This is a genomic window from Chryseobacterium sp. YIM B08800, from assembly GCF_026163565.1.
Classification (GTDB): domain Bacteria; phylum Bacteroidota; class Bacteroidia; order Flavobacteriales; family Weeksellaceae; genus Chryseobacterium.
The window spans coordinates 1-52,016 of record NZ_JAPDKN010000048.1 but is presented as its reverse complement, the minus strand read 5'-3'; the positions used below and the strand labels follow the sequence as shown (position 1 = coordinate 52,016).

Below are 52,016 nucleotides of genomic sequence, written 5' to 3'. Positions count from 1 at the left end.
GCCCTTACTCTTTTTTATTATTCTTTTTTAAACAGGCTCTAAATATTTTAGAACTCAAGTCCGTTTGGAAAAGCTTTTTTTCTGAAAATTAAAAGTAATGCAGCTCCGATAGTGATTGCAGAATCGGCAACGTTAAAGATATATTTAAAAAATTCAAGATGTTTTCCGCCGATTAACGGCCAACTTTCAGGAACGTACCAATCAACCAAAGGGAAATGCAGCATATCGACAACGCAGCCTTTCATAAAAGTAGAATATCCTTCTCCGAAAGGAACTATTTTGGAAACTCCGCCATAGCCAATCCATTGATTTACGTTTTCATCGTAAACCATTCCGCTGTCGAAAATTAAACCGTAGAACATTCCGTCGATAAGATTTCCGATAGCTCCGGCAAAAATAATCGACATTGGGATAATCAGATAATTAGATTCGCCTCTTTTAAGCCATTTATTGAAAAGGTAGATCATTCCGCCAATCAGAAAAATACGAACAATCACTAAAAAATATTTACCAAGCATTCCTCCAAAATGAAAACCATAAGCCATGCCCGGATTTTCTACAAATGTCAGTTTAAAACCCGGAAAAACAGGAATGCTGTCATTCAGATTAAAATTTGTTTTGATATAAATTTTTGAAGCCTGATCTATTAATAAAATAAGAAAAGTGATTAATGCTATTTTCTTCATTACTTGTCTTTCTTTGGATTGTCTTTAAAATTTCTTACAGGTTTATCTTTTTTTACAGGAGCTTTAGGCTCAAATTTTTGAGTTTTAGCGCCTCTTGTATGAAATTTTTCATATCGAATTCCCATTTCCTTCATTACACCTTTCAGTGCATTCAGCTCCATTTGGTTTTTTGGGTGTACAATTAATGCTTCCATTTTAAATTATTTTTTTGTCAGTCTTAGAACTATCAAAGACTTAATGTTTAGAAAGTTCGTCGAGTCTTTTTCTGTCTTTTGCAGACAGATCGTTGATGCCGTTTTTACCCATTTTACTGAGAAGTCTGTCGATTTCTTTTTCTCTTTCTCTCTTGTCTGAGTTGAATTGCTGATCGATTGTCAGATTTTTAGGCTTATCCGGATAGAATCTGTTTTTGATTCGATCTTTATTAAAAAACCATAAAACGGCAATGAGGATAATTCCTAAAATCAAAAACTCACTCATAGATATATTACAAATTAGGTTTATAAAATGTCGTAAAACAAATTATAAACCTAATTAATTATTTACAAAAATAAGATAAAAATAATTATCTCTGCATGTTTTTAGCTTCGATGCTCAAAGTAGCGTGTGGAACTGCCAAAAGTCTTTCCTTCGGAATCAATTTTCCGGTTACTCTGCAAACACCGTACGTTTTGTTTTCTATTCTTATTAAAGCATTTTTAAGATCTCTTACAAACTTTTCCTGTCTTCCTGCCAAAATAGAGTTTTGCTCTTTACTTAGCGTTTCTGCACCTTCTTCAAAAGCTTTGAAAGTAGGCGATGTATCGTCGGTTCCGTTATTTTGATCGTTGATAAAGCTTTCTCTGATTAGTTGCAAATCTTTCTCTGCTTTCTCAATCTTTTCTTTAATTATCTTTTTAAACTCTTGTAAATCAGCGTCGTTGTATCTTACTCTTTCGTCTTGCATTGTCTTTTTCTTTTTTAATAAATTTATGATTTGGAAATTGAAAAAACAATAGTTAAATATTAATTTTTTTCAACATTCACTTTAAATTTAATCTCATCGATGTCAATTTCGTTAAAATTTGAAAGTGAAGATACAATTTCTATTTTATTTGACAAGACCTCAGATGAAATATATTCTTCATTTTGTTTGATCTGCTCCAAAAACGGAGTGTTTTCTTCCAAAACGATGCTTATTTTGTCTGTTAATTCAAAATCTTTCTCTTTTCTAAGATTTTGGATCCTGTTGATAAACTCTCTTGCGATACCTTCAGATTTCAATTCATCAGTCATCTTCAAATCTAGTGCCACAGTTGTTTTTCCGTCTGAAGTTACCGTCCATCCAGGAATATCTTTTGTTGAAATTTCTACATCATTTAATGTAATTTCATATCCTTGAATTTCGATGCTTCCTTCTTTTTCTAAAGATGAGATTTGTTCGGCAGAAAGATTATTGATTTCGTTACCAACCACTTTCATGTCTTTTCCAAGTCTTGAACCTAAAGTTTTGAAGTTGGGCTTAATTTGTTTTACGATTAAATGAGATGCTTCTTCCGCATTAATTAATTGCAATTCTTTAACGTTAACTTCTTGTTTTATTAATTCTGCAACCGCTAAAATCTGCTCTTCAGTTTTCTTATCCAACACAGGAATTAAAACTTTTTGTAACGGTTGACGCACTTTTACATTTTCCTTTTTTCTCAATGAGAAAACCATACTTGTAATGTTTTGTGCTAAATGTGTTTTCTCCACCAAATCCTGATCGATTAAACTTTCATCCGCAACCGGGAAGTTCGTTAAATGCACAGATTCTGCGCTGTCTTTTCCTGTTACTTTGTTTAAATCCTGATACAACTGATCCATAAAGAACGGAGCAATCGGCGCAGATAATTTGGCAACAGTTTCAAGACAAGTATATAAAGTTTGATAAGCAGAAATTTTGTCATCAGAATAATCTCCTTTCCAAAAACGTCTTCTGCACAATCTTACGTACCAGTTACTCAAATTGTCATTTACAAAATTACTGATCGCTCTTGCAACTCTTGTTGGCTCGTAATCTTCGTAAAATGCTTTTACTTCCTTAATTAAAAGATTTAATTCAGATAAAATCCAACGGTCGATTTCTGGTCTGTTCTCAACTTCTTTTTCAGAATAATTGAATCCGTCAACATTTGCATACAATGCAAAGAATGAATAAGTGTTGTAAAGCGTTCCGAAGAATTTTCTTCTTACTTCATCAATTCCTTCGATGTCAAATTTCAGGTTTTCCCAAGGGTTTGCATTTGAAATCATATACCAACGCGTTGCATCTGGTCCGTAAACTGAAAGAGTTTCAAACGGATCAACTGCATTTCCTAAACGTTTTGACATTTTCTGACCGTTTTTATCCAAAACAAGTCCGTTGCTCATTACATTTTTATAAGCAACCGAATCAAAAACCGCTGTTCCGATAGCGTGAAGAGTGTAAAACCATCCACGAGTCTGGTCAACACCTTCTGCGATGAAATCTGCCGGGAAAGCTTTATTGTTATCAATTAATTCTTTGTTTTCGAAAGGATAATGCAACTGTGCATAAGGCATAGAACCTGAATCGAACCAAACGTCGATAAGGTCGCTTTCACGGTTCATTGCTTTTCCTGAATCTGAAACCAAGATCACTTTATCAACAATGTTTTTGTGCAAGTCGATCAAATCATAGTTTTCTTCAGACATATTTCCGATTTCAAAACCTTTGAAAGGGTTTTCAGTCATCAATCCTACTGAAATAGACTTTTCGATTTCGTTGTATAATTCTTCAACCGAACCGATGATTTTTTCTTCTTTTAAATCTTCAGTTCTCCAGATCGGTAATGGGATTCCCCAATATCTTGAGCGGGAAAGATTCCAGTCGTTTACATTTTCCAACCAGTTGGCAAAACGACCTTCTCCGGTAGCTTTTGGCTTCCAGTTGATGGTTTCGTTTAATTCTACCAAACGTTTTTTTACAGCCGTCATTTTTACAAACCAAGAATCCAAAGGGTAATATAAAACAGGTTTATCGGTTCTCCAACAATGAGGGTAGCTGTGAACATATTTTTCTACTTTGAAGGCTTTGTTTTCTGTTTTCAACAAAATCGCCAATTCTACATCCCAAGATTTTTCAGGTGCAGTTCCTTCATCATAATATTCGTTTTTAATATATTTTCCTGAGAAAGTTTCCGGAACATTGTTTCCTTTGATGAATTTACCTTGTAAGTCAACCAACGGAACCAAATTGTCATTTTCGTCATTCACCAACATCGGCGGAATTCCTGCGTCTTTCGCAACTCTCGCATCATCTGCACCAAAAGTAGGAGCGATGTGCACGATACCTGTACCGTCTTCTGTGGTTACAAAATCTCCGATAATTACTCTGAAGGCTTTTTCAGGAGTTTCATTCGGCGTAAACCAAGGAATTAATTGCTCATATTGAGTTCCTGCAAGTTGTTCGCCCGTAAATTCTTTTAAAACTTTATAGGGAATTGTTTTGCTGTCTGAACTGTAGTTTACCAAATCTTCATCAGTTCCTTCCACGAATTTTTTACCGAAATTCTTCTCCAATAAAACTCTTGCCAAAACAACTGTTACAGGCTCAAAAGTATATTGGTTGAAAGTTTTTACGACAACATATTCAATATCTCTTCCTACCGCCAAAGCCGTGTTTGAAGGCAAGGTCCAAGGAGTTGTCGTCCAAGCTAAAACGTTTATATCTCCATCAACATCGTTGAATAATTCTGAAGAATCTTTTTTAACTTTAAACTGAGCAACAATTGTTGTGTCGGTAACATCACGGTAAGTTCCCGGCTGATTCAATTCGTGAGACGAAAGTCCGGTTCCTGCTTTCGGAGAATAAGGCTGAATCGTGTAACCTTTATACAACAAGCTTTTGTCATACAATTGTTTAAGCAGCCACCAAACCGTCTCCATATACTTAGATTTGTACGTGATGTATGGATCTTCAAGATCTACCCAATATCCAATTTTTTCGGTAAGGTGATTCCAAACATCAGTATAACGCATTACCGCTTCACGACAAGCTTTGTTGTAATCTTCAATCGAAATTTTTTTGCCAATATCTTCTTTAGTGATTCCGAGTTCTTTTTCAACTCCAAGTTCTACGGGAAGTCCGTGCGTATCCCAACCCGCTTTACGGAAAACCTGTTTCCCGTTCTGCGTCTGGTAACGACAGAAAATATCTTTCAACGCTCTGGCCATAACGTGGTGAATTCCGGGCATTCCGTTGGCTGAAGGCGGACCTTCGTAAAACACAAACTCAGGATTTCCCTGACGTGTTTCCACACTTTTTGCAAAAGTGTCGTTTGCTTTCCAGAATTCCGAAACATTCTCGGCTACATCTATAAGGTTGAGGTTTTTATATTCTTTAAATTGGCTCATTGTAATTTCTCAATTTCGTTGATTAATCAAGTTGGCAAATTTAGTGATTTTTGTCGGTTTATAATATATGTTTTATTTTGATTCCATCTATTGAAAAGTTGGAAGAAATTAAGAGTGTTTTAAATTGTGATTCTCAATGATGAAATGTGAATTTTTAAAATTTGTGAAATTTAATAGGTGTAGCTTTTATTAATAGAGTAGGCTTTAGTCCGCTTTCAAATTTGATGGACGAAATCGGCTTTAACCAAAACTTATTTTTCTCTCGCAGATTTTAAAGATTTTAATTTAATTTTCAACACAATCATCTGTGAAAATCTGTGTAATCAGCAGGAGATATAAAACCCACAGATTTTTAATTGTTAAATCCTTTAATCTTTTCATTTTAATTAAATTTGTCTTCTAAATTTTAAACTATTGGAACTTTTCCCATCTATCGAAAAAGCAGACATTCAGGATATAAAAATATTTCAGGAAGAAAAACTTCAGAGGCTTTTACAATATCTTGAAGCCAATTCGCCTTTTTACCAGAAATTATTTAAGGAAAACAATATTCAAATTTCTGATATTCAAACCTTGGAAGATTTGCAGAAAATTCCAACAACTTCTAAGAACGATATTCAGCAAAATAATGATGATTTTTTCTGTATTCCACAGAATCAAATTGTTGATTATAGCACGACTTCCGGAACTTTAGGGGATCCTGTAACTTTTGGTTTATCTGATCAAGATCTTGAAAGATTAGCTTACAATGAAGCAATTTCTTTCGCTTGCGCAGGAATCCAAAAAGGTGATGTTGTACAAATGATTACGACAATTGATAAAAGATTCATGGCTGGTTTGGCTTATTTTTTAGGATTGAGAAAAATGAGCGCCAGTGTTGTGAGAATGGGGCCTGGAATTCCCGAACTTCAATGGGATTCTATTTTTAGATACAAACCAAAATATTTGATAACTGTTCCGTCATTTCTGTTGAAAATGATTGATTATGCCGAAAAACACGGAATTGATTATAAAAATTCCAGCGTTTTTGGTGCGGTTTGCATTGGTGAAAGCATCAAAAATCAGGATTTCACAGATAATATTCTTTCGCAAAAGATTAAGGAGAAATGGAATATTCAATTGTATTCCACTTATGCTTCCACTGAAATGAGCACTGCGTTTACCGAATGTGAACATCAAGTTGGAGGGCATCAACATCCGGAATTAATTATTACCGAAATTCTTGATAATGAAGGAAATCCAGTAAAAGATGGTGAAAGCGGAGAATTGACCATTACAACATTAGGTGTTGAAGCACTTCCTTTGTTGAGATTTAAAACGGGAGATTTAGTTAGAGCTCATTATGAACCATGTAAATGTGGTAGAAATACACTGAGATTAGGGCCAGTTGTCGGAAGAAAACAGCAAATGATCAAATATAAAGGAACAACTTTGTATCCGCCTGCAATGAATGATATTCTGAATGATTTCGAAGGAATTTTATGCTATCAAATCGTTATTCAATCCAATGAAATTGGTTTAGATGAAATTATCATTAAGCTAAGTACAGAAAGAGAAGAGGAAAGTTTTGAAGGAGAAGTTAGAGATCATTTCCGTGCAAAATTAAGAGTCAGCCCGAAAATTGAAATGGTAGATTTTGATGTTTTATCTAAAACCGTTTTCAACCCAAACAGCAGAAAGCCAATTACATTTATTGATTTAAGATAAATTTTAAGTTTTATTCAAATAAGTTGGAAATATTATTAAGTTAATGATAATGTTTTCAGAAGTATTATATTTGTAAACTTATAAATATTCTTAATGATGAAAAAAATATTTTTGCTTTTATTAATGGTAGTTGCAACAACAGTTTTTGCCCAAAACAAAATAGATGTTATTTCAGGAAATTTTGATTTTCTTAAAGATCAGACTGAGGTAAATGTTCAATTGAAATTTGATAATGCTGTTTACCAAGAGAAAAATTTTACTGAAGAACAGTATATTGAAAACAGAAAAGCAGATATCACTGCTAAAAAGAATGAAAAGGTTTGGGAAAACTGGATATATCAATGGGAAAGATTTAAATCTACAGAATTTCAGGAATACTTCTTTAAAGGGGCTAATAATAGATCTAAAAAACTTTTTTTCAGAAATGATGTTAAAGCAAAATATACTCTAATCATTGATGCAAAATGGGTTTATGCAGGTTGGTATGGCGGAATGATTGGTTCTCAGGAAGGAAAACTTGATGCCGATCTAACTTTTGTAGAAACAGATAATCCTTCAAATGTTGTTATGAAATTAAAAGCAAATAAAATTTTGGGAAGACAGATGAATAAAGATTTTTCTTGGGAATACGGAAGAATTGCAGCTGTCTACGAAATTTTAGGAAAAAAATTAGGAAAAGATATTAAAACTGCTTTAAAATAAAACAAAAACGGACTGAAAATTTTCAGTCCGCTTTTTTTATGCTTGTTGCTTTTCTGCTTTAATGAAATTTGCAAGATTCACAATTGCAGTATCATGTATTCTCACAAACGTATTTTTTTTGTCCCAAACATAACCTGCTAAAACGGCGCAAATTTTTCTTTTAACATCAGGATTTTCAGGTTGGTAGAAAAATAATTCCTGAAGATTTCCGGTGTACCATTCTTTTACATACGTTGTAAAAACATCAACGCCGTATAAAATGTAATCTGCAAATTCTTTTTGCCAATCTACTGTTTCGCCGTTCAATTGTCTTATTGCCAGTTTTGCGGCTGTCATTCCGCCTTCGGTTGCAAACGCCATTCCTGAAGAAAATACAGGGTCAAGAAATTCAGAAGCATTTCCTGTTAAAGCAAATCCGTCTCCGAATAAGCTTTTTACAGAGCAAGAATAATCTTTCAAGTGTCTTGGTTCAAAAAGAAAATCTACATCACCAAAACGTTTTACATAATAATCCGAAAGTGAAATTGCTTTTCTCAGAGCTTCCGTAGGGTCTCCATTTTCAGATAATTTTTCAATATAATCAGTCGGACCAACAATTCCTATGCTTGTATTTCCATTCGAAAAAGGGATTACCCAAAGCCAGACTTCAGTTTCTATAATGTCAAAAGAAATCAAAGTTCCTTCTACGCCTTCTTCTCTGTTGATATCATCTACATGAGCAAAAATTGCAGAGTGTGGAGATAATTTTGAAGGTTTTTCTAAATCTAAAAGTCTTGGTAAAACTCTTCCATAACCGCTGGAATCAATTACGAATTTTGCATGGATTTCTTTGGTTTTTCCGTCTTTAGTTTTAACGGTTGTGATAGAATCTGTTCCGTTAAATTCAATTCCGATAACTTCTGTTTCAAATTCAAGGTCAATACCTTTGTTGATGACTTCTTGGGCTAAAGTGTTGTCGAAATCAGCTCTTGGAACTTGCCACGTCCAATCCCATCCTTCCCCGAATTTGTTGCTAAAATCAAAAATACAAACCTCATTTCCTCGCATAAAACGAGCTCCCAATTTTTTTTCAAAGCCCATTTTATCTAACGCAGGAAACAATCCGGCTTCATCAAAATGGTCCATCACTCTGGGAATAAGGCTTTCACCAACAACAAGTCTTGGGAATTTTGTTTTTTCAACCACTTTCACATTGATGTTATTCTTCTTTAAATAAGCAGAAGATACGCATCCAGAAGGTCCGGCTCCAATTACTAAAACATCAACAATTTCTTTGTCCATTTGTTTAATAAAACTTTTTATCTTTGCGCAAAATTAGTGACAATTAATTACATTTTACAAAAATTATATATTATTACTTTTAATTGATGAAAATAAATAACTTTTTAGAACTGAGAGATTTTCAGAGAATTATTATTGAAAATGAAAGCATTGAATTAGATCAATCACTTCTCCAGAGGGTGAATGAGAGCTTTTCTTTTCTGAAAGAATTTTCAAAAAATAAAGTAATTTATGGAGTAAATACGGGTTTTGGGCCAATGGCGCAATTTAAGATCAGTGATGAAGATACACACCAACTTCAATATAATCTGATCAGAAGCCATTCTTCGGGTATTGGAAATCCACTTCCTGCTGATGAAGTGAAAGCTTGTATGTTGGCAAGATTGAATACTTTATCATTAGGGAATTCCGGAGTTCATGAATCTGTAGTAAATTTACTTAAAGAATTAATTAACAGAGATATTACGCCGCTTATTTTTGAACACGGCGGAGTTGGAGCAAGTGGTGATTTGGTGCAATTGGCGCACTTGGCTTTAGTTTTAATTGGTGAAGGCGAAGTTTTTTATAAAGGTGAAAGAAAATCTACAAAAGAAGTTTTTGAAATTGAAGGTTTAGAACCAATTCAGGTTGAAATTCGTGAAGGTTTAGCTCTAATGAACGGTACTTCGGTAATGTCAGGAATTGGAATTGTAAACGCATACAAAGCCAATCAATTAACTGAAATTTCCTTAAAGTTATCTTGTGCTATCAACGAAATTGTTCAGGCGTATGATGATCATTTTTCAGAAGTCCTGAACGGAACAAAACTTCACGCAGGTCAGCAGAAAATCGCAGAAAAAATGCGTCATCATTTAGCTGACAGTAAATTAATCAGAAAAAGAGCGGACCATTTATATACCCACTTTGAAGAACAGGAAAAGGTTTTCAAAGAAAAAGTTCAGGAATATTATTCTTTGAGATGTGTTCCGCAGATTTTGGGCCCCGTTTTAGATACTTTGAAATTTACTGAAAAAGTTCTTGAAAACGAAATCAATTCTGCAAACGATAACCCGATTATCAATGTGAAAGACCAGCACGTTTACCACGGTGGAAACTTCCACGGAGATTATATTTCTTTGGAAATGGATAAGTTGAAGATCGTTGTAACGAAGTTGACCATGTTGGCTGAAAGACAATTGAATTATCTTTTAAATTCAAAAATTAATGAAATTTTACCTCCATTTGTTAATTTAGGTAAATTAGGATTTAATTTCGGGATGCAGGGTGTTCAGTTTACAGCGACCTCTACAACGGCAGAAAGCCAGATGTTGTCGAATCCTATGTATGTTCACAGTATTCCGAACAATAATGATAATCAGGATATTGTAAGCATGGGCACAAATGCTGCTGTGATTTGCAGAAAGGTAATTGAAAATGCTTTTGAAGTTTTGGCTATTGAAGCGATTACTGTTGTTCAGGCTATAGAATATCTGGGTTACCAAGATCAAATTTCATCAAAAACAAAAGAATTGTACGATGAGATTAGAAAAATTATTCCTGCATTTTCAAATGATATGGTGATGTATCCTTATTTGGAGGAAGTGAAAAAATATTTAAAGACAATGTAATTATTGGCTACTTTTAGTTGTCAATATATAAATAAACTGAAACACATATGAAATGTGCAATTGTAACAGGTGGTTCCCGAGGAATTGGAAGAGCTATCTGCATAAAACTGGCGGAAGAAAAGAATTATCATATTTTAATTAATTATACTTCAAACGAAGCTGCAGCAAAAGAAACTTTAGCTAAAGTGGAAGAATTGGGTTCTACAGGAGAAATTCTTAAATTTGATGTAGGAAATGCTGAAGAAACTCAAAAAGTTTTAAATGAATGGCAGGAAAATAATCCAAAATCTGTAGTTGAAATTATCGTAAATAACGCCGGAATTACAAGAGACGGATTATTTATGTGGATGCCAAGTGAAGATTGGAATTCTGTGATTAATACGAGTTTAAATGGTTTCTATAATGTGACGAATTTCTTTATTCAGAAATTATTGAGAAACAAATACGGTAGAATTATCAATATGGTTTCAGTTTCTGGAGTAAAAGGAACGGCCGGACAAACCAATTATTCTGCTGCGAAAGGTGCTTTGGTTGGTGCGACAAAAGCTCTAGCTCAAGAGGTAGCAAAAAGAAATATTACTGTAAATGCAGTTGCTCCGGGTTTTATCAAAACAGATATGACGCAGGATTTTAACGAAGATGAATTGAAAGCGATGATCCCAGCCAATCGATTTGGTGAAGCAGAAGAAGTAGCAGATCTGGTTGCATTTTTAGCATCAAAAAAATCTTCATACATCACAGGCGAAATTATTAATATTAACGGAGGAATTTACTCATAAATTAGGTAACAGATAATAGGTGACAGTAATTAGCTGCAACCTAAAACCTGAAGCCTATAACCTAAAATTTAGATGGAAAATAGGGTAGTCATTACCGGAATGGGAATTTATTCTTGCATCGGAACTTCTTTGGAAGAAGTGAAAGAATCCCTGTATCAAGGAAAATCGGGAATTGTTTTAGTCGATGAAAGAAAAGAATTTGGCTTCAGATCAGGTCTTACGGGAGTTGTTCCAAAACCTGATTTAAAGAATCTTCTCAGCAGACGTCAACGTGTAAGTATGGGCGAAGAAAGCGAATACGCTTATATTGCAACATTGGATGCTTTGAAGCAGGCAAATATCGATCAGGATTTTTTAGACCAAAACGAAGTCGGAATTTTATACGGAAACGACAGCGTTTCAAAAGCGGTTGTAGAATCTATTGATATTGCAAGAGAAAAAAAAGATACCACTTTGATGGGCTCTGGAGCGATTTTCAAATCAATGAACTCCACGGTAACGATGAATCTTTCTACGATTTTTAAATTAAGAGGAATCAATCTCACAATCAGTGCAGCTTGCGCAAGCGGATCTCATTCTTTGGGATTGGCTTATATGATGATTAAAAATGGTTTTCAGGAAATGATTGTTTGCGGTGGAGCACAGGAAACCAACAAATATTCTATGGCGAGTTTTGATGGTTTGGGTGTTTTTTCGGTAAGAGAAAGCGAGCCAACAAAAGCATCAAGACCTTTCGATTCCGAAAGAGACGGCTTGATTCCGAGCGGTGGCGCGGCAACTTTAATTGTCGAAAGCCTTGAATCTGCACAGAAAAGAGGAGCAACTATTTTAGGGGAAATCGTCGGTTACGGTTTTTCTTCAAACGGCGGACACATTTCTACACCAAATGTAGATGGTCCGGCTTTAGCAATGAACCGTGCTTTAAAACAGTCAGGTTTAGACGTGAAAGATATCGATTATATTAATGCTCATGCAACTTCTACGCCAATTGGTGATGCGAATGAAGCCAAAGCAATTCACGAAATTTTCGGAAGCGAAGTTCCTGTAAGCTCTACAAAATCAATGACGGGTCACGAATGTTGGATGGCAGGTGCAAGTGAAGTGATCTATTCCATTTTGATGATGCAGAACGATTTTATCGCTCCGAATATCAATTTAGAAAATCCGGATGAAGACGCTCAAAAGATAAATTTAATCTCCGAAACTAAAAATCAAAAAATTGACGTATTTTTGTCGAATTCTTTCGGATTTGGGGGAACCAACTCCGCATTAATCGTTAAAAAATTTGAATAAAAAAACATGGAAAGAGAAAAAATTGTTGCCATTGCTAATGATTTTTTAATCAATGAGTTTGAGGTAGATGGTGACGAAATCAGTAATGACGCCCATTTCAAGAAAACTTTGGGCTTAGACAGTTTAGATTATATAGACTTGGTGGTGGTAATTGAGTCTAATTTTGGAATAAAATTAGGCGAAACAGACTTTAAAGATATTATCACATTTGATGATTTCTATTCGACAATAGAAAACAAGATCGCTCAAAAAAACGCATAACTATCGATTAAAAATTTATATTTTCTAATCAATTTAACGAAAGTTTAAACTCAAAAACCTTTGCTGAGTGAAACGCCTTTGCGCACTTAAAAATATTTTCAATTATTAAAAAATCTTTGCGGACTTTACGTTAAAAATAAAAATTTATGAACAAGTGGAAAGGCAAATCTAAAGGTACCATCTTAGGTTACAGAATCTTCGTTTGGTGTATTAGAAATATCGGGATACGAAGCTCTTATTTTGTTCTTTATTTTGTTGCCTTTTACTACTTTTTGTTCGAAAAAAACAGCAATAAATACTACAGATATTACTTCCAGAAAAGACTCAATTACGGTTTTTGGAAAACAAAAATCTCCTTGTTTAAAAGTTATTTTACTTTCGGAACGATTTTGATTGATAAGACTGCTATTTCAGCTGGTTTAAGAAATAAATACACCTACGAATTCGACGGAATAGAAAATCTCAGAAATCTTTTAGCTGAAAAAAAAGGTGGCGTTCTCATCAGTGCTCATATCGGAAACTTCGAAATTGCAGAACATTTTTTTGCTGAAATTGATTTCGACTGTCAAATTAATTTAGTGACAACAGATCAGGAAGTTACAGTCATTAAAGAATACCTCGAAAGCGTTTCTGTAAAACAAAGCAACATCAAATTCATTTACGTGAAAGACGATATGTCGCATATTTTTGACATCAACGAAGCGTTGTCTAAAAACGAATTGATATGTTTTACCGGCGACCGTTATTTTGAAGGTTCAAAATTCCTTGAAGCAGATTTGCTTGGGAAAAGCGCTAAATTTCCGGCTGGTCCGTTTCTTATTGCTTCAAGATTGGGCGTTCCTGTGGTTTATGTATATGTAATGAAAGAAAAAAATCTTCATTATCATTTGTATGCAAGAGTCGCTGAAAACATCAAAAAACGCGATTCACAAGGACTTTTACACTCATATACCAAAAATCTTGAATCGATGATTCAGAAATATCCGCTTCAATGGTTCAACTATTTCGATTTTTGGGACGATGATAATTAGTTGATAGTTTTTGGTTATTAGTTTTTAGATTGATAAAGTAAGATTTAAGGTTTTTAGATTTAAAGTTAAATCCTTTATTAACTAAATTTTAATATTTTTATGGCAGCTATTTCCGCCTTCCGCTCCCAATCTTTTTTTGCCAAAGCTTTACCAAAGCAAAAAAAGGATTTCCACTCAAGTCGGGCTGCAAACAATACAGCAATAGAAAAGCCTTGTCAAGGTTTTAAACCTTGACAAGGCTGATGAAAATTAATTTCCTTGAAAAAAACATACGACATATTGATTATCGGCAGCGGAATAGGAGGTCTTGTTTCGGCTCTTATTTTGGCGAAAGAAGGCTTGAAGGTCTGTGTTTTGGAGAAAAATAATCAATATGGCGGAAACTTACAGACATTTTCCCGTGATAAATTAATTTTCGATACCGGAGTTCACTATTTGGGCGGACTTTCAAAAGGGCAAAACCTACATCAATTTTTCTCATATCTGGAAATTATGGATGATTTAGAGCTCCAGAAAATGGATGAAAATGGTTACGATAAAATCACTTTCGGAGATGATGAAATTGAATATCCGCACGCTCAGGGTTATGAAAATTTTGTTGAACAATTATCGAAATATTTTCCAGAAGAAAAAGAAAATTTGGAGAATTATTGCGAAGAAATTCAGCGGGTTTGCAATCAATTTCCAAGATATAATGTGATTGGAAAAGATAATTACAACGAAGAAATTCTCCATTTAAATACCAAAAGATTCATCGAATCAATTACTCAGAATACAAAATTGCAATCTGTTTTATTGGGTTCCAATTTTTTATACGCAGGCGATTCTGAAAATATTCCGTTTTACGTTCATGCCTTAACGGTAAATTCTTACATTCAAAGTGCTTACAAATGCGTGAAAGGCGGAAGTCAGATTTCAAAACTTTTAATCAGAAAATTAAGAGAACATGGAGCTGATGTTCACAAACATTCAGAAGTTTCAGAATTTGTTTTTAATGAAAACAATATTTTAAATTCGGTAAAAACAAAATCAGGAAAAGAATATTTCGCAAAACAGTTTATTTCAAATATTGAAATTCGGTCTTTAACTAAATTAATCGGTGAAGAAAGATTGAAGAAATCTTTTTTAAACAGAATCCTGAGTTGGGAGCCGGTTTCTTCGTGTTTCAGCGTTTATTTGGTTTTAAAACCTCAGACAATTTCCAATTTCAATTATAATATTTACCATTATTCGTCGGAAAAATTAGTTTGGAATGCCTATCGTTACGATAAAAAATCGTGGCCCGAAACTTATATGCTTTCTTCTACACCTTCAAAACATCATCCTGAATTTGCAGAAAGCTTAACCGCCATTTCTTATATGAATTTTGATGAGGTTAAAGCTTGGGAAACTACCGTAAATACAGTTGCTGAAGAACACGGAAGGGGAAAACAATATGAAAAATTTAAGCTAGAAAAAGCAGAAAAAATAATTGATGCTCTGGAAAAGAAAATCCCGAATTTAAGAGATTCGATTAAAAATATTTATACCTCTTCGCCTTTGTCTTACCGCGATTACATCGGAAGTTTTGAGGGAAATATGTACGGTTATATGAAAAGTTCGGAGAATCCTTTAAAAACAATGGTTTCTCCGAGAACAAAAATTGACAATCTTTTTCTGACAGGGCAATCCGTCAATATGCACGGAATTTTGGGTTGCACGATCGGATCTTTCAATACTTGCGCCGAAATTTTAGGAAAAGAATTGATTGATAAAAGGTTAACACAAATGATTAATAAAAATGAAGGTGAAAAATAATAGTAAAGCTAATATGCGGTCTGTCATTCTGAATGGAGCAAGGCGTAATGAAGAATCTAGAATATGGAGAATAGATTTCTCCTTTCGTCGAAATGACAAGCGTTTGTTTTTTCTCTTTTTAAGCCTTTTCTTCATTCTCAACCTCACTTCTTGCGGAATCAGAAAGTCGATAAAACACATTCCCGATATAAGTCAATATTCTTTAGAAATCCCGAAAGTTAATAAAATCAACGATTCTACTTTTAGCTTTAATCAAAATTATTTAACGAAAAATAAACAGCAGCTTTGGGAATTGTATATTAAAGGAAATCCTTTGCAGCTGGGCTACAACAACGGAGCTTTAATACAAAATTTAATGCAAAAACAGGAAGAAATTTTCTTTTCGAAAGTGGAAGGTTTTGTTCCGTCGAAATTCAAGCAAAAACTTTTACGAGGTTTTTTGAAATGGTATAACCGAAAAATGTATCTGAATGTAAGAGAAGATTATCAAGCCGAATTATACGGTTTGTCGAGATACTCTTCGGATAAATATGATTTTATTGCACCAAAATATCTGCGAAGTTTGTATTTGCACGGAGCACACGATATTGGCCACGCAATGCAGGATTTGATGATGGTTGGCTGTACTTCTCTCGCCGTTTGGAACGAAAATACCGAAGACGGAGATTTGTTGATCGGAAGAAATTTTGATTTTTATGTTGGTGATGATTTTGCGAAAAATAAATTAATAGAGTTTGTAGAACCAGAAAACGGAATTCCATATCTATCTGTAAGTTGGCCGGGAATGATCGGCGTAGTTTCGGGGATGAATAAAGAAGGAATTACGGTAACGATTAATGCGGGAAAATCGAAAATTCCGTGGTCGGCGAAAACTCCGATTTCGTTTGTGACAAGGGAAATTCTGCAATTTGCAAAAAATATTGACCAAGCAATTGCGATTGCCAAAAAGCGAAAAGTTTTTGTTTCGGAATCTATTCTGGTGGGAAGCGCAAATGATAAAAATGCGGTAATTATTGAAGTTTCGCCGGATAATTTCGGAGTTTATAAAGTAGAAAACACAAGCCGTGTTTTTTGTACAAATCATTTTCAGTCAGATGCTTATAAAAATGATAAAAGAAACCAAAAACAAATTGCAGAAAGCCATTCTGAATATCGTTACGAAAAATTAGAGGAACTTTTGCAGGAAAATAAAAAACTGAATCCTGAAAAAATGGCTTCCATTTTAAGAGATAAATCAGGGTTAAAAGATGAAAAAATCGGTTATGGAAATGAAAAAGCGATTAATCAGCTTTTGGCACATCACGCAGTGATTTTTTCGCCACAGAAAAGATTGGTTTGGGTTTCTTCAAATCCTTATCAGCTGGGCGAATTTGTCTGTTATGATTTGAATGAAATTTTTTCGGATAAAAGATTGAAAAGTGGTGAATTTGCAAAGTCAGATTTAAATATTACAAAGGATTATTTTGTTGATTCTCAGGATTTTAAAAATTATGAAGAATTTAAAAAAATCAATTCTCAATTTGATGATGAAAAGAAAAATTTTTCGGAAGAATTCATCGATCATTATCAGTCTTTAAATCCTGATTTTTGGTTGGTTTACTATCAATCCGGGAAATATTATTTTAAACAAAAAGAATATTCAAAAGCAAAAATTGAATTTGAAAAAGCTTTAACGAAAGAAATTACGACCATTCCTGATAGGGAAAGTATTCAAAAATATTTGAAAAAAATTAATAAGTACTTGAAGTAAATTGTTTTTACAATAAAGTGTTTAATTAAAAAAGAGCTATAAGAACCAATTCTTATAGTTTTTTTAGTTTAACAAACAATTGTGTTTATTGTTTTGTTGTTTTAATATTTTTAATAAATGTATTGCTATTTGCTTGTTTTGTTAAAAAAAAATAGTTAAAATTATTTATTTTATGTGAAAATGTTTGGTGGTGATTGTGTTAAATATTTATATTCGTTTTTCCAATACCATTGAATTAAATGAAAAAAATCTATTTTTTAGTTTTATCTTTTTTACTACTTATTTCATGTAAAAGTGATGAAAAAATGGAAGCTGTAGAAACAGAAAGTTCGTTTGTTAACTTTAATATCGACGCAGTTCCCTATGCAAAACTTTCAACTTATTCTTTTTTTAAGGGAGATTTAAAAAACTTAGATCCCTCAAAAAAAGTGATACCTTATGAACCGGCAAGCTCTCTTTTTACAGATTATGCTCTCAAAAAGAGATTTATCTGGATGCCGGAATCTACCAAAGCAAGTTATGTTTCAGATGATCAGTCATTGAATTTTCCTGTGGGAACAGTTTTAATTAAAAACTTTTATTATAATACTGTTCAGCCCAATAATACTACAAAAATTATTGAGACGAGATTAATGATAAAAAAAGCAAGCGGCTGGATATTTGCTGAATATCTGTGGAATGATGACCAAACTGAAGCAAATTTGGTGACAGGAGCAGATTTCACAAGCGGAAGTTCAAAAAATATAACATTTAAGAAAAGTAATAATGATGTTATTACTACGGCTTACAGAATTCCTTCTGAATCTGAATGTTATGCATGTCATAAATTGGATAACCAACCAGTTCCGATTGGTGTAAAACCTCAAAATCTTAATGTTTCTTATAATTATCCAAACGGACTGAAAAATCAGTTACAAAAGCTCGTTGATGAAGGTTATTTGCAAAGTTATCCTTCAAGTATTGTTTCTACGGTAGATTATAGGGATACAAGTAAACCTTTAGATATTCGTTTGCGTTCATATATTGATATTAATTGTGCACATTGCCATCAGCAAAATGCACGTTGTGATTATAGAGCAATACGATTGAGTTTTAATAAAACCTCCAATTTGACAAATATGGGAGTTTGTGTAACTGCAGATGAGCCTATCGATCAATCTTTGGAAAGGATAATTACTCCTGGAAATCATAATAAATCTGTAATGAACTATAGACTTAATTCTGTGGATGAAAGTATGAGAATGCCTTTGTTGGGAAGAACGGTGGTTCATGATGAAGGAGTGGATCTGTTAAAACAATGGATCAATTCTTTGAATCAAAACTGTCCATAAAAATAAAACCAAACTAAAAATAACTATGAAAAAAAAACTATCCTTTTTTGTTGTATTATGTAGTATAACATGGGGAAATGCACAATTAACCTGTGCTACAGCAGTGAATCTTTCGCTTGGAACCCATACTGCTCCTGCAATTACGGGTACAGCCCTCACGACAGCCTGTACACTTGGAAGTGCCGGAAATGCAGCATTGTGGTACAAATATACAGCAACTCAAAATAGTAATATTACTGTTTCTACAGCTTTATCAGGACAAAATGTAGATACAAGACTTATTGTTTTTACAGGCAATTGCGGGAGTCAAACTTGCGTTGCTGCAAATGATGATTTTTCGGGATATGCTTCTCAGGTCACTTTTGGGGTAACGGCTGGAACTACTTATTATATCACTTTTGATAATAGATGGACAAGCTCAGTATTTAATTTTTCTGTTTCCGAAACTGTTCCTGCGCCGAATAGGTTGTCTTTTAATCAACAATATGTAAATGCTCCGGGAATTTATAACCATTGTGTAGTAGATATGAACGGCGATTATTTAGATGATATTGTTTCGGTGGTAAATAATACTCAGATAGTAATTGCATATCAGCAACCAGGCGGTACTTTTAATGAAGTCCCTTATACCATTCCTAATACCGTAGTTTTACCGTATTGGAGTATTGCTGCCGGAGATTACGATAATAATGGGTTTAATGATCTTATTTATGGCTCTAGCAGCGGAATTGCTTTTGTAAAAGCCAATGCAACAGGAACAGGTTATACATCAGAAAGAAAACCCGAATTTTATCTTACTCAGCGTACCAATTTTGTAGATATTAATAAAGATGGGAAACTGGATGCTTTTGTCTGTGATGATAATGCTCCCAACAGATTTTATATGAATGACGGAACCAATATGAATCATAATCAAGGCGGAATGGGAGATTTTCCTTCGGGTGGAAATTATGGATCAATTTGGATTGACTATGATAATGATGGCGACATGGATTTATTTATCGCAAAATGCAGTGGCGGAGGTTCCGGACCAGGCGGAAATATTGATGAGCTTCATCGGAATAATGGCGATGGAACTTTCACCAATGTAGCAGCATTAGCAAATATGGCAAACCCTGTGCAGACTTGGTCTTCAGCTTGGGGAGATTTCAATAATGATGGTTGGATGGATGCTGTAGTGGGAATGAATTCCACGGCAAACGGATACAGCAAGGTGATGAAGAATAATGGTGACGGAACTTTTGCAGATGTCTCAGTCGGTTCGGGTTATGATACAGCCAATGGATTAAGCAGAGAATATGTTGCTTATGATTTTGATAATGATGGGTTCTTGGATATTTTAGGAGCTGGAAACAATATTATGTTTGGAGATGGAAATTTTAAATTTACTCCCAATGCAAATCCATATAATTTAAATTACAACAACAGACCGGTTGGAGATCTTAATAATGACGGTTTTCTTGATATTCAGAATGGAAATACCATCATGCTGAATGCCGGAAATACCAATAAATGATTAAAGGTAACTCTGCAAGGAACTCAAAGCAACAGAAACGGAATTGGGGCAAGAGTAGAAATTTATGGCGCTTGGGGAAAACAGATTCGCGATGTACAAAGTGGAGTAGGATTCAGAAATATGAATACATTGAATACGCATTTTGGGATTGGGCAGGCAACGGCAATTACAAAAGTTGTGGTAAAGTGGCCTTCCGGATTGGTAGATGTCATCGATAATGTTACGCCAAATACAACCCTTCACGTGGTAGAAGGAACGCATTTAGGAACTAAAGATGTCGAAAGTATTCAAGATTTGTTTACAATGTATCCAAATCCTACTTTTGATATTATTAATTTTAAATCAAACAAAAACTTTGCTCCGATTGAGGCAAAAATCTATGAACTTAGTGGAAGAATGGTTTTACAGACAAAAGTTGAAAGAGAATCAATTTCTGTGAAACAATTAAATGCAGGAAATTATTTGCTGGTTTTAATCGATAAAAATGGGAAAACATATTCTCAGAAAATAATTAAAAAGTAAAATTTAATTATAAATTTAAATTAATGCTGCAATGTCGAAAGGCTTTGCAGTTTTTTTATGAAAATCAGTTATTCTCAGGATTCACTTTATTCAGAAAAAGAAAAGCAGCAATTCCCGAAACGGTAGAAACTGTTGTCGCTAGAATTAAACTTCCGATAATGTATTGAAACAGATTATTCTTAACCAAATCGAAATTCAAATCCTGATCCAAAAGATTAGATTCTCCCGAAACGAAAGGCGCTCCTAAAAACAATGAAGCGGCAATAATAAAGGGGATAAACGGTGGCAAACTCACATTGGAAGCCACAAATGCCAAAACTTTATTCAATTTGAAAAGAACTGATAAAGAAATCACCAACAAAGTCTGAAATCCCCAAAACGGAGAAAGTCCTATGAAAACGCCCAAAGCGATGGAAAATGCTTTTATACGATTGGTTCCGTCACTTTCCAAAACATCTTCTTGAATAAACTTTTTAAAGCTTTTTTTTTTGAAATTATTCACAAAATTTCTCGGAATAATGTAAAACAAAGTAATCGCTACTAAAATCGTATTCAAAATACTGATTCTTGTAAAATCTTTGAACGGTCTGAAATGCGAAACCCTTTCTGCAGGATCATACAAAACTTTTATCGGAACATTTTTTACCGGAACGTGTCTCCAGGCTGTTCTTACAATAATTTCGATTTCAAATTCGAATTTTGGAGTAAAATATTTTTTCGGAATTTTATGTAATGGATAAAGTCGATAACCAGATTGCGTGTCTTCAAGCTTGATTCCGGTCTCAAACCAAAACCAAAAATTAGAAAAACGATTCCCAAAACTGCTTTTTTTCGGAATGCCGTCTTGCGACATATTTCGGTTTCCAATCAGTAAGACATCTTCGTTTTCTTGCAACAGATTTTCTACAAAAACAGGAATATCATCAGGATAATGTTGTCCATCTGAATCGATGGTTATGGCATAATCATAGCCTATTTCTTTTGCCTTTCTGAAACCTATTTTCAGTGCATTTCCTTTCCCTTTATTGGCTGATAAATTAATAACCGTAATCGAATATTTTTCTAAAATCTGTAAAGTAGAATCGGTAGAGCCGTCATTGATAACGATAATATTTTCGGTGTACTCTAAAACGCCGTCAATTACTCTTTTCAGAGTCTTTTCGTTATTATAAGTAGGAATTAAAAAGCAGATTTTCTTTTCAGAAATTGCATTTTGCACTTCAGGAAGGGTCATTGTTTTATTTTAACATTGCTTTTTCTGCGTCTGTCATTGTTTTAGACTGGGCTGCAAACTTTTTGATGTAGGTTTTCAGCGCTGCATTTTGTTTGCTGTAATTATTGAGAAGAAAAGCTTTGTCGTCTTTTAAGCTTCCTCTATAACCTACAATTTTCGGGATATTTTCCTGAACGCTCATTCTTATAACTCTCAATTCTGCGTTATTCGGATTGCTTTTAATAATGCTTTCAAGACTTGTCGCGCCGGATTTTACGAGAGCTTTTCTGTTTTTGGCTACAATTTTGGCTTCCATTATTTTCGCAGCAGCTTTGTAGCCGTTTGTTACAGCATCAGAACCGGTTTGTTTTTCGGCAATATCAATGAAGTTTTGAGTATTTGCAGTTGACGAATTCGCCTTTTCATAGCTATTTCTCAAAGCATCAAGGTCAGATTGAAAGAACAGAAAAAAAGCGGTCAGAAATGAGAATATCAATTTCATAATCTATTTTTTATAGTTTACTGACATTTTCAATGCAATAGTCTCGCCAAAAGAAGTGGTGTTTTTTACTTTAATTTCTTCTTCACCTTCGTTAATATCAAGTTGAAGCATTAAATCAGGTGTTTCAAAAGGATTGATAATTGCCATAAACTTCACATTGGAGGCCGATTTTAGAAACAATTTTTTACCTGTAAACTCTTCAGTCAGTTCTTTGACAATCTGCATCATACAAACTCCTGGAGTTACAGGATTTCCCGGAAAATGTCCTTTGAAAATTTCGTGATCTTTATTCAGAGAAATATTCGCAACAAAACTTCCGTTTTCTGCTTTTTCAGAGGAGTTTAAAATATAAAAATCTGTAAGAATGGTCTGCATTATTTATTCAGTTTCAGTGATTTGAAATAGTTTTATATTGATTTTGAAATCTTTGTGTTGAAGATTCAAACTATCTGCGAAGATATGTTTTTTTGCATCAAAACTAAAATCGATTTTTTCCTTATTATTCTTTGTATAAATGATTTGCTTGAGCAGATTATTTTCTTTGTTGAAAAATAAATAATAGTTTTTTTTCTCAATTTTTGAAAGATAAATCTTAGAATTTTCATTTTCAAAACTTTTATTCACAGGATATTTTTGTCTTAAAAGTTCCTGAAAATCATTCTTCAAAAAATTAATGACGATTTTTTTATCTAAATCAGGAAGAACATAATTCAGTTTAAAATCATTCTCCGAAACTTCAAAATCAATCAGTTTATTTCCAAAATCAGAAGTCAAAACGACGCGGTGAAAATTTTCGTTGATTTTTTTGATAATTAAAATTCCGCTGACGTGATTATTATAAATATCCATTTGACATTTATACACATAATCTTCGTTGGAAGAAAAGTATAGATTTTCAACGGTTTTCTCCGAATTTGAAATAGATTTTACATCCGTAAGCTGATAAGTTTTGCAAGAAACAAACAGCAAAAAAATCAGGCTATAAAGAAAACTCTGAAGCAGGAATCGGCGCATTGATTTTTGTGTTTTTGAAAACAATATTCGTTGTATCACCCGAAGCTTCCGTCATATTGACCTGTGAAACTGTCGTTTGATTTTTAGGAAAATAAAGCTCAATTTGTTTGATATATTTCAATAATTGAGCAGATTTAGGAGTGAACTTTGCGATGTTTGAGGTTCCGTTTTTAAAATAAGCAACTACAAATTCAGGGTCATTAAACATTTTTCCGTTCGAACTTCCCACAATCAGTTTATTGATTTTTTCAAAAGTTTTGCTTTTTGCATCTACCGATGATTTTTTCCCCTGATCGTTGATGAAAATTTTATTTTCCTTAAAAATAATACTGTATTGATAGGGTTTTGTGTATTTCCAGCTCAGTGTATTTGGCGATTTCAAAGACATTTTACCGGACGTAACGATGCTTTTATCCAAAAAATCCATTTTTTTGGTTTGAACAAAATCGGCTTGTAAAGTTTTTATTTCTTTGGTTTCCGATGAAACTTTGGTTACGAATGCTTTTGCTTCAACTCCGGACATTGCTGTGTTTTGTGCAAAAAAGAAGCTTGAAACGAATAAGAATGCCCCGAAAGCAATATTTTTAATCATTTTTTTATTGTTTAAGTTTAACCGCAAAAGGCACAAAAGTTTTTTATAACACTTAAGTTACTTGAAGTTAGCAATTCGACGTATTAAAAGAACACATTAGTTTTTTGAAAATCTTTGATTTTCGTCTTATGTGAACTTCTGTTTTCAAAGTATTCAACTTAAAAAAACTAACGTGTTCAAAAGCTTTGTGACTTTTGTGGTTTAAAAAATTATTAATCAACCATAAAAGTCGAATACTTTTTATCCTTCAAAAATAGCAATAAATCTACCAAAACATTATACGTTTTCTCGGAAGTGTCGTGAAGCAGAATAATGCTTCCTTTTTTTAATCTTTTTGTGACTTTTCTGTAAATTTTTTTCTCGTTTTCTGTGATTGTGTCTAAAGAACGTACATTCCAGCCAATGCTTTTTTTATGAGTTTTCCTGATTGCTTTTGCAATATTCGGATTGGTAACTCCGAAAGGCGGTCTGTACAAATCGGTTTTAATATTTCCAACTTTCATCATTATTTCATCACATTTTTCGATTTCTTCCACCATTTTTTGAGTTGATAAAAATCCGGTATTATTTGAATGCGAAAACGTATGATTTCCAATCGTATGGCCTTCATTTATAATCCTTTGGAAAGTTTCTGGATATTTTTCGATCTGTTTTCCGATACAGAAAAAAGTAGCTTTTACATTATTTTCTTTTAATAAATCTAAAAATTTCGGTGTATATTCGGTCGGTCCGTCATCGAAAGTGAAAGCAATTTCTTTAATTTTTGTTCTTTTATGAGTAAAACTCTTGACGAAATATTCTAATTGAATATCAAAAGCGCCCCAAACTACAACCGCCGAAAACATCAATAAACAAAACAAATACATCCAAAAACTTCCGTGAAACGCATAAATAAAAACGTTACAGAATAAATAAAATAGAATAAATGGATAATGTTTCATTTTTTATTGTTTTAATTGATTCTTCTTATTGCGCTCTGTTTGTCATTCAGAATGTAGCGAAGCGAAATGAAGAATCTAAATGATAAAGTTGAGATTCTTCCTTCGTCAGAATGACAAAAAGACTGTTTTATTTTGCTGAATGAAATCAAGCTTTCTCCAACAAAACCAAACTATGGTCATTTCCACCCAAATGATTATATAAAAGAATGTTTTTAATTTCTTTTTTCTTCAAATCATTAATCATCATCACCTCCGGAATTTCCTGATTTTTCAAAATATGACACGCCATAAATGTCGAAAAACCACTCGCTGTATTGAATTCTCCGCTCAAATGTTTGTAATACAACAAGGCTGAATTTGAAAATAAATCCATTGATTGTTGATAATAAACATCAGACTTTGCATCTCCGTTGAATCCTAAAATAACAGCATCAATTTCATCATTTTTCAGATTGTTTTTAGACAAAAAATCTTCAATAAATTGTTGAGTTTCTTCTAAATCTAATTGATTACTTAATTGAATATCTTTTAGTTGAGCGTAAGAATTTTCTGTTTTATCTTTTCCTAAGACAAAAAAACTGGCGCCTTCACCCCAAATAACACCGTCGGTTTTTGAATTTAAATAATCAACGGGAAAATTTTCTTCTTTTTTAATGGTATTGTTGAGCTTATACAATTCCATTGTTCTGTCGGTTTGTTCGTCTGTAGAACCCACCAAAACGGTTGAAGCTTCACCATCATTAATCTGCAATTTTGCATCCAAAAATGAAAATTCCAGAGACGAAGAAGTGTTCACATACGTGAAATTGTAAGCGTGACATTGCAAACCTAAAGCGATTTGACCAGCAACCGTATTGTGAGTCGATTGAATAAAAAATGTCGGCGTGAGAAATTCTTCATTATTTTCCAAAACATTTTTCAGAAACTTTTCAGAATCCTGCGAACAGCCCATTCCTGTTCCGACGATAATGGCATCGGGATTTTCAATTCCTGCTTCTTTCAATGCAAATTGAGAAGCAACAGTGCTCATTTTTACAGTTTTAGACATTCTTCTGCTTGCTGCAGGCGGAATGAATTCTTTGTAATTTGGCTCAATGGGTTTTAAAATCTGAACTGAGTTTTCAGGTTTTAAATTGTTAAAGAAATTTTCGTTTAAAGTGTCCTGAACTGAGATGCAGGCTGCACTGTTGATGTAAACTGCACTCACGATTTTGAAAAGATTAAGGTTGAACAATTTCCTCCAAATCCAAATGAATTGGAAAGAACGTGATTAATATTTTTCTCTTTAAGCTCAGTTACCGGAGTCAAATCAAATTCTTCCATCTTGGTTTTAAAATTAAGATTCGGGAAAATCACATTATTCTGCATTGCTAAAATCGAATAAACGGCTTCAATTCCTGCAGCTGCAGCCAAAGTATGACCCGTAAATGCTTTTGTAGAACTGAATTCCGGGACTTTATTTTCACCAAAAATTCGAATCATTGCAATTCCTTCCGATAAATCATTATTTGGTGTTGCCGTTCCGTGAACGTTGATATAATCAATGTTTTCTTTATCTAAACCTGAAACTTTTAAAGCTTTTTCCATTGCTAAATATGCACCTTGTCCGTTTTCCGAAGAAGCGGTTTGGTGATGCGCATCATTGGCGTTTCCATAACCGGAAAGATAAGCTAAAACTTTTTTGTTTTCTTTTTTCACGATTTCGTCAGATTCCAAAACAATAAAAGCGGCAGCTTCACCGAGATTAAGACCTTTTCTATCGTTATCGAAAGGCGTGTTGTAAGAATCCGTCAAAATCATCAAGGTATTGAATCCGTTCAAAGTAAACTTTGAAAGAGAATCTGTTCCGCCGACAATTACACGATCCAAAACACCATTTCTTATGAGTTTTGCACCCATCATAATTGCATTTGCTGCAGAAGAACAGGCCGTACTAATTGTAGAAACCATCCCTTTCAGACCTAATAAATCCGCAATAGCCAATGATGAGTTTCCTGCATCGTGAGAGTCAATGTATTTTTGCTTTTCAGGGAAATCTTCGTAAGTGTAGAAATATTTTTCGGTGATATCCATTCCGCCAACGCTGGTTGAGGAAATGAGTCCGGTTTTATATTTATTAATATCCGAAATTCCGGCACTTTCTACAGCTTCTTTTGCGGCAACCATTCCTAACAAAGCGGTTCTTGTTACATTGTTATCTTCAGCAAGCTGAAGTTTCTGTATCAATTCTTCATTAGACAATTTTATCTCGCCAGTTTTGATACTTCCGGCGTGGCGTGTTTCAAAGATTTCAATGTCTGAAATCCCGTGTTTACCAGTCGTTAACGAAATAAAATTTTCCTCGACATTGTTACCAATGGAGGAAATAATGCCCATCCCTGTAATGGCAATTTTTTGACTCATCTTTTGCAAATGTAACAATGTACCAATGTACCAGTTTACCAATTGTTAGACTGTTACATTGGTACATTGGTATATTAATTTATTTTGTTCTGTTTTCTTCGATGAATTTTGCCATCACCTCGATAGATTGGAAGATCTCTTTCCCTTTTTTAGGGTCAGATAATTTAATTCCGTAGTCTTTGTCAAGAAGTACAATTAATTCTAAAGCGTCGATAGAATCTAATCCAAGACCGCCACCGAAAAGTGGATCCGTATCTTTGATTTCTTCTACTGCAACGTCCTCAAGATTAAGAACTTCGATGATTTTTGTTTTTAATTCTAATTTTAAATCTTCCATAAAAATTAATTTGAAAATATGTTAATGAGATAATTTGAAAATACATTAAATTGTATCAGATATTCAGATTTAAATTAAAAAATATTCTGTTAAATAATTGCTTGGATGGTAATATTTACATTATCAAATTAGCACATTTTCAAATTATCAAATTTATAATGTCAGCAAATATACAAAAGCTTTATAACTTTCCTGATAAAGTTCTACCCAGCCGCACAAGACTTTTTCAGCTTTTCCTGATTGCAGAATTTGTTCTGCATAAGCGTTTAAAAAATCTTCATCAAATTCATCCAAAACGAAAAACGCATTTTCAGTCTGCATTTTATGTTTAATGCTGATTTCACCAACACAAATATTAGGTAAAGTGTATACAAAAACAGCTGGACTCGGGAAATAATTTTCCTGAGAATTGATGCTTTCCTGATATTTAAAATCAGTGTCTAAGCTTGATGATTTATTAGCAAAAATCAATGCTGTTTTGCTGTGATCTTCGTTTTTCAAAATGATTTCAGAAGCGAGAAAAGCGAGTTTACTTAAGTTATCCATTTTATGAAATTTAGGATAACTCAGTTCTAACCTTTTGTAAGCTTCTTTCGCAAAATCTGAAAAATTTTCTGTTTGAGATTCAAAAATAATTTCGTTGTTGAGAATGATTTTTGAATTTTCTATGGTGCAAATGTCTGTTTTCTTCATTGTGAATTTTCAAAAAGTTTAAGGCTTTTTCTTTGGATTTTGATGGGGGTTGAAAACAGCGAAGACCACAATTTCGTTGTCTATCAATTCATAAATGATAACGTAAGGAAATTTTTGAATGTAAGCTTCACGCAAATTTCCTTTTTTCAGGGGAAAGTGCAATGGGTTATTTTGAATTCTATAAAAATAAGCTTCAACCTTTTGAGTAAATTTTTCTCCAAGCCCAATTTGTTGACTTTCATACCATAATGCAGATTCAAGCAAGTTAGCTTCAGCATTGGGTGATAGGGAAAGATGGTAAGTCATAATTTTTTCATCAATCTTTCTTTCACTTCTTCCCAAGAAGATGTTTTTACCTCGCCATTCAAATACTTTCTGCGTTCTTCTTCAATTTGGTCATAAACATAATCCGGAACTTGCGGGTATTCTACAAGTTCTAATTCTGAATCTTCTTCCTCTTCTGCATCAATTATTGCATTGAAAATACGAAGAATACGCTCATCAGCATCATCTATATAATTGTGAATTCTTTTTCTGATTTCTAAAGTAGATTCCATTTCCTAAAACTTTAATTCTATCAAAATTACAAAATTATTTTATGCTTTTTCCAAAACAATTGCTGCATTACATCCACCAAAACCTGAAGCTGTTTTCAGAATATATTTAATTTCTGTCGATTGGTTTTCTTTAATAATATTTAAATCTTGAGAAACTCCCATTTCTTCGAAGTTTTTAGATGGAATCAACGTGTTATGTAAAGAAGATTCCATAGAAATAATGCTTTCCAATAATCCAGATGCACCCAAACAATGTCCGTAATACGCCTTCATACTGTTCAAAGGAACGTTTTGTAATTCCATTCGGTTGAAAGCGATGGCTTCCATTTCGTCGTTGTAAATGGTTGCTGTTCCGTGAGCGGAAATAAAATCGATTTGTTCTGCCAAAACCTTTGCTTCTTTCATTGCATTTTGAATGCTTGCAAACAATCCGTCGCCAGTTCTTGATGGTCCGGAAATGTGATTGGCATCATTGATTGCTGAATCTCCTAAAACTGTAAACCTAAGTTTATCGGTTTGATTCAATTCAGAAGTTATAAAAATAGCAGCGGTTGCTTCACCCAAATTAATTCCGTTGCGGTTTTTATCGTAGGGTTTGCAAGATTCGTTTCCAATTGCCTGAAAAGAATTGAAACCAGAAATGACAAACTCAGAAATCTCGTCTCCTGCAATTACAAAAGCATCTTTGTATTTTCCTGCCTGAATCATATTTTTCGCTACAGAAATTGCCATTACTCCGGAAACACAAGCGTTGGAAACAACGATTGGTTTAGTTTTAAATCCAAAAAAATCAGCTAATTTTTGAGCCAATTTTGAAAGAAAAACGCTTTCAGGTAAGCTTTTTTTATTTTTTAATAAACTGATATTTCCTTTTGTTGTTGATAAAATAAAAGCTGTTTCATCTGAAATGTGATGTTTTTCAACTAAAGGTTTTAGACTTAGCAAAAACATTTTTTCAAGTCTTGTGAAATCTTGATTGTCGAAAAATTTCTTAAATTCCTCTTCCAATTTTTCAGAATCAATTTTAGAAACAAAAAACGCTTCAAGATTATCGCTAACTTGATGCAAAGCTACGCCAGATTTTCCTTCCAAAATTGCTTGCCAATTAGATTTAACATCAAAACCTAAAGGCGTGACGCAATTGTAATCTGTAATGTAAATTTCTTTCCTCATTTATGGAATAATCATAATTTAATAATTTTAATTTGCTTCTGAAAAACCATCAACCAACAACCATTTATAATCCCATTTTATCTTTCCAAGCCTGAAAAAACTCAGGATTATACAGGCATAAATTATTATCAGAATCTAAAAAAACCTGAATGGTTTCGCCACTGCAAACCAATTGATTATCCTGATTGAAAATCTCGTATTTGTAAATCAGTTTCGCTGAAATAGAATTAATGAAAGTTGTAACGATGTTAAATGTTTCGCCATATTTTAAAGGAAGAAAATGTTCGCACGTACTTTTCACAATTGGTGTTACAAATCCTGCTTTTTGAATATCAAGATAGGTCAAACCGTGCTGTCTTCCGAAAGCTTCTCTTCCATCTTCAAAATAGACGATATAATGGCCGTGCCAAACGATTCCCAAAGGGTCTGTTTCGTTGAAACGTACGCGAACTTCTTCGGTACAAGTTAAATCTTTAGACTGCATTTTGTTTTCTTTCGTATAGTAATGAGATGGTAACCATCGCAATATAAAATAAAAATAAGAAAATCAGTTCCTTAGCAATTTCACCAAGTCCACTATTTCTCAAAATAATATCGTAATAGGCATTCAGTCCCCAATTCATTGGAGAAAATGCGGCGATTTTTTGCATAAATTCGGGCATCAGGAAAACCGGAACCCAAATTCCGCCAACCGCTGCCAAAACAACTACAGAAGTCGCTCCAAAAGGTGCAGATTGTTCCTGAGTATCGGCAACTGTTCCTAATAAAACTCCAAATCCAATCGCTGCCAATCCTGCAAACAAAGTCACAATGATAAGATGAAACATTTTTCCGGTGACGTCAAACTGAGGTAAATCCATATATGGGAAAAGCCAAACACCAACGGCAACCATCAATAAAAACTGAATGATGCAAATGATGAGATACGTAAATGTTTTTCCTAAAATATGGATGTAATAAGGAGTCGGGCTCACACGAACTCTCACACTCGTTCCCTGACTTTTTTCTTTAACTAAATTAATGGAAAGCGGAACGACGATAAAGAAAATCGCAAACAATGCCCAAGCCGGAACATTGTGCTGAACAGAATTTGGCATCATTTCTTCCTTGCCTTTGTTCGGGGTGATTTCTTTAAAAGTAATTAAGCTTTTATTTTCAAGGTCTTCGGTTGTTCCCAATTGGTCTTGAAAGGCTTTGTATATTTTTTTATTCTCGATTTCAAAAACCATTTTGTTGATGGCGTTCATCACCGAATTTTTAAAACCTGCGTTGGTTGCAGGATCAAAATAAAGATGAATATCTTTGGTTTTTGAAGCCACAACTTTTGTCGCAGTAGAATCAGTTTCCAAGCCAAATGAACTGACAATGGTCTGAACTTTAGAATCGATATTTGAATTTAAATCTTTCGTTAAATTTTCCGGAATGACGATTGCCATTTGATAATCACCAGAAAAAACTGCATTTTGAGCAGATTTTTCATCATAATTGGTCAATAAATCAAAGGTTTTACTTCGCTGAAGTTCAAGCTTTATGTTTTTAGAAATTTCAGATTTGTCGTTATCAATAAAAATAATCGGAATTTTTGAGCCTTCCAGATTTTTAAAAGTAGAATCCTGAATTAAAGTAATCGTAATAATTAGCAATAAAGGCATTAAAAATATAATGACAATTCCACCTGAATCTCTTTTCAGTAACTGAATTTCCTTGACGAAACTTCTCCACAATTTATACAACATCTCTCAATTCTTTTCCGGTTAATGAAATGAAAACATCTTCTAAGTTTTCGGCATTGGCAACTCTTTCCACCAATTCTTGCGGAGTTCCGGTTGCGTGGATTTTTCCGTGGTCGATAATGGCAATTTTTGTACAAAATTCTTCCGCTTCAGAAAGGTGATGCGAAGTGTAAATAATGCAGGTTCCTTTTTTATTTAAATCTAAAAGATAATCGATTATGGCTTTTTTCGATTGAACATCAACGCCAACAGTTGGTTCGTCCAAAAACAAAACTTTCGGATTGTGAAGTGTTCCTGCAATCAGATTGCAACGGCGTTTCATTCCTCCCGAAAACTGGTCGACTTTTTTATTGGCAAATTTCGTTAAGCCCATTAATTCTAAAGCTTCATCGATTTCTTTGTGAAGATTTTTATGTTTTAAACCATACAAACTTCCAAAAAATAAAAGGTTTTCTTTCGCCGTCAAAGTAGGATAGAGCGCATATTCCTGAGGAACAACACCAATGATTTGTTTGATTTTCGAACTGTCTTTTTTAGGCGATAATCCGTTGATGGTAAAACTTCCTGAAGTAGGTTTTATTAAACCTGAAAGCATAGAGATCAAAGTAGTTTTTCCAGCTCCGTTTGGACCGAGAATTCCGTAGATCTCGTTTTTAGATATATTTAAAGAAATATCATTTACCGAAAATTCTTCCGAATTTTTGTATTTCTTGTAAAGATTTTTTATTTCGATGATATGTTCCAAACTAAATCGCTTTTCTCAGTTTTTTATAAAAAGCTTCCTCCAAATCTGCAATATGAAGCATCGATTTTGAAAGCTCATTATAAATATTACTTTTCGAATTTCTGTTTTTGTAAACTCTGGCAATATCTACCGCAAAATCTCTCCAAAGGTCACCGATTGCGGTAATTTCTTTGGATAATTCTTTTAATTCGTCATTTTTAAGAATCACAGCGGCTTCCTGTAAAAATGCTCCGTAAATAAATCTAAATCCGCCACCGCCGGTTCCGATTTCTTCCTGCATTCTGATCAATTGACCAAGATAATGATTGGTTACTTTTGTGCCTTTATTTTCTGCCCATTTCGGGATACTTTTTGCAACCCAACGCATTGCTTTCACTCCGATTAAAGGAACTGGAGCCAACATGTTTTTGCAGGTATCTTTTATTCCTTTTTTAATAGCTTCTTCCAGATTTACATTTTCCGGAATGTGAGTTGGAAAATACATATGACCTTTTGGAGCGAGTGCGCCTTTTGCATAACGTACTTTTTCAAGCTCGGCTTCAGACAATGTTGTTGCGAAATCCATTACAGGATCGCTGATCAGGAATTTTCCATTTTCTTTTCCATAAACTACAAGATTGTGGGCATTGAAATGGAATTTATATTCTTCAGGAAAATAAGTAAGGTTAAAAACCCCAACTTGTAAACCTGTAGGTATGTTTTGCTCTAAATTTTTCTCTAAAGCAGCCTGTGCTTCCTGAGGATTTGAGAATTTTTGTCTTTTAATTTTAATTCCCAGTCTTTTTGCTGCTTTGCTGAAAATAGCACCCGGCATGGGACGGTAACTAAAACCTGGAGCAAAATTAACTTTCAAAAAAGGAAGATATACGAAAAACAGACCCGAACCGATTCCGAAAATCATTGGTTCGCTAAGTTTCAGACCTCTGTTGAGAAGTAGATTGGAGGCAACACCGTTTTCGCAATGTGCAGTTTGGTGGTGTTCAAAATTGATCTTCATTTTTTTATTTGCCGTTGAAATTTTTTAATTCTTCTACCGAAATATCGAATGCATCTGCATATTTTTTGAGGGTAGAATCGCTGAGTTTTTTGAAAATTTTGGGTTTTGCGTGTCTTTTCACAGTCCATTGCCACATATTAACGTAAGCTGCCAAAACCTGTACATCCATTTTATTTAATTCCATAAAATAGACGATAGGACTTACCAAATTGTTTGCCACATTTTGTTTTGCTTCTTCGATGCGTTCATTAATGAGCTCCATCGATTCTTCGAGAGCTGCTTTTTTGGCATCCCAACCAATGCTGTTTGCGGTTGTGTAATTGTCATTTTCATCAGTCACATACAACACTTCGGTCATATTTGCTGATTGTAAATTACTTTCGTCCTGAGGAAGATCTTGCTTTTTCACCCGAAAATATTGATGTTAATTATCTTTAAAATCTAATTGGCTAAAATAATAAAAATGCAGGACATAAGATTGTGCTATTTTCTGAAGTATTTTAAGAATTAAAATAAAAAAAACGCCAAGAAAATCTTAGCGCTCTAACAATAAAAAGGAATTGTGCTTATTGACGTACTCTCTGAAGTTTTTTTGTAAGAGAATGTATTGGAAGATAGATTATAGTGATTGTTAAAAACAGCATTGTCATCATCGCAAAAAATTCGGTAAATCTCATTGCCATGCTTGGTTCTTTCACATCACCATCCATAAGAAATCCGATTGTTGTAATAATTGCAGAGACCGTAAAAATGTTTAAAATTTTTCTTTTCATAGTATAGATTTTTTAATTATATATCAAACGTGGGTGAGCTTACTTTATTGTGTAAATGATTTGTAACGAAATAAAATTTATGAAGACTAATTTTACTAAAAATAATTAATTTCAACATGAAGAAAATTTTTATTTCTCTTTCACTTTTTATGATGTTGCAGGCTGCGGCGCAAAAATTTGAAACGCAGAAACAAACGGATGCTCAAGGTTACAGTTTTGAAACTGTGAAGAATGACCAGTCAGGAGTAAGAGTGTACACTTTGAAAAATGGTTTGAAAGTATATCTTGCTAAAAATGACGATGCACCGAGAATTCAGACTTATATTCCGGTAAGAACAGGTTCTAATAATGATCCTAGCGATAATACCGGTCTTGCTCATTATTTGGAGCATATGGTTTTCAAAGGAACTTCACATTTGGGAACTCAGGATTGGGCAAAAGAAAAAGCTTTATTAGCTCAAATCTCAGATCTTTACGAACAGCACAAAGCAGAAAAAGATCCTGAAAAGAAAAAAGCATTGTATAAAAAAATAGATGAGGTTTCTCAGGAAGCTTCAAAATATGCAATTGCCAACGAATACGACAAAGCGATTTCATCTTTGGGAGCAACTGGAACCAACGCTCACACTTGGTTAGATGAAACGGTTTATAAAAATAATATTCCTTCTAATGAGCTTGAAAAATGGCTTAAAGTAGAAAAAGAGCGTTTCTCTGAATTGGTTTTAAGACTTTTCCATACAGAGTTGGAAGCAGTTTACGAAGAATTCAACAGAGCGCAGGATAACGACGGACGTTTGGTAAACTACGCATTAATGGATGCGCTTTTCCCAAAACATCCAAACGGTCAGCAAACAACAATCGGAACTTCAGAACACTTGAAGAGTCCTTCAATGGAGGCAATTCATAAATATTTTGATACTTATTATGTTCCTAATAATATGGCGGTAGTTTTGGTTGGAGATCTTGATTTCGATAAAACGATAAAATTAGTTGACCAATATTTCGGAGCATTCAAATACAAAGAATTGCCAATGAAGAAAATGGTTTCAGAAGAACCGATGACTTCTATTGTAAGCAGAACCGTAAAAAGCCCATCTACACCAAGAATGACAATCGCTTGGAGAACAGATTCTAACGGAACTAAAGAGGCAAGATTGGCAACAATGGTAGGAGAGATCTTGAGCAATAACGGTGATGCAGGTTTAATTGACCTTAATATTAATCAAAAACAAGCTACTTTGGGAGCAGGAGCTTATGCAAATCCTTTAAAAACATACGGTTCATTTAATATGTACGTAACTCCGAAAGATGGACAGAGTTTTGATGCTGCTAAAAAATTACTTTTTGCCCAGATCGATCTAATTAAAAAAGGAGAGTTCCCGGAATGGATGCTGAAAGCTATCGTAAATGATATGAGAGTGCAGCGTATGAAAGGTTGGGAAACTGCAGATGGTTTAGCAACAACGCTTTACGGAGCTTATATTGGTGAAAGAACTTGGGAGCAGGAGCTTGACGAAATCAATCAGTTTGAAAAAATTACAAAATCTGATATTGTAAAATTTGCTAATGATTTCTTTAAAGATAATTATGTTGTGATCTACAAAGAGAAAGGGGTGAATGATAAATTGGTTCGTGTAGAAAACCCGGGAATTACACCAATTAAGCTAAACAGAGATGCACAATCTCCTTTCCTTAAAGATATTTTAAGTACGAAAGTTGCAGACATCAAACCTCAGTTTGTTGATTATAAAACTGCCATTGCAACCACTGAGATTAAAGATAAGAAAGTAAGTTTTGTTGCTAATAAATATAATAAAGTTGCTCAGGTAAGTTATATTTTCCCGTTCGGAACAGATAATGATAAAGAGCTTTCTTTAGGTGTAAGTGTTTTACAGTATTTAGGAACCGATAAATATACGCCGGAGCAATTAAAAGAAGAATTCTACAAATTAGGAATTTCAAACAGCTTCAGAACGACTAATGATCAAACTTTTATTACATTAAGCGGTCTTGAAGGAAATATGAAAAAAGGGGTAGAATTGTTGAATCACTGGTTGAAAAACGTAAAAGCTGATCAGACAATTTACAACCAAACGGTAAAGACTATCCTTGAATCTAGAGATGTTGCTAAGAAAGACAAGAACAGAATTATGGCAGCGCTTTCCAACTATGCTAAATACGGGAAAGACTCCAGAATGACTGATATTATTTCTAAAGAAAGACTTCAGAATATCAATGTAACTGAATTGATGTCGAAAATCAAGACTTTAAATAATTATCCTTACGAAGTTTTCTTGTACGGAGAAAGCCAGAAAGATCTTGAGAAAGCGGTAAAACCATTTATTGCAAACGCAACTTTGCAACCTGCGAAAGCGAAAGTATATGCAGAGCCTGCAACTGGAGGAACTGTTTATTTTGCCAACTACGACATGGTACAGATGGAAATGTCTAAAATAGCAAAAGGTAGCGATGTAAATCTTGCTAATTTTGGTAAAGCCAATGTTTTCAACGAATATTTTGGTAGAGGTTTATCTTCGATCGTATTCCAGGAGATCAGAGAAAGTAAATCTTTAGCGTATTCTGCGTACGTTTCTTATGCTACAGCAAGCGAAAAAGACCATCCGAACTATGTAACCAACTACATCGGAACACAGTCTAATAAATTGCCTTTAGCGGTAACTGCAATGAATGATTTGATGGCAAATTTACCACAAATTCCAGCTCAGTTTGAAAATTCTAAAGGGTCGGCTTTAAAGCAGATTGCATCTAACAGAATCAACAGAACAAATATTTTCTACAATCAAATGGCTCTTAAAAAACTGGGAGTTGATTACGATATCAGAAAAGATGTTTATGCTGAAATTCAATCGTTGACTTTGCCTCAATTGACTGGTTTCTACAACACAGAAATTAAACCATTGATGTACAACACGGCCATTATCGGGAAAAGAGAAAACCTGAATATGGAATCGATCAACAAAATGGGACAGTTTAAAGAAGTGACGTTAGAAGAAATCTTTGGATATTAATTTTCATTAATATAAATTGTTTTAAGTGAGGCAGAAATGCCTCATTTTTTTTGTTTTATAACCTTTGAAAAAGTTTGTATATTTAAAAGTGATTTTGAATCTTTTGATAATAATGATTAAAAACCGTGTCAAGGTTCTAAACCTTGACACGGTTTTTTATTCCGGTTTAAAATAGCAACTTTAAACTAAAATAATTTTTCCCATGCTTTCTGAAACTTTTCAGTGTAAATGTAATGCTCCTTCATCAATTCTTTTAAAAGATTTTTTGAAGGTTTATAAGAAGTTTCTTCAATTATCTTTGAAAAGATTTTTGCCTGTTGATCCTTATTTCTTTCTTCATTATAGATTACAGCAAGCCCGATAAGAATATCGATTTCTTTCGGATCTATTGCCAAAGCTTTTTCAAAATAGGACTTCGCTTTTGTTATATTCCCGAGTTCAAAATATCCATACGCAGCATTGGTAATTATTGATGTGTTTTTGGGATCTTTGATTAATGCAATTTCATAGTTTTCAACAGCTTCTTTAGATTTTCCCTGCATTTGATAGGTGTTACCAAGATTGGCATAGATATAAGGATCGTTATTGCCTAAAGCAAGTATTTTCAAAAGATCTTTTCTTGCATTTTCGTAGTCTTTAGCCTGAAAATAGATGCTGAAACGATTTTCATAATAAGATGGTTCGTCAGATTTAATTTCAATAGCTTTATCAAGATCCTGCAACGCCAGTTTTAGGTCTCCTGTTTCCTGATAGATCAGTCCTCTGTTATTATAATACATCGAACCTGTGTCATCCTGATTTATTGCTTCGGTAAGCAATGTTTTTGCTTTTTCGTAATTTTTTGCTCTTTCGAACGGTAGTGAAAAGTAAAAGTAAACATCATGAAGAAATTTACTGTTCGAATTTTCTTTGATTTGCGGAAGGGCTTTTGCAAAAACAGGATAGAGATTGATCATTTCCTGATCAAGTCGCTTTTCATTCAGCAATTTCAGATAATTGTTGTAGTACCGAACATTGTTCTTGTCTAAAGAAATCATCTTGCGGTAATCTTGTAGTGCTTTCTCGGGTTCAAAATCAAAATAATAAGTATTTCCTCTTATTTCATAAAATTTGGCATCTTTAGGATCGAGTGAAATCGCATAAGTCGCAGTTTCTATAACTTCTTTATTCTTTTTTTGTTTAATCAGGATGTAGCATTTCAGATCATAAAAATCGATTTTGCGGTTATCAAGTTTGATGGCTGCATCAATTTTTTCTAATGCTTGATCATATTTTTCAGATTGATAAAGCTCATATGCTTCTTCATAAAGTTGAGCACTGTTGTTTATTTTTTCTGCTTTTGCAATGTGTTCTGAATTAGCAGGAACATTTTTTTTCTGTGCAAAAAAAGATATTGCAGTAGAAGTTAAAACTAGGAAAAGTATTTTTTTCATGTTTGAATTGTGTTTAAATGATAAATCTCGTTATCTCCTCTTATATTTTAGCTGTATCAAAAGATAAATCTCGTTCTTTTCAAGATCGTTGCACCAAGTTCGCTCAATAACTAATGCGTTATTATATAAACCCAGATCTTCCATATTTTCATAATATTCTATTCTTTCTGAAGTTTGATATTTAAAAAAAGAAATCAAGTTTACCTCATCGCCAACTTGTGGTGCCACCGGAAATTCTACAGAATTTTCAAACTCAAATTCGATGTCGTATGAATAGAATCTTACTTTTACGCTCATAACTATATTTTTATCAAATATATCGAGAATTTATTCAATAAAAAAAGTCAACTTCTCAAAGTCGACTTCTATATTTTTTAAATGAAAATTTTTATGATTCGATTTCCTGAATAAATAAACTAATCTGCGTTCTGATCAGCAGTTGCTCATCCAGAAACGTTTCACAGAAGATATTACAAATATTTTCAAACTGAGAAATCAGGGAAGCTTTAGAAATAATCTTGTCGCCAACTTGAGGCAAACCAAAAACTTCAATTTTTTTAATATTGGTAATAAAACCGATTACTTTCGTATTGGATTCCGGATTTTCGAAAAAACTTTGTCCAAGAATTGAAGAAGAAGTTTGTGCAGAATGTTCGATTAATCCTGCTTCTACAAACTGATTGTTATGTACAAAAATATTATCTGAAGTAATTTCAAAAGAAGTCACCACCTTTTCCGGAGTAAGCTCCAGAATATAATCTGCCATCAACATCGGGCTTCGATGAGGCAAAAAATGATGAATGTTGATGAGGTTTTCTTCTTTTAGCTCCATGTTTTTCTTTTAACACCTAACGGGTTTCTGAAACCCGTTAGGTTTGTATTTTTTATTCTTAATAAATTATTTTATCACCGTTTTCATTTCAGACTTCGCAATAATTTCACCATTGATTTTTGTGATAATTTCAACTAAAGTAACGCCCATCATTTCATTGATGATTTTCACTTCAGAAGTTAATTGATCTCCGGTTTTGGGCAAAGTTTTCGCTTCAAAAGTTTTGATGGCACCAATGTAACCAGTGGGAGCTTCTTTGCCTAAAAGATAAAATTTGTATCCTGTATGAAGTGCCACACTTTGAGCCTGATGTTCGATCAAACCTGAAGCCTGAAAAATTCCTTCATGCACAAAAATATTTTCTTCTTTAATGGTAAAACCTGAAACCAAATGCTCCTCAGAATATTCTGAAATACCATTAACCATCACAAAAGGAAACTTCTGCGGAATTAAGCTTTCCACAAAATTCTGGTCAGATGTTGGTAAAGATATTTCCATTAGCAAACCGTTAATAATGCGCAAGAATAAGCAAATCTTCCACTTTCAGGAACACAAAGAAGTACTTTTTCGCCTTTCTTTAAATTTCCTGAATTCATTAATTGCTCAACTGCAACAAAAATAGATCCGGCTCCGATATTTCCAATTTCTGAAAGATTATAAAACCATTTTTCCCAAGGGAAATCAAGGCCAACATTGGCAAATTCGTTCTTTAAACCTTCTTTAAAATAACCTGAAGAAATGTGAGCCAAAACGTGATCTACAGTTTCCGGATCAAGTTGGTGCTTATCAAAAGATGCTCTCAAACTTTCGGCACCTTTTACCAAAATATATTTATCTAAAATTTTGGTGTCTTGTTTTAAAGCAAAAATAGATTGATTCAGCCATTCTTCAGCAGGGTATTCTGCCCAAGATTTTAAGCTTCCGTCTTCCTGCTTTTCACAACCGGAATACATACAAGCTTCAATTTCGTGAGCATAAGAATAAAAATCGATCCACTCTATTTTTAGAGAAGTTTCGTTTTCTCTTGGTTTATTTTCCAATAAAAATGCTCCTGCTCCGTCAGAAAGCATCCATCTTAGAAATTCTCTTTTGAAAGCCACAATTGGTCTTTCTTCCAAAAGTTTAAGGTTTTCAGCTTCGTGGTTGAATTTATCGGCAGTCATCCATGCAGACATTCTTTCAGATCCTACGCAAACTGCGTTGTCTTTAATTCCGGCTTTAATATTTAAGAAACCATAATTTAAAGCGTTCATTCCCGAATTACAAAGTCCGGTTGAGGTATTAATTTCAACAGATTTTCCAATATTAAGCTCGCCGTGAACCATCGATGCATGAGAAGGCTGGATCTGGTCTGCAGAAGTTGTTCCGCACGAAAGCAGTTCCATGTCTTCTTTTTTGAAATTTTCATCAAAAAGACCTTCAATTGCTTTTGCAGTAATCTGCGCATTGGTGTGCGTAGGTTTTCCGTTTTTATCTAAAGCGTAATATCTGGTTTTAATTTTATTATTTCTTAGAATCAGTGCTTTTGCTTTTGACGGTTTGTCATTTATATAGCCAAGATACGTTTCCATTTCGTCATTAGAAACCGGTTCATTCGGCAAGTATGTTGAAGCTTTTGTTATAAATACGTCGTACATTTCTATTTTAAATTAATTCCTTGTAAATATTCTTTCTGTTTTTGTCTTTTCCTCCATAAAATTGGAGCAAGCAAGATATGAAAAATCAACACAATGGGTGAGATTATCCAAATTGCTGCCATCAAATATACCTTAAAGAATTTTATCAGCAATGGTCGTCTTTCTTTTTTGTTGATAATCAGATTAGACCAGATTGTAAAGATTTTATTCCCTACTTTTTCAACTCTTACCAAAAAAGGTCTTATTTCTACAGCTCCGTTTTTTACCAGCTCTGGTTGCAGATTGGCGAGATTATTATTTTCAAAATGATTTTCAATAATCTTACCATATTTTCCGGCTCCGTTGATCTCTTCATCCGAAACTCCGGCTGCAGGAAGAATTCCTGATTTTTCTTTTTGCCCGGTTGTCATCCATCTCAGAATCGTTAAAACACTTGTGTAATTGTCTCTTCTGTCGACTAATGCAATATTTCCAACCAATGTAGCGTCAAAATTCTTTAAATATACTTTCAGTTTTTCCTGAGAAAGCATCCACATATTTCGGGTTGCTGAAATAGTCACAACTGGCGTATTTTTTAAAATATCAGCTGCAAAACCGCTTTTCAAAAATGAAATAATCGGAATCGATGGCGTAAGATACCAAACCTGATATCCGAAAAGAATTAAATCAAATTTAGTGTTGAGCACCTCTTCCGGAGGTGGAAGAATTTCGCTGGGAATCTGTAAATAAGATTCTGGAAATGTATTAAAGAAAACATCACTCGGCCAGGGAAAAGGAAAATCTTCTTTGAGCTGAATGTTGTAATACGTCACTTTATATTCGTCTTTTTTATCTTCAAAAGGTTGCGCAATATTTTTTACAATATCCTCAAGCTGACCAGTCTGAGTATAGTAAAGAACAAGTATATTTTTTTGCATTAATATTTTTTATGGATTACAAAAATAAGATTTTCATATGTATTATTCGTGCCTAAATATTTTTATTGATTCTGAAATTGTAATCTCTTTGTAATTAGAGTTTTCAAAAGCTTTATCCTTACAATTCAATACAATAATAGTCTCCAGCAAATCTGTGATGTCATTAAGATTAAAATTATCGTCAGAAATTAAAAGCACATCAATTTTTTTATTGATTTGGCTCTGATTATCAATGTAGAAAACTTTTCGTCTTTGTACCAGATAATTGTTTTTGGCAACCAGCCTTTTTTCTTCGTCATTAATTAAACTAAAAACTCTTCTTCCGGCTTGCTGCAAAGTCAGCAAAATGTCTTTCTGCCCAAAATCATCTGCAATATGAAAAATCGTTGCATCATTCGGAATGTGTTTGTTCAGCTCGAAATAGACAGATTTGTTTTTGTTAAAATCTTCTTTTACAGGTTTTACGACTTCATTTTCTTTATATAAAAAGCTTAAAAACAGTTTCTTTTTAAAATAATTTTCGTCTTCAATTTCATTTCTAAGCTTAGCAAACTCTTCTCTGAAATAAGCATTGATTTTCTTCGTTCTTTCAGAATAATCTTTTCCAAAATTTAAATCGTCTTTATTGATTCTGTCACCCACTTTTACGGTAATGCTTCCGTCATAAATAATAAAATCACCCTTTGGCTGCACTTCAGAATTTCCGTGGATGTAAATTGGAAGAATGTCTAACCCAAATTGTTCGGCGATATAAAATGCTCCTTTGTGAAACCTTTTCACATCATTGGTATAAGAACGCTCAGATTCAGGGAAAACAACGAGAGAGTATCCCTGCTCGATTTTTTCTTTCAATTGACCCATTCCATTCTCGATACCCTGAGAAACCGGATAAAAACCTAAAGCTTTCACCAATTTGCCAAAAACCGGAGAATTGTAAACCCAGTCATTCACGAGGTAAATAATTTTATGATTGACCATTCCTAAAGCCAAAGTGTCAAGAAAAGAGGTGTGATTGGCTATGATTACAGCGGGTTTAGAAAAATCTTCATTCGGGTTGCTAATCACTTTTTTCTTTACAAACGGATTAGAGTATAAAACGGAAGTCAAAAATTTAGCTAAAATCAGCTTGATAAGATTTAAAGTTTTTCCTTTTGATCTTTTTACAAAAATACTTCCAATTGCAGAAAAAATCAGTCCGCCTAAACCGTAATAGATAAATGAAAAAACTGAAGTTAAAAACAGTCTTAAAGTAATCGGCGATAATCCTTTTTTTGCTCTGTTGGTAATTAAAAACCTAAACCAAAACGGATATAAAGTTGAAGTGATGACAATCACCGAAAACATTCCGATTAAGGCAACCAAAGCTAAAGAATGTAAAGCAGGATGTTTTGCAAAAATCAACGAACCAATGGATAAAATGGTTGTAAAAACTGCCAGAATAATAGATGTTCTGTAAGTTGGAAGTTCGTTTTTTCCATTCGTGTGTTCTTTCTGCATTGCCTTTGTGAGGAAAATACTGAAATCGTCACCCACACCGAAAACAAGAGTACATACAACGGTACTGAAAATATTGAGTTCTAATCCTAAAAAATAGAGAATTCCTGCGGTAACAACTCCCGTTAAAACAATAGGAAACATTGTTAAAAGCGACAATTCAAAATTTCTGAAGAAAACGATAATCGTTAAAACGATGGCTAAAAGAGAATAATTAATCAAGGTATTAAAATCTCGTTTCAATAAACCTAAAAAGTTTTCATTCATCTGTTGGCGGTCGATTGCCAAAGCTTCGTGGCTTTTTTCGACATCTTTAATGAATGCGTCTCTGTTTTTCTCGTCCACTTTTACAACATTCGAAACCGTGTAAAATCCTTTTTCATTGCTTAAAAATTCTGAAATTTGAAGTGCTTTGATGTTTGAATAATCTTTTAAACTTAAAGTAGAATAAGATTTATTTAAGTTTTCATTAAACTGATCAAATGCAGAAGCGTTAAAACCAAATTTATTTCCATTCGCAATCAGTTCAGAAATGGTTTCGTCTTTTTTGTTTTTATTCCAGAATTGATTCCATTGTTGAACTTTTTTCTGTTGGTCTTCTTTAGATAAAACCACATTTCCAATCGAATTGTAGCTCAGGATTTTTCCTTCCTGTTTTTCTTTTTCCAAAAACTGACTCAATTGTGAGTTTCTTGTTAAAGCTTCACTTTCAGAATTTCCGTAAGAAATTGTGTAGATTGATTTTGAAGTGATGTCGGACAATTTTTCAAGCTTCGCCTCACTTATTTTTAAATCTTTCGGAATATAATTTAAATCTCCGATGTCTTCATTAAAACCAACGTGTCTGAAACCGAAAAGACACGCAATGATAATCAGTGAACACCCGATAATTAAAGGTTTGTTTTTTTCGTAAGGATAGCTTCCTATTTTATCGATGAAATTGGTGTTGGCTTTTTCTTGATCTGCTTTCGGATGATACAATTGCGGAACGATAATTAACGCTGCAAAAGATGACAGGAAAACCGTAATCGAAGCAAAAAGACCGAGATCTTTCAGAGCTTCAGAGCGCACAAAAACCAGACATAAAAACGAAACTGCCGTAGTTGCGCTACTGAGAATAATAGGTTGTGTAATTTCCTTATAAAGCTCTTCAATATTATTGTTGTGCTTGTAATGAGTGAGAATGTGAAGTGCGTAATCAATGGTAATTCCGATGAGAATGGCACCGACGCTGAGCGAAATTGCCGAAATTTTATCTTTAATAAAGTATAAAATCATCAGTGAAATGAAAACAGCAAAAACGGTTGGTAGAAATACAATTAACGGCGTAAAGAAATTTCTGAAATAATACATCAGCAAAATCAAAAGAACCGTCATCGAAATAATAACCGTATTCTGAATGTCTTTTTTGATTTGTTGCGCATTGGCAACGGCAATTACAGGCGAACCGAAGTAACTGATCTCTGTTTTTCCGCTAAAAGTTTTGTTGATTTCGTCTTTAATTTCGTTTAATTGATTGACGAAAATTTCGTTGTTTTTGGTATCGTTGCTTTTGTTTTTAGGATCGATGAAAAGCAAAAGATTTTTGCCGTCTTTGGTAACGATGTAATTGTCTTCGAGCTTGAAATCTTTGCTGATGTTGAGCGCATTCAGTTTTTTGATTCCTAAAAAAGTAATTCCCAAAGGATCTTTTTTAATAAAATCTTTAGTGACTAAACTTGTAGGCGAAACCAGCGAAACGTAATTGTTCTCAACCTGTTTGGCAATGCTGTCTTTTTTGAGCTTTCTTTCGATTTCTGCGTAATCTTTTTCGTTTAAAAACAAAGGAAGATTCTGGTTGACAAAATCAAAAGTCTCAGAAATTTCATTGTCATTTACTTTCCCCTGAACCGAACCGATGTATTTTTTTAAAGGTTCAATTTTATTTAAAAAAGTATCGGCAGTTTCTGAAAGCTGAAAATTGTCGTCTTTCGATTTTTTTTCAACAATGACGATAATCTTGTCGGAAAAATTAAGTTGCGTGAGAACTTTTGCGGTAAGATCAGATTTTTCGTTTTTAGGAATAATCTGGTTGATGTCTTCCTCAAAATTAATTTTCGAAGCAAAAAAACCACAAATCAGTAAGATTCCTAATGCTGCAGCAATAGAAATAAGCCTGTTTTTAGAAATAAAATAATATAAATGGATGAAAAAACGATGCATGGTTTCTTGAATCAAGTTTGCAAATTTAAATTTTTAAGTAGTAGTTCAAAACAATTATTTGATAAGTTTTAACTGAAAATCAATAAAATATTTAATGTAAAATGAAAAAAACTTATACTTTTGTAAAAGTTCCCTTACTGCTTGATTATATTTGGTGGTAAATTATTCTTAAAGACGCAACTGTTTTGTATGTTGAAAACATTTGATGAAAAATTGTCCGGATTTCTGTTTGTAGTAATTTTACCATTTCTGCTGTTTTTCATGTCGTATTATGGGTTCGAGTCTTCTTATACTCATTTTAAGACTTCTGAAAGACCACCGGATTTCCTGTTTTCTTCGGTCTATTCGTACCGAATAATTCCTAATTATCTGAGCGTTTATATGACAGATTTTATGGAGTATTGCATCAACAATCTTTTGCCTTTTAAAAATCTTCTCATTAAAAATGGAACTCCGTTTTATCACGGTCTTTTTTTGATGAATACCTTCTTTTTTATTTTGTGTTCGGTAATTATTAATGCGATCTTAAAATTTAAATCGATTGATCTTTTTTCGAATGTGATGGTCAGAAGAATTGTTCATCTTTTGATGATTTTCTTTATTGTGATGACGCAATATACTCCTTCAAATTGCGATACAATTGCTTTGTTTTGTTATTTGCTGGGAATTGTTTTTACTTTAAAATATCTTCATACCAAAAGAAGTCTGTTTTTTTATCTGTTGATTATTCTTATTGGGGTATCAACTTTTGTGAGGGAAACAGCATGTCTTAATATTGCTTTCTTTGCCTCGGTTTTTTTCAGCTTAAAAGAGATGAAACTGAAAAATTTTCAATTTATTTGGAAAGTAATTCCTTTACTTTTATCTTTCCTGATTCCCTATTTAGGTTTAAGGATATTTTTGAGCAGGGAAGAAACGTCTTTTATGGAAGGAGTTTATATTGTTGCTAATTTTACAAGTCCTTTTAATCTTGCGGGATTGTTGTTTTCGGTGATTGCACTTTATTTTATGTACAAACTTTGTGCAGATAATGAAAACAGACTGGTTTTAAAAAAATATGTATTTTTTTCAATGCCTTATATTGGGATGATTACTTTAGTTGGGCTTTTTTGGGAAGTAAGATTATTTTTACCACTTATTCTCACAGGCGCATTGGTGGCGTGTCATGATTTTAAAAAATTATATAATTAAACGATGAGTTTACTGCACCCTTATTATCTGATTGCTATTGTTTACATGCTGTTTTTTAGCGTTCAGGAAGTCTTTGGAAATAAGGTTGATAAAAAATGGTTTTGGTTTTTAGGTATTTATTTGGTAATCCTTGCTGGACTTCGTGAGAATGTGGGACCGGATTATGGAAGTTATGTAATGATTTATGTGTACGCCGATACCAAAGAATATTTTGAGATACTTCTGAAAGCACTTCATTTACAAGGCGGTGAAGGTGTTGATCTGGAGTGGCTTTTTGCGTTGATTAATAAGGTGTTACTCAATATATTTAATGCGCCATTTTATATTCTTACCTTAATCATTGCCCTTTGTGCCATATTTTTTAAAGTAGAATATACGGAAGACAATACTTTTTATCCTTTTACTTTTACCTTATTTATGTTTATTCCGGGCTTTTTTATTGGTGAAAGCGGACAAATAAGGCAGAATTTGGGGACTTTTATTGTGTATTTTGCACTGCGATATATCAAAGAAAGAAAACTCCTTCCTTATCTCTTTTGGATCTTCATAGCTTCAGGTATTCATAATGTTTGTTATCTGTTTTTGCCGATGTATTGGTTGGTTCGTATTCCATTAAACAGGTATTGGATGCTGATTTTAATTATTGCTTCGATTTTTGCTTCACCATTTGAGATTTATAAGGTCTTTGGAGATTTTCTTACCGGAATTGCCTCTGAAAGTACGCTTGTAGAAGGATTTAACGGATATATGAATGAATCTGCCGAAAGATTGAATGGCGGGATTGGTATTCCGGAAGCGATGATGGCAATTCTTACATTTTTCCTGTTTACATTTGATGATAAGATGATGGAGAAGTACCCTTATTATGAATATCACAAGGTTTACGCTGTGATGGGTATTTGCATGTATTTTATTTTTAGAAGCAATAGTATCTTTTCTTCAAGACTGGCGGGAGCTTTTATTGGTTTTGCCTATATTATTATTCCGAATACAATGTATGTAGCTTCAGCTAATACAAAAAAGACGATTTACGCTTTTATTATCGCTTTATTCTTATTCAATTTTATTGTGTTTTCAAGCTTCAAAAACATTGTAAATGGAAGATTTACCTCTGAACTTTACAAAAATTACTTACTTCCTTAAGCTTTATTTTTACTTAAACCATTTCTAAATTTTAATTTTTAGCATTAATAAGTTTTATTAATTATTAATGAAAATTAATTCTGGCTCATGTATTTCGTGAGCCTAAATATTATATTTTTGTGCGCGAAATAATTGGAATGAAATTTTCATACATAAGTGAATATGTTTATTGATTTTGCAATGTAAATCATTTATAAATTTTAATTTACTTAATATTTTCATTTTGTATTGTGTTTATGGGAATTTTATTTTTAGATTGCGGGGTCAAATTATAATATGAATAAAAAATACTTTTACAGTGTTGCAGCGGCATTCTGTTTCTTTTCTGCTGATGCTCAAAATTTAGAACCAAAAAATACTTTTTCTAAATCAGAACATTCAGTATTGATAAAAAAAACAGATACTTTAGGAAATCAGTTTCCCGATAAAAGTAACGGAAACACCGAAAGGGTGGCTGCAAAAGATTGGATGAAGGCTCCGAATAGCTATATTTTTGAACCTTCACAAGCGAACGACGGAATTTATATTCCCGTAAAAAAAGCATACGCTATGTGGGCTGGCTATAAATTTTTAGGTTATTCTGGTATTCCGGACGGAAATATTACAGCAGATGTTCTTTGGGAAGACAATCATGGTCTGATTAGGTCGGGATTGAATTATAGCTTAGACGTTGAAGGCTCTGGAGAAAACGCTAAAATAAAAGTGCCTGTAAATAAATCAAAAGAAGGAAATGCAGTTGTTGTTTTTAGAGTAAATGATGAGATTTTTTGGTCTTGGCATATTTGGGTGACCGATGACCCTACCAACGGATCTAATTACAAGAGTTATGCTAATGTTAGAAGAGAAAAAAGCGATGGTACTATTGAAGTTATTCCTGATTCAGAATGGAAATGGATGGATCGTAATTTAGGTGCTTTAAGTGGCTCAATTACTGCAGATGACTGGAATAAAAACGGAGGTTTACTATACCAATGGGGAAGAAAAGATCCAATTCCGCCTTTGGTTTACAGAGGAAACGATTTTTATGAAGTTTCCGGATCTATTGGTAGGGTGCGTCATAGAGGGGCAAAAAATTTTACCGGTGCTGTCAATTTTGATGATCTTAGAAAATTTGTCTTGTTATCTAATGCTACTGTAGATAATAATATGCAGCTTTCTGTAAAGAATCCTTTGAGTCTTATCTATGTAAATAAAGATGATAATTCGGGACCTGCTTATTACAATAACAATGCAAACCTTATGGTCAACTGGTTTGGAAATACAGTGGCTCTTCCCACTAATAGACTCACAGAATTAAATTTATGGTCAGACAATTCGAAAGGAAGAATAACTCCAACAAATTATAATTTTAACAGTAATAATGCGCCCTATCGTAGTAAGTCATCGTTTGATCCATGTCCTAATGGATGGAGAATTCCGTCGATGTTGGTAGCCAATCTGGCGTCTACTTCGTATGTTGATGAGGTAAGGGTCGACTATTCTCCGTTTGGAGTAAGAGCTGCTATGGAAAAATCTGTATTCGAATCTAATGGTTATCATATCATAAAGCCAAATGATAATAATGTTCCTGCTTTTATGACCGGATTTAAAGTATTTCCCAATGTAGGCTTTAATTTATCGAATGTCGGAGGTAATAATATGGGAATATTTCCTGGAACCGGACATATCATTGTCAATACTCAGGGAGGACAATATACAGACCAGCATCATGTAGGTTTGTGGACTTCAACGATGGCCCGATTGCATGATACTACTCCTGCTGTAAGCTCCCGAATGTTATATATGATTCCGGATAAATATCAAGGAGATACACCAGATTCGGCAAATCCTACTATTAAAGGTAGATATTGGTATATGCCTTTATCAACGGCCAAAACCTCGGATGCGAATGCTTGTAGATGTATTAAAGATCCTTTATATCAGCTTAATGATTATGATTTTCCTACAGAATATATAGATCCTATTTCTGAATATACTGTTGGTTTAGATAATCCAAATGCCTATCAGATTGTAAAATCTGCAGCGTCTTCAACTGTTGAAATTCCTGTAACTAAGGCATTTTCAGTTCAGAGTCAATTGCTGAATAATCCTGATATTTTAAATACTTCCAGCTTTAATGATTTAAAAGCTAATGTTCTTTGGACGACAAACGCAGGTTTAATTAATTCAGTAAATATTATAAACCCTTCACCAGGTTCGTTATCAGCTTTAGTGGATTCTAAAATTGCAGTTAATTTGAATGCTAATCAAAGCGGGAATGCCGTGATTACTTTACATAACGGAAGCATTACAAATCCTGTTTACTGGTCATGGCATATTTGGGTGACAGATACGGCGATAGAGTCTAAGGTTTATGCAACTGAAACACCTAATGCAGTAGCGACTAATTATGTAAATTATGTTCCTAAAGGAGATGTTCTAAAAACGGAATTTATGGACAGGAATCTTGGAGCGGTTGATGCTTTTCCAATTGTTGCTAATCCATTAGCCCCTACAATTCAGGAGTATTCAAAAATCAAAGCTTCTACGGGGTTACAGTATCAATGGGGAAGAAAAGACCCAATTCCTTCATTTCAATATGCCGACCGAACTTCTTATGATATATTTTTAGGAAATGTAAACTCAATTGGAGTGATTGCTTATTCCACGCTTAATGCGGCTTCATACAACAACACTTCAGGAAATTATATTATTACTTACAATACGTACACTAATGCATCCAATGCAAATGTTTTAGTGAGCGATAAAGTGAACGAAAAAGTAGCGAAAGTACTTACTTATTCGGTGGAGAATCCTTTAGTTTATATGATTCCAAGTTCTTTTGCTCCTTATAATGGTGCGGTTCCCAATTATACGAATGGAACAGACTGGCTTTTAAATGAACCTAATGTTGCCAATGACCGATGGGGAAGAGGTGGGAAAAAGTCGCCTTTCGATCCTTGTCCTGAAGGATGGAGGATTCCTGATCTTACAGAAGTGGCGGTTGTTACAAACAGAGACTTTGGTCTTTCGCCTTGGTATAAAAAAGATAAAAATGCGGCAACGAGTTATAATTTGGCGACCGATTATTCGGGGGTGTCTGTAAAAAATTCGGCTAATGCAAGTGTTGGTTTTGTTTTCAATAATCAGGCTTATGCGGTAGGAAATTATCCTAATTCCGGGTCACGAGGTTTTAGAAGTGTGTTGGCAAACCAAACTGCTGTCGGAACTTACGGAGTAAACAACTTTCAGTTTTCCGGTGTTTGGACGGCTGCTTTAAACTCAAATTATATTGGCAGACCAATTAATATCTTATTTGATACAGCTTCAAACCCTAATCGTTTTATTGCTTTTCATGATAATAATGATCCTTATTTTGGGATGAATTGTCGATGTGTAAAAGTAAAATATAATCAAAACGGGGATGAGGAAGGTTCTATTCCGGCAATTCCTGTAACTCCGGGTTCTGCGGTGAGGGCTTCAAATGTTTTCAGTAAGGATGAAATTTCTGAAAAAATAAAAGAAAATAAGATTACTCTTTTCCCAAATCCGGTACAAGATCGATTGTATATTAAAGCAACCGAAGAAAAAGATTATTATTTTCAAATTTATAATGCAGCAGGTCAAATGGTGAAATCAGGAAAGTTTGAAAACAATTTTACCAATGTTTCAGGTTTGGTAGGAGGTATCTATTTAGTAAGGATTAATAATTCTGAAACAGTAGTTAAGATTGTAAAAAAATAGAAAACATAAGGCTTAAAGAATTAAAATAATACCAATTCTTTAAGAGCCTGTTTAAATTTTATTGAGTAATAATTTTATGGCAGA

General features: G+C 33.6%; 48 protein-coding genes. 16 read left to right on the top strand and 32 right to left on the bottom strand.

All coding sequences use genetic code 11. The features are described from left to right. Positions 1-47 precede the first annotated feature (47 nt). From OEW74_RS16475 to ileS, 5 genes are all read right to left on the bottom strand, one after another. Entirely contained in the window at positions 48-686 is a 639-nt protein-coding gene (locus tag OEW74_RS16475) for a lipoprotein signal peptidase (protein WP_265429512.1), read from the bottom strand. Next, entirely contained in the window at positions 686-880 is a 195-nt protein-coding gene (locus OEW74_RS16470) for a DUF2683 family protein (protein WP_265429511.1), read from the bottom strand. Before OEW74_RS16470 ends, OEW74_RS16475 begins: the two co-directional genes overlap by 1 nt. Positions 881-920: 40 nt before the next feature. Next, positions 921-1,166, bottom strand: coding sequence for a DUF6576 domain-containing protein (locus OEW74_RS16465; RefSeq protein WP_265429510.1), 246 nt, complete (start codon positions 1,164-1,166; stop codon positions 921-923). A gap of 85 nt (positions 1,167-1,251) precedes the next feature. Further along, positions 1,252-1,632 carry a TraR/DksA family transcriptional regulator gene (locus OEW74_RS16460; protein WP_265429509.1) on the bottom strand — a complete coding sequence of 127 codons (381 nt, stop codon included), beginning with the start codon at positions 1,630-1,632 and terminating at the stop codon, positions 1,252-1,254. A gap of 59 nt (positions 1,633-1,691) precedes the next feature. Beyond that, the gene (gene ileS / locus OEW74_RS16455; protein ID WP_265429508.1) at positions 1,692-5,081 is read right to left on the bottom strand and encodes an isoleucine--tRNA ligase; all 3,390 of its coding nucleotides are present in this window, start codon (positions 5,079-5,081) and stop codon (positions 1,692-1,694) included. A gap of 414 nt (positions 5,082-5,495) precedes the next feature. Between ileS and OEW74_RS16450 the strand changes: the two genes are divergently transcribed. Together OEW74_RS16450 and OEW74_RS16445 are read left to right on the top strand one after the other, a co-directional pair. Continuing rightward, positions 5,496-6,788 carry a phenylacetate--CoA ligase family protein gene (locus tag OEW74_RS16450; RefSeq protein ID WP_265429507.1) on the top strand — a complete coding sequence of 431 codons (1,293 nt, stop codon included), beginning with the start codon at positions 5,496-5,498 and terminating at the stop codon, positions 6,786-6,788. Between the two features lie 96 nt (positions 6,789-6,884). Beyond that, positions 6,885-7,490 carry a hypothetical protein gene (locus OEW74_RS16445; RefSeq protein WP_265429506.1) on the top strand — a complete coding sequence of 202 codons (606 nt, stop codon included), beginning with the start codon at positions 6,885-6,887 and terminating at the stop codon, positions 7,488-7,490. 36 nt (positions 7,491-7,526) lie between these two features. Here OEW74_RS16445 and OEW74_RS16440 read toward each other — a convergent pair whose 3' ends face one another. Further along, positions 7,527-8,771 (bottom strand): NAD(P)/FAD-dependent oxidoreductase, encoded by a 1,245-nt coding sequence (locus OEW74_RS16440; protein WP_265429505.1) that lies wholly within the window; start codon positions 8,769-8,771, stop codon positions 7,527-7,529. 86 nt (positions 8,772-8,857) lie between these two features. Here OEW74_RS16440 and OEW74_RS16435 point away from each other — a divergent pair, with 86 nt between their 5' ends. The 10 genes from OEW74_RS16435 to OEW74_RS16390 all read left to right on the top strand — a co-directional run bounded on the left by OEW74_RS16435 (position 8,858) and on the right by OEW74_RS16390 (position 20,658). Next, on the top strand, positions 8,858-10,378 hold the full coding sequence (locus OEW74_RS16435; RefSeq protein WP_265429504.1) for an HAL/PAL/TAL family ammonia-lyase: 1,521 nt from the start codon (positions 8,858-8,860) through the stop codon (positions 10,376-10,378). A gap of 47 nt (positions 10,379-10,425) precedes the next feature. Then, positions 10,426-11,157 (top strand): 3-oxoacyl-ACP reductase FabG, encoded by a 732-nt coding sequence (fabG, locus tag OEW74_RS16430; protein WP_265429503.1) that lies wholly within the window; start codon positions 10,426-10,428, stop codon positions 11,155-11,157. Between the two features lie 72 nt (positions 11,158-11,229). After that, positions 11,230-12,450 carry a beta-ketoacyl-[acyl-carrier-protein] synthase family protein gene (locus tag OEW74_RS16425; RefSeq protein ID WP_265429502.1) on the top strand — a complete coding sequence of 407 codons (1,221 nt, stop codon included), beginning with the start codon at positions 11,230-11,232 and terminating at the stop codon, positions 12,448-12,450. A 6-nt stretch (positions 12,451-12,456) separates the two neighbouring features. Next, positions 12,457-12,711 (top strand): acyl carrier protein, encoded by a 255-nt coding sequence (locus OEW74_RS16420; RefSeq protein WP_074230328.1) that lies wholly within the window; start codon positions 12,457-12,459, stop codon positions 12,709-12,711. A 146-nt stretch (positions 12,712-12,857) separates the two neighbouring features. Then, positions 12,858-13,742 carry a lipid A biosynthesis acyltransferase gene (locus OEW74_RS16415; protein ID WP_265429501.1) on the top strand — a complete coding sequence of 295 codons (885 nt, stop codon included), beginning with the start codon at positions 12,858-12,860 and terminating at the stop codon, positions 13,740-13,742. A 258-nt stretch (positions 13,743-14,000) separates the two neighbouring features. Next, entirely contained in the window at positions 14,001-15,539 is a 1,539-nt protein-coding gene (locus OEW74_RS16410; protein ID WP_265429500.1) for a phytoene desaturase family protein, read from the top strand. After that, entirely contained in the window at positions 15,523-17,289 is a 1,767-nt protein-coding gene (locus OEW74_RS16405; protein ID WP_265429499.1) for a C45 family autoproteolytic acyltransferase/hydolase, read from the top strand. The genes OEW74_RS16410 and OEW74_RS16405 overlap by 17 nt, the downstream gene beginning before the upstream one ends. Before the next feature lie 239 nt (positions 17,290-17,528). After that, positions 17,529-18,620, top strand: a complete 1,092-nt coding sequence (locus OEW74_RS16400) for a hypothetical protein (RefSeq protein ID WP_265429498.1) — start codon at positions 17,529-17,531, stop codon at positions 18,618-18,620. A 25-nt stretch (positions 18,621-18,645) separates the two neighbouring features. Then, positions 18,646-20,136 carry an FG-GAP repeat domain-containing protein gene (locus tag OEW74_RS16395; RefSeq protein WP_265429497.1) on the top strand — a complete coding sequence of 497 codons (1,491 nt, stop codon included), beginning with the start codon at positions 18,646-18,648 and terminating at the stop codon, positions 20,134-20,136. A 12-nt stretch (positions 20,137-20,148) separates the two neighbouring features. Beyond that, positions 20,149-20,658, top strand: a complete 510-nt coding sequence (locus OEW74_RS16390) for an ASPIC/UnbV domain-containing protein (protein WP_322645590.1) — start codon at positions 20,149-20,151, stop codon at positions 20,656-20,658. Between the two features lie 64 nt (positions 20,659-20,722). Here OEW74_RS16390 and OEW74_RS16385 read toward each other — a convergent pair whose 3' ends face one another. The 19 genes from OEW74_RS16385 to OEW74_RS16295 all read right to left on the bottom strand — a co-directional run bounded on the left by OEW74_RS16385 (position 20,723) and on the right by OEW74_RS16295 (position 34,331). Continuing rightward, positions 20,723-21,892: a DUF2062 domain-containing protein gene (locus OEW74_RS16385; protein WP_265429496.1), complete on the bottom strand. Its 1,170-nt coding sequence runs from the start codon at positions 21,890-21,892 to the stop codon at positions 20,723-20,725. Between the two features lie 4 nt (positions 21,893-21,896). Next, a complete protein-coding gene (locus OEW74_RS16380; RefSeq protein ID WP_265429495.1) occupies positions 21,897-22,373 on the bottom strand; it encodes a hypothetical protein in 477 nt (158 codons plus the stop codon). A gap of 3 nt (positions 22,374-22,376) precedes the next feature. Next, positions 22,377-22,748: a 3-hydroxyacyl-ACP dehydratase gene (locus OEW74_RS16375; RefSeq protein ID WP_265429494.1), complete on the bottom strand. Its 372-nt coding sequence runs from the start codon at positions 22,746-22,748 to the stop codon at positions 22,377-22,379. 3 nt (positions 22,749-22,751) lie between these two features. Then, positions 22,752-23,387, bottom strand: a complete 636-nt coding sequence (locus OEW74_RS16370) for a hypothetical protein (protein WP_265429493.1) — start codon at positions 23,385-23,387, stop codon at positions 22,752-22,754. After that, positions 23,353-23,979: a LolA family protein gene (locus OEW74_RS16365; RefSeq protein ID WP_265429492.1), complete on the bottom strand. Its 627-nt coding sequence runs from the start codon at positions 23,977-23,979 to the stop codon at positions 23,353-23,355. The genes OEW74_RS16370 and OEW74_RS16365 overlap by 35 nt, the downstream gene beginning before the upstream one ends. 212 nt (positions 23,980-24,191) lie before the next feature. Further along, complete coding sequence (locus OEW74_RS16360; protein WP_265429491.1) at positions 24,192-24,920, bottom strand: polysaccharide deacetylase family protein; 729 nt, start codon at positions 24,918-24,920, stop codon at positions 24,192-24,194. 145 nt (positions 24,921-25,065) lie between these two features. After that, a complete protein-coding gene (locus OEW74_RS16355) occupies positions 25,066-26,127 on the bottom strand; it encodes a beta-ketoacyl synthase N-terminal-like domain-containing protein (RefSeq protein WP_265429490.1) in 1,062 nt (353 codons plus the stop codon). After that, positions 26,124-27,323 carry a beta-ketoacyl-[acyl-carrier-protein] synthase family protein gene (locus tag OEW74_RS16350; RefSeq protein ID WP_265429489.1) on the bottom strand — a complete coding sequence of 400 codons (1,200 nt, stop codon included), beginning with the start codon at positions 27,321-27,323 and terminating at the stop codon, positions 26,124-26,126. The genes OEW74_RS16355 and OEW74_RS16350 overlap by 4 nt, the downstream gene beginning before the upstream one ends. Positions 27,324-27,402: 79 nt before the next feature. Next, complete coding sequence (locus OEW74_RS16345; protein ID WP_074230319.1) at positions 27,403-27,660, bottom strand: phosphopantetheine-binding protein; 258 nt, start codon at positions 27,658-27,660, stop codon at positions 27,403-27,405. A gap of 153 nt (positions 27,661-27,813) precedes the next feature. Next, positions 27,814-28,353, bottom strand: coding sequence for a 3-oxoacyl-ACP synthase (locus OEW74_RS16340; protein ID WP_265429488.1), 540 nt, complete (start codon positions 28,351-28,353; stop codon positions 27,814-27,816). An 18-nt stretch (positions 28,354-28,371) separates the two neighbouring features. Then, a complete protein-coding gene (locus tag OEW74_RS16335; protein WP_265429487.1) occupies positions 28,372-28,659 on the bottom strand; it encodes a type II toxin-antitoxin system RelE/ParE family toxin in 288 nt (95 codons plus the stop codon). Continuing rightward, positions 28,656-28,910, bottom strand: coding sequence for a hypothetical protein (locus OEW74_RS16330; protein WP_265429486.1), 255 nt, complete (start codon positions 28,908-28,910; stop codon positions 28,656-28,658). The genes OEW74_RS16335 and OEW74_RS16330 overlap by 4 nt, the downstream gene beginning before the upstream one ends. A 39-nt stretch (positions 28,911-28,949) precedes the next feature. Beyond that, positions 28,950-30,083: a beta-ketoacyl synthase N-terminal-like domain-containing protein gene (locus OEW74_RS16325; protein WP_265429485.1), complete on the bottom strand. Its 1,134-nt coding sequence runs from the start codon at positions 30,081-30,083 to the stop codon at positions 28,950-28,952. A gap of 64 nt (positions 30,084-30,147) precedes the next feature. Next, the gene (locus OEW74_RS16320; protein ID WP_265429484.1) at positions 30,148-30,567 is read right to left on the bottom strand and encodes an acyl-CoA thioesterase; all 420 of its coding nucleotides are present in this window, start codon (positions 30,565-30,567) and stop codon (positions 30,148-30,150) included. Then, complete coding sequence (locus OEW74_RS16315) at positions 30,557-31,819, bottom strand: ABC transporter permease (protein WP_265429483.1); 1,263 nt, start codon at positions 31,817-31,819, stop codon at positions 30,557-30,559. Before OEW74_RS16315 ends, OEW74_RS16320 begins: the two co-directional genes overlap by 11 nt. Then, a complete protein-coding gene (locus OEW74_RS16310; protein ID WP_210148268.1) occupies positions 31,809-32,561 on the bottom strand; it encodes an ABC transporter ATP-binding protein in 753 nt (250 codons plus the stop codon). The genes OEW74_RS16315 and OEW74_RS16310 overlap by 11 nt, the downstream gene beginning before the upstream one ends. Position 32,562: 1 nt before the next feature. Then, complete coding sequence (locus tag OEW74_RS16305) at positions 32,563-33,558, bottom strand: BtrH N-terminal domain-containing protein (RefSeq protein WP_265429482.1); 996 nt, start codon at positions 33,556-33,558, stop codon at positions 32,563-32,565. 4 nt (positions 33,559-33,562) lie between these two features. Beyond that, positions 33,563-33,967 (bottom strand): hypothetical protein, encoded by a 405-nt coding sequence (locus tag OEW74_RS16300; protein WP_265429481.1) that lies wholly within the window; start codon positions 33,965-33,967, stop codon positions 33,563-33,565. A 157-nt stretch (positions 33,968-34,124) separates the two neighbouring features. Next, the gene (locus OEW74_RS16295) at positions 34,125-34,331 is read right to left on the bottom strand and encodes a hypothetical protein (protein WP_265429480.1); all 207 of its coding nucleotides are present in this window, start codon (positions 34,329-34,331) and stop codon (positions 34,125-34,127) included. A gap of 116 nt (positions 34,332-34,447) precedes the next feature. Here OEW74_RS16295 and OEW74_RS16290 point away from each other — a divergent pair, with 116 nt between their 5' ends. Next, positions 34,448-37,360, top strand: coding sequence for a M16 family metallopeptidase (locus OEW74_RS16290; protein WP_265429479.1), 2,913 nt, complete (start codon positions 34,448-34,450; stop codon positions 37,358-37,360). A gap of 185 nt (positions 37,361-37,545) precedes the next feature. Here OEW74_RS16290 and OEW74_RS16285 read toward each other — a convergent pair whose 3' ends face one another. From OEW74_RS16285 to OEW74_RS16255, 7 genes are all read right to left on the bottom strand, one after another. Continuing rightward, positions 37,546-38,793, bottom strand: a complete 1,248-nt coding sequence (locus OEW74_RS16285) for a tetratricopeptide repeat protein (protein WP_265429478.1) — start codon at positions 38,791-38,793, stop codon at positions 37,546-37,548. 30 nt (positions 38,794-38,823) lie between these two features. Then, complete coding sequence (locus tag OEW74_RS16280) at positions 38,824-39,090, bottom strand: hypothetical protein (RefSeq protein WP_074230303.1); 267 nt, start codon at positions 39,088-39,090, stop codon at positions 38,824-38,826. 91 nt (positions 39,091-39,181) lie between these two features. After that, on the bottom strand, positions 39,182-39,625 hold the full coding sequence (locus OEW74_RS16275) for an ABC transporter permease (protein ID WP_265429477.1): 444 nt from the start codon (positions 39,623-39,625) through the stop codon (positions 39,182-39,184). 66 nt (positions 39,626-39,691) lie between these two features. Further along, complete coding sequence (locus OEW74_RS16270; RefSeq protein WP_265429476.1) at positions 39,692-40,123, bottom strand: hypothetical protein; 432 nt, start codon at positions 40,121-40,123, stop codon at positions 39,692-39,694. Continuing rightward, complete coding sequence (locus OEW74_RS16265; RefSeq protein ID WP_265429475.1) at positions 40,123-41,262, bottom strand: beta-ketoacyl-ACP synthase III; 1,140 nt, start codon at positions 41,260-41,262, stop codon at positions 40,123-40,125. Before OEW74_RS16265 ends, OEW74_RS16270 begins: the two co-directional genes overlap by 1 nt. A gap of 2 nt (positions 41,263-41,264) precedes the next feature. Then, a complete protein-coding gene (locus OEW74_RS16260) occupies positions 41,265-42,179 on the bottom strand; it encodes a dialkylrecorsinol condensing enzyme DarA (RefSeq protein WP_265429474.1) in 915 nt (304 codons plus the stop codon). Positions 42,180-42,221: 42 nt separating this feature from the next. After that, entirely contained in the window at positions 42,222-45,890 is a 3,669-nt protein-coding gene (locus OEW74_RS16255) for an MMPL family transporter (protein WP_265429473.1), read from the bottom strand. Between the two features lie 174 nt (positions 45,891-46,064). Here OEW74_RS16255 and OEW74_RS16250 point away from each other — a divergent pair, with 174 nt between their 5' ends. From OEW74_RS16250 to OEW74_RS16240, 3 genes are all read left to right on the top strand, one after another. Continuing rightward, entirely contained in the window at positions 46,065-47,066 is a 1,002-nt protein-coding gene (locus tag OEW74_RS16250; RefSeq protein WP_265429472.1) for a hypothetical protein, read from the top strand. Between the two features lie 3 nt (positions 47,067-47,069). Continuing rightward, positions 47,070-48,209: an EpsG family protein gene (locus OEW74_RS16245; protein WP_265429471.1), complete on the top strand. Its 1,140-nt coding sequence runs from the start codon at positions 47,070-47,072 to the stop codon at positions 48,207-48,209. A gap of 276 nt (positions 48,210-48,485) precedes the next feature. Next, positions 48,486-51,932, top strand: coding sequence for a T9SS type A sorting domain-containing protein (locus OEW74_RS16240; protein ID WP_265429470.1), 3,447 nt, complete (start codon positions 48,486-48,488; stop codon positions 51,930-51,932). The last annotated feature ends 84 nt before the right edge of the window (positions 51,933-52,016 follow it).

Excerpts from the sequence above, each read along its gene's own strand:
- OEW74_RS16290 (WP_265429479.1), top strand. The coding sequence starts at position 34,448 with ATGAAGAAAATTTTTATTTCTCTTTCACTTTTTATGATGTTGCAGGCT.
- OEW74_RS16475 (WP_265429512.1), bottom strand. The coding sequence starts at position 686 with ATGAAGAAAATAGCATTAATCACTTTTCTTATTTTATTAATAGATCAG.
- OEW74_RS16420 (WP_074230328.1), top strand. The coding sequence starts at position 12,457 with ATGGAAAGAGAAAAAATTGTTGCCATTGCTAATGATTTTTTAATCAAT.
- OEW74_RS16380 (WP_265429495.1), bottom strand. The coding sequence starts at position 22,373 with ATGAAATTGATATTCTCATTTCTGACCGCTTTTTTTCTGTTCTTTCAA.
- OEW74_RS16415 (WP_265429501.1), top strand. The coding sequence starts at position 12,858 with ATGAACAAGTGGAAAGGCAAATCTAAAGGTACCATCTTAGGTTACAGA.
- OEW74_RS16360 (WP_265429491.1), bottom strand. The coding sequence starts at position 24,920 with ATGAAACATTATCCATTTATTCTATTTTATTTATTCTGTAACGTTTTT.
- OEW74_RS16305 (WP_265429482.1), bottom strand. The coding sequence starts at position 33,558 with ATGAAGATCAATTTTGAACACCACCAAACTGCACATTGCGAAAACGGT.
- OEW74_RS16375 (WP_265429494.1), bottom strand. The coding sequence starts at position 22,748 with ATGCAGACCATTCTTACAGATTTTTATATTTTAAACTCCTCTGAAAAA.
- OEW74_RS16335 (WP_265429487.1), bottom strand. The coding sequence starts at position 28,659 with ATGACTTACCATCTTTCCCTATCACCCAATGCTGAAGCTAACTTGCTT.
- OEW74_RS16260 (WP_265429474.1), bottom strand. The coding sequence starts at position 42,179 with ATGCAAAAAAATATACTTGTTCTTTACTATACTCAGACTGGTCAGCTT.
- ileS (WP_265429508.1), bottom strand. The coding sequence starts at position 5,081 with ATGAGCCAATTTAAAGAATATAAAAACCTCAACCTTATAGATGTAGCC.
- OEW74_RS16240 (WP_265429470.1), top strand. The coding sequence starts at position 48,486 with ATGAATAAAAAATACTTTTACAGTGTTGCAGCGGCATTCTGTTTCTTT.
- OEW74_RS16285 (WP_265429478.1), bottom strand. The coding sequence starts at position 38,793 with ATGAAAAAAATACTTTTCCTAGTTTTAACTTCTACTGCAATATCTTTT.
- OEW74_RS16440 (WP_265429505.1), bottom strand. The coding sequence starts at position 8,771 with ATGGACAAAGAAATTGTTGATGTTTTAGTAATTGGAGCCGGACCTTCT.
- OEW74_RS16370 (WP_265429493.1), bottom strand. The coding sequence starts at position 23,387 with ATGCGCCGATTCCTGCTTCAGAGTTTTCTTTATAGCCTGATTTTTTTG.
- OEW74_RS16395 (WP_265429497.1), top strand. The coding sequence starts at position 18,646 with ATGAAAAAAAAACTATCCTTTTTTGTTGTATTATGTAGTATAACATGG.
- OEW74_RS16470 (WP_265429511.1), bottom strand. The coding sequence starts at position 880 with ATGGAAGCATTAATTGTACACCCAAAAAACCAAATGGAGCTGAATGCA.
- OEW74_RS16465 (WP_265429510.1), bottom strand. The coding sequence starts at position 1,166 with ATGAGTGAGTTTTTGATTTTAGGAATTATCCTCATTGCCGTTTTATGG.
- OEW74_RS16325 (WP_265429485.1), bottom strand. The coding sequence starts at position 30,083 with ATGAGGAAAGAAATTTACATTACAGATTACAATTGCGTCACGCCTTTA.
- OEW74_RS16245 (WP_265429471.1), top strand. The coding sequence starts at position 47,070 with ATGAGTTTACTGCACCCTTATTATCTGATTGCTATTGTTTACATGCTG.
- fabG (WP_265429503.1), top strand. The coding sequence starts at position 10,426 with ATGAAATGTGCAATTGTAACAGGTGGTTCCCGAGGAATTGGAAGAGCT.
- OEW74_RS16400 (WP_265429498.1), top strand. The coding sequence starts at position 17,529 with ATGAAAAAAATCTATTTTTTAGTTTTATCTTTTTTACTACTTATTTCA.
- OEW74_RS16320 (WP_265429484.1), bottom strand. The coding sequence starts at position 30,567 with ATGCAGTCTAAAGATTTAACTTGTACCGAAGAAGTTCGCGTACGTTTC.
- OEW74_RS16350 (WP_265429489.1), bottom strand. The coding sequence starts at position 27,323 with ATGAGTCAAAAAATTGCCATTACAGGGATGGGCATTATTTCCTCCATT.
- OEW74_RS16295 (WP_265429480.1), bottom strand. The coding sequence starts at position 34,331 with ATGAAAAGAAAAATTTTAAACATTTTTACGGTCTCTGCAATTATTACA.
- OEW74_RS16460 (WP_265429509.1), bottom strand. The coding sequence starts at position 1,632 with ATGCAAGACGAAAGAGTAAGATACAACGACGCTGATTTACAAGAGTTT.
- OEW74_RS16330 (WP_265429486.1), bottom strand. The coding sequence starts at position 28,910 with ATGGAATCTACTTTAGAAATCAGAAAAAGAATTCACAATTATATAGAT.
- OEW74_RS16340 (WP_265429488.1), bottom strand. The coding sequence starts at position 28,353 with ATGAAGAAAACAGACATTTGCACCATAGAAAATTCAAAAATCATTCTC.
- OEW74_RS16435 (WP_265429504.1), top strand. The coding sequence starts at position 8,858 with ATGAAAATAAATAACTTTTTAGAACTGAGAGATTTTCAGAGAATTATT.
- OEW74_RS16365 (WP_265429492.1), bottom strand. The coding sequence starts at position 23,979 with ATGATTAAAAATATTGCTTTCGGGGCATTCTTATTCGTTTCAAGCTTC.
- OEW74_RS16385 (WP_265429496.1), bottom strand. The coding sequence starts at position 21,892 with ATGACCCTTCCTGAAGTGCAAAATGCAATTTCTGAAAAGAAAATCTGC.
- OEW74_RS16265 (WP_265429475.1), bottom strand. The coding sequence starts at position 41,262 with ATGTACGACGTATTTATAACAAAAGCTTCAACATACTTGCCGAATGAA.
- OEW74_RS16280 (WP_074230303.1), bottom strand. The coding sequence starts at position 39,090 with ATGAGCGTAAAAGTAAGATTCTATTCATACGACATCGAATTTGAGTTT.
- OEW74_RS16250 (WP_265429472.1), top strand. The coding sequence starts at position 46,065 with ATGTTGAAAACATTTGATGAAAAATTGTCCGGATTTCTGTTTGTAGTA.
- OEW74_RS16315 (WP_265429483.1), bottom strand. The coding sequence starts at position 31,819 with ATGTTGTATAAATTGTGGAGAAGTTTCGTCAAGGAAATTCAGTTACTG.
- OEW74_RS16275 (WP_265429477.1), bottom strand. The coding sequence starts at position 39,625 with ATGGAGCTAAAAGAAGAAAACCTCATCAACATTCATCATTTTTTGCCT.
- OEW74_RS16405 (WP_265429499.1), top strand. The coding sequence starts at position 15,523 with ATGAAGGTGAAAAATAATAGTAAAGCTAATATGCGGTCTGTCATTCTG.
- OEW74_RS16270 (WP_265429476.1), bottom strand. The coding sequence starts at position 40,123 with ATGGAAATATCTTTACCAACATCTGACCAGAATTTTGTGGAAAGCTTA.
- OEW74_RS16425 (WP_265429502.1), top strand. The coding sequence starts at position 11,230 with ATGGAAAATAGGGTAGTCATTACCGGAATGGGAATTTATTCTTGCATC.
- OEW74_RS16345 (WP_074230319.1), bottom strand. The coding sequence starts at position 27,660 with ATGGAAGATTTAAAATTAGAATTAAAAACAAAAATCATCGAAGTTCTT.
- OEW74_RS16445 (WP_265429506.1), top strand. The coding sequence starts at position 6,885 with ATGAAAAAAATATTTTTGCTTTTATTAATGGTAGTTGCAACAACAGTT.